Raw genomic sequence first — 50,266 nt, 5'->3', positions numbered from 1 at the left:
TCTTCCATATCACTTAATTTATCAGATTTTGGGGAGAATTTTTAGCGATGGGCGAACGCACAAGCATATCCGCAGGACTCAGCCCCTCCTTTGGCGATCGCTCTTCCACCCCCCCCTGAACGGTTACAAATGTGGTGAAGATAGAACATGGAAACTATATATAATAGCTGCGGAAGGTGATAAAACTGAATATCAATATTTTAATGCCTTAAAAATAAAATATAAAGAAGATTTTCGTCTCAGCAATATTCATGTGGAGTTTATAGATAGAAAAGAAGAAGAAGCTGGAAATTCAGATCCTCAATATGTATATAAAACATTACTTAAATTCTATGAGGAATTAAAGGAATATAAGGATCTTCAAGAATATGATGAATTATGGATGATCATAGACACTGACGACTACGATAATCGTAAACTAACTATTTCTGACTTAGCTCAAAAATGTTGTGATAATCCTATATATAAATTATGTATTAGTAATCCCTGCTTTGAAATTTGGTTAATACTCCACTTTTTTGATTTAGAAATAAGTTTACAAGATTCTATTCCAGGAAATCGAGAAGTTACTAGCTTGAAAGATTATATTCAAAATCAACATATAAAAAAAAGACCAGGAATTTGTAAGAAGTTATGGAATATGATTCATCAAACTAAAAAACAACCATCTTATGCGCAACTAATCCAATATATCCCAGAAGCAATTACCAGAGCAAAAATACTTGGTGAATGCAACCCCAATGATCCAGACTATCCAGAAAATAAAATTGCTACAGGAGTTTACAAGTTGCTAGAAAAATTAACACAACTTTCTATGAATCTAGAGAGTTAAGAGATTTTTAAATTAGCTGCTACCTTGTTTAAAAATGATGAATTTATATTTATGGTTAGTATTATTTATTTCCTCAGCACAGACTTGTTGCCAAATGAATGGTAGTCCTCTAATTGTGCTTAATTGTTCTGGACGCGGTGATATTTAAATTACATTAAACTTTTGTGGGAAGGGCGAAGAAAGATGCACGCCCATGAAAAAATCCCCCACCTTGTGGCAGGGGACTTTTATTACTGACCTACAAAACTAGCAGTCGAATTAACCGAACTTACCAGCAGTGGAGGCAATCAAGAACGCCGCGTAGGTCACGACGTAGCCGACAGTGAAGTGGGCTAAACCTACCAAACGAGCTTGAACGATAGACAGAGCAACGGGCTTGTCTTTCCAGCGAACCAAGTTAGCTAGAGGAGTACGCTCGTGCGCCCAAACAAGGGTTTCAATCAACTCTTGCCAGTAACCTCTCCAAGAGATGAGGAACATGAAACCGGTTGCCCAAACAAGGTGTCCAAATAGGAACATCCAAGCCCAAACAGACAGGTTATTCACGCCGTAGGGGTTGTATCCGTTAATCAACTGAGCAGAGTTAGCCCAGAGGTAGTCACGGAACCAGCCCATCAGGTAGGTAGAGTTTTCGTTGAACTGAGCAACGTTACCTTGCCAAATACCTAGATGTTTCCAGTGCCAGTAGAAGGTTACCCAACCAATGGTGTTCAACATCCAGAACATCGCTAGGTAGAAAGAGTCCCAAGCTGAGATGTCGCAAGTACCGCCACGGCCTGGACCGTCGCAAGGGAACGCATAGCCGAAGTCCTTTTTATCGGGCATCAACTTGGAACCACGAGCGTCCAAAGCACCTTTAACAAGTACCAAGGTGGTGGTGTGAATAGCCAAAGCGAATGCGTGGTGTACCAGGAAGTCGCCAGGGCCGATTGTTAAGAACAAGGAGTTGGTGCCAGAGTTGATGGCATCCAACCAGCCACCTAACCAAACGTTGCCGTAGTTAGGATAAGCTGTGTAGGCGATGCTGTCGGGGTTAGACAATAATGTGTCTAAACCGTAAAGTACTTTACCGTGAGCAGCTTGAATGAATTGTGCGAACACAGGCTCAATCAAGATTTGCTTTTCAGGAGTACCGAAAGCTACCACTACGTCGTTGTGTACATACAAACCGAGGGTATGGAAGCCCAAGAATAGCGATACCCAGCTGAGGTGAGATATGATCGCTTCTTTGTGCTGTAATATACGGTCAAGTACGTTGCCTTTGTTTTGTTCGGGGTCGTAGTCACGTACCCAGAAAATGGCGGCGTGGGCAAAAGCACCAACCATCAAGAAACCAGCAATATATTGGTGGTGGGTGTACAACGCTGCCTGTGTTGTGTAGTCCTTAGCAATGAATGCGTAAGGAGGCAGAGCGTACATATGCTGCGCTACCAACGAAGTGATAGTTCCCAGTGCCGCTAATGCTAGAGACAACTGGAAGTGCAGCGAGTTGTTAATGGTGTCGTATAGACCTTGGTGAGGCAGGTTGAATTGACCTTCACTCTTGCTACCAGGTACTAAACCAGATTTGGAGTTCAGCATTTCTTTGATGCTGTGACCAATTCCAAAGTTAGTCCGGTACATATGACCAGCAACAATGAAGATAACGGCGATCGCCAAGTGGTGGTGAGCCATATCGGTCAGCCACAAAGATTCTGTCTGAGGATGGAAGCCACCCAAGAAAGTCAGAATTGCTGTACCTGAACCTTCAGATGTACTAAAAATATGACCAGCAGTATCAGGGTTCTGAGCGTAAACGCCCCAGTCACCTGTAAAGAAGGGTGTCAAACCTGCTGGGTGAGGTAGTGTGGTCAAGAAGTTATCCCAACCAACGTGCTGTCCGCGAGATTCGGGGATAGCAACGTGAATCAAGTGACCTGCCCAAGCCAAAGAACTAACACCAAACAAACCAGCCAAGTGGTGGTTGAGGCGAGGTTCAGCACTCTTAAACCAAGAGAGGCTAGGACGGAACTTGGGTTGCAAGTGCAACCAACCAGCAAATAGGAACAATGCTGCCAACAAGAGCAAACCAACAGAACCAGTGTATAGTTCGCTGTTTGTCCGCATCCCGATGGTGTACCACCAGTGATAAACACCAGAGTAAGCAATGTTTACAGGATTGCTAGCACCAGCTTGGGTAAATGCTTCAATTGCAGGTTCACCAAAGTGGGGGTCCCAAATCGCATGGGCGATGGGACGGATATGAAGGGGATCTTTAATCCACTGTTCAAAGTTACCTTGCCAGGCTACGTGGAACAGGAGGCTGGAAGCCCACAGGAAAATGATTGCCAAGTGACCGAAGTGAGTGGCGAAAATCTTTTGGTAAAGATTCTCTTCAGTCATGCCATCATGGCTTTCAAAGTCGTTTCCTGTAGCGATCGCATACCATATCCGACGAGTAGTCGGGTCCTGTGCGAGATCCTGGCTAAATTTTGGAAATTTCGTTGCCATAGGTTTGAGAAATCCTCTGACTTTTAGCCATCAGGTGTCATCTTTTAGAGTTCTGAGTTTTGAGTACTAGGTTTTGAGCTTTTATTCATTACTCAGCCCCTAGCACCCAGCACTCAAAACCCATGAAGTGAATTGCTACCCTACTGAAAGGATGTGTGCGTGGAAGAATGCCCAGGTGGTCACAATTCCTCCTAAGAGGTAGTGAGCTACACCTACAGCTCGTCCCTGAATGATGCTCAGAGCGCGAGGCTGAATTGCTGGTGCTACTTTCAACTTATTATGCGCCCAAACAATGGACTCAATGAGTTCTTGCCAGTAGCCGCGACCACTGAACAGGAACATTAAGCTGAATGCCCAAACAAAGTGAGCGCCTAAGAATAGTAGACCATAAGCAGATAAAGCACTGCCGTAGGAGTTGATTACTTGTGAAGCTTGCGCCCACAAGAAGTCACGCAACCAGCCGTTAATGGTGATGGCACTTTGGGCAAAGTTACCACCAGTAATGTGAGACACGTTACCTGCTGCATCTACTGTTCCCCAGACATCTGATTGCATTTTCCAACTGAAGTGGAAGATCACAATCGATAGGGAGTTGTACATCCAAAATAATCCGAGGAACACGTGGTCCCAACCAGATACTTGGCAAGTACCGCCACGACCTGGACCGTCGCAAGGGAAGCGGAAGCCTAAGTTTGCCTTGTCTGGAATCAGACGAGAACTACGGGCGAATAATACACCCTTGAGCAGAATCAGGACTGTGACGTGAATGGTGAAGGCGTGGATATGGTGGACTAAAAAGTCTGCTGTACCCAAGGTAATTGGCATCATTGCTACTTTACCGCCGACAGCCAAAATACCGCCGCCAAAAGCATAGCTAACTGGCTCTAAAGCATTAGGAGCAGTACCACCAGGTGCTAGAGTATGCAGGTTTTGCACCCACTGAGCAAATACTGGCTGCAACTGAATTGCTGAGTCGGAGAACATATCTTGGGGACGACCCAAGGCACGCATTGTATCGTTGTGAATGTACAGTCCAAAGCTGTGGAAGCCAAGGAAAATACACACCCAGTTCAAGTGGGAAATGATAGCATCCCGGTGACGAATCACACGATCTAGCACGTTGTTTTGGTTCACAACGGGATCGTAATCCCGCACCATGAAAATGGCTGCGTGAGCCGCACCACCAACAATCAAGAAGCCACCGATCCACATATGATGGGTGAATATACACAATTGCGTTGCGTAGTCCGTTGCCAAGTAAGGATACGGAGGCATTGCGTACATATGGTGGGCAATGATGATGGTCAGTGAACCCAAGAAAGCAAGGTTAGTTGCTAACTGAGCGTGCCAGGATGTGGTCAGGTTTTCATACAAACCTTTATGACCTTCTCCTGTGAAGGGACCTTTATGGTTTTCCAGGATTTCTTTAATGCTGTGACCGATACCCCAATTGGTACGGTACATATGACCAGCAATGATGAACAGAACCGCGATCGCCAAATGATGATGGGCAATATCGGTCATCCACAAGCCGCCTGTAACTGGGTTTAGACCGCCCTTGAATGTTAGGAAGTCAGCATACTGACCCCAGTTCAAGGTGAAGAATGGTGTCAACCCATTAGCAAAGCTGGGATACAAATCTGTCAACAAGTCTTTGTTCAGAATGAACTCGTGGGGCAAAGGTATATCTTTAGCAGCTACACCTGCATCCAAAAGTTTGTTGATTGGTGCTGACACATGGATTAGGTGTCCAGTCCATCCCAAGGAACCACAACCTAGCAATACTGCCAAGTGATGATTCAGCATTGACTCCACGTTCTGGAACCATTCCAGTTTAGGAGCGCGCTTGTGGTAATGGAACCAACCAGCAAATAAGAACAATCCTGCTAGTACCAAGCCGCCAATAGCGGTTACATAAAGCTGGAATGAGCTGGTAATACCCCAGCCGCGCCACACTTGGAACAAGCCAGAGGTGATCTGAATACCGTGGAATCCACCACCGACATCACCATTCAAAATGTCTTGTCCCACAATGGGCCAAACTACTTGGGCGCTGGGACGCACGTTGAGTGGGTCGCTTAACCAAGCTTCGTAATTCGAGAATTTAGCGCCGTGGAATAACATCCCGCTTAACCAAATCGCTACCACGGACAAATGTCCGAAGTGTGCCGCGAAGATTTTACGAGAAATGTCTTCTAAATCGCTTGTATGTGTATCAAAGTCATGGGCGAGGGCATGAAGGTTCCAAATCCAGGTGGTGGTTTTGGGGCCTTTGGCTAAGGATCTGTCGAAGTGTCCTGGCTTTGCCCATTTTTCAAATGAGGTAGGAACCGGATCTTTATCAACGATGACTCTTGCCTTCTTCTCCTCTCGCTCCGGAGGACTAATCGTCATTCGACCTCCTCTCTGGATAAGGAATGAGGAATCATAATTACCACAAAGTTAACCCTAGTCGCAAACTACAGACTTTCCTGGAGCAGTGATGAAGACTCTATGTGGAAGTTTGTTTCTGTGTTGAATTATAGAGTCATTACCAGTGCATTGTTAAACACATTTTAACAATAATTCAAATTAGCCGAAATAATCGTCTAATTAGCCTTTTAATTTTACTTTTTTGCGCGAAAAGTCAAGAGTTTCTTCATTTAATTTACAAACAATAACAATTCGTAAAACTTATGATTGAGCAGAACTTCATCAAAATGTTAAGGCTTGATATTCCAGAAAATTCATTATGTGGCGATCGCTACCAAAATCATTTCACCAAATTATTAATTCTTTTTAAGATGTCTCGCAAACTTAAAATAAAATGTTATCAGGTCATCCGTCAGCCAGATTTCATCTTTTGGACTATGGTATCCGATGCACAGTTTACGCCAAAATAACTGAGTCAGTTACTGACTACCATCAACAGGATGAAATCCATGAAATTTTGGCAGCAGGTCTTCCCTCAAGTATTTTCGATGAAATTTACTATTTTCAAGTGGCTAATCACATTAGTCCTGGTATTGACCTTAACTAGTTGCGGTGAAAAAGCAGGTAGCCAAGAAATCCCTGTGAGCCAGAAAAATAACCCCCCCAAAATTTCTCAGATTTCTCAGCAATTTTCTGAAGTTTCTCCACCAGAGGCAATCCAGCAACTACGCCTTGCCTTAGAAAATTATCGCCCACAAGTAAAAATTCTCTCTCCCCAACCTGATCAAATTCTCCAAGACAATCAAGTTACAGTCAGCTTTCAGGTAAAAGACATCCCAATATTTAAAGATCCCGAATTAGAACTAGGACCTCATCTCCACGTAATTGTTGATAATCAACCTTATATAGCCGTATACGACGTTAATAAACCCCTAACTCTACCAGAACTCTCTCCTGGTACACATACCCTGCGCGTCTTTGCTTCCCGTCCTTGGCACGAAAGCTTTAAAAATGAAGGTGCTTACGCCCAGACAACATTTCATCTTTTCACCAAAACAGAAGATAACAATCCCGATCCTGCTCTGCCCATACTCACCTACAGCCGTCCTAAAGGCAGTTATGGAGCAGAACCAATCCTACTGGACTTTTACCTAACTAACGCCCCTCTGCACCTTGTGGCGGAGGACAAACCCAACGATACCATCAGCGATTGGCGCATCCGTTGCACCATCAATGGAGAAAGCTTCATTTTGGATCGCTGGCAACCAATTTACCTCAAAGGCTTCAAACCCGGTAACAATTGGCTAAAACTAGAATTTCTCGATAATCAAGGAAATCCTCTCAAAAATGCCTTCAATACCACAGCTAGACTGATTAATTATCAACCCAATGGTAAAGACACACTTTCCCGAATTGTCAGAGGAGAATTATCAGCAGATCAGGCGCGTAGCATTGTAGACCAGAATTACACCACCAAGAAACCTGAACCTACAGTTACTCCCAGCCTTGAAACAAAACCGTCACCACAGCCCATTCCTCAAACTCAAATTCCAGAAACACCCCCAACAGAGTCACCAGAAATTCCAGAACCGGAAACAGTAGCTGAACCAGAAACACCAAAATCTAAAGGATCTTTACAACCTCCCTCAGTCCCCACAACCGCACCGCTACCAGAAACTATTCAGTCACCGGATGTAACTCCCACAGATGAAGTTGAAAAACCAGAAAAAGTAACTGAACCAGCAACACCAAAATCTAGTAAATCAGCAGCACCCGCAGAAGAAGCAGAGGTCAGCCCCACAGGTGAATCAAAAACATTACCTGCAAAAATTGCTCCGGATTCTCAAAACCAGGGATTAAAAAAATTACAAAAATATTTCCAGCCTCGGAAGTTAGAAAATGATCAACCATCTCCCATTGATTCTCCAGTAGTTCCAGAAACTACACCCATACCAGAACCAGAAGAAAAAGCCGGAGAATACAAAGTTACCAATTTCGATCAATCATGATCAGCATTAGGGACTTACAAATAAAAAAATACTGAATCACCTAACGCAAAAAACCTCTCAAACCCTCATAACTCTGTGTCCTCTGCGTCTCTGTGGTATGCGGTTCGCGCAAGCTACGCTAACGTTTATTTGGATAATTTATTTCTTGGAAGTCCCTTAGCTAATTCACACAGCCTTGAGTGAAATTCTCGTAACTGTCCAAAAGATCCCTGACTACCACTACCAAATTAGACTTCATGACCCGTCGTGTTAGAGCGCCAGAATTACCACAAAATTATACTTGGTTGAATACTGATCAACCCTTGTCTCTCAAAGCACTCAAGGGGAGAGTAGTGATTTTGGACTTTTGGACATATTGCTGTATTAATTGTCTGCACATTTTGCCAGACTTGAAATACTTAGAACAAAAATACCAAGATAGCCTCACCATTATCGGCGTACACTCAGCCAAATTTAACAACGAAAAAGAAATTGAGAATATTCGCCAAGCCATTCTGCGCCATGACATCGAACATCCAGTTATAGTTGACCGTGATTTTCGGGTATGGGAAGAGTATGCTGTACGTGCTTGGCCTACCTTCATGATTATTGATCCAGAAGGTTACGTAATTGGTTATCTTTCTGGTGAAGGCAAGCGTGATACTTTAGACGAATTAATTCAACAGTTAATTAGTCAACACCAAGAAAAAGGTACGATTAATTTCCGGGAAATCAGCCTCAAGTTAGAAAAACAGCGTCAACCAATTACACCACTCGCATTTCCCGGTAAAGTTCTCGCCACTGCATCCGGCTTATTCATTGCTGACTCTGGTCATCATCGTATAGTCATGAGTAGCTACGAGGGAGAAATTCTGCACTTAATTGGAACCGGAAAATCTGGCTTAACCGATGGTGCATTTCACGAAGCGCAGTTTTTCGCCCCCCAGGGAATGGCATTTGATCAAGAAAATCAAATTCTGTATGTTGCTGATACAGAAAATCATACTCTGAGACAAGTTGACCTCAAGGGTCAAACAGTGAAAACCATCGCTGGAACTGGTGAACAAAGCCACAATATCCGTCCTCATGGGGGTGCGGGATTAGAAACGCCCTTAAATTCCCCCTGGGATGTGGTGCAATGGGGAAAAACCTTGTTTATTGTCATGGCTGGTTCCCATCAAATTTGGCAGATGAACTTAGAAAGCAGTATGGTGAAAACCTATGCTGGAAATAGTGCAGAAGCTTGTATTGATGGCTTACTTACCGAGTCAGCCTTTGCCCAACCCAGTGGAATCACTAGCAATGGACAAGAATTATATATTGCTGACAGTGAAGTAAGTTCCATTCGGGGCGTGGGATTAATAGAACCGCAACAAGTCAGAACCATCTGTGGTAGTGGAGAGTTATTTGGCTTTGGTGATGTTGATGGACAGGTCGAGAATGTCCGATTACAGCATTGCTTAGGAGTGGAATATGCCGAAAATTACCTGTGGGTAGCGGATACCTACAACCACAAAATTAAATTAATTAGTCCCAATACAGGCAATTGTCAAACAATCTTGGGAGATGGTTCTGCGGGTTTAAAAAACGGTCAAGGTCAGAATACACATTTTTTTGAACCTTCGGGACTGAGTGTGATGGGGAACTATCTATATATTAGTGATACCAATAACCACGCCATCCGGCGAGTAGATTTGAATACCTTTGAGGTGATAACGTTGGAATTTTCCGGTTTGTGTGCGCCAGATAGATGTATTCCAGAAGAAAATAGATAAATACAAAAAATCTCTGCGTACCTTTGCGCTTTCCTCCGCGCCCCTATGCGTTGAAAAAAAATACAAACTCCTGATATTCTACTTACTTTAAACAACTAGAAAATTTACTGAAAAATTAAACATGATATTAACTAAATAATACAATACAAGCTTATTACTTCAACAATGGACTCTCACAGAATCATGCAGCTGATTACTCACCGATGTATTCTCTAGAACGAAGTAAAAAAAGCATCAAAAAACTCTGATAATCTCTGGCATAAAAAATTAGTGAATGCATGGTAAGTTTAAAATCCATCGTATTCCGTTCAAGGGTCGCCCCATGCATCTAGACTATTTACACACCCAACACCTTGAGGAATTAGTCAAGAGTAGTAGTATAGATTTACACTTAACGCAATTAAATTTTAAATCTTTATCAGACGCATCAGCCTATGAGTATCTGTTAATTTCTGAGGATTTACCCCGGACTAATACTGGGAGGGTGAAAAATGGTTGGTTACAGCGCTATAATCATGTCACCGCAGGGGGTTGGTGGTGTTCTGGTTTAGATCCTCTAAATAATTGGCAATCAATGGAATGGGGATGTTTTAAACCAAACCAACCCAGAAGTAATAAAAATGGCAAATCTATCAAGTACGAACATCCACCCAGCACACCAACACGGGTATTTTGTCTGCGGGTAACACTAAAAATTTGGCAGCAAGTCTCGGAACGGTATAATTTATCAATGCCCAGCAGTATCAATGTTAATGTTGATGGAGAGGCTGAGGGCTTTTGGCAATGGGTAATGGAGCAAAATGTACCTGTAATTATCTGTGAGGGTGCGAAGAAAGCAGCTGCATTATTAACACAAGGATACGCTGCGATCGCCATTCCAGGAATTAACAGTGGTTATCGGGTGGTCAAAGATATATCTGGTAAAGTCACCACTCGTCAACTGATTCCCGACTTAGCCGCTTTTGCTATCAAAAAACGTACCTTTTATATTTGCTTTGATTTTGAAACTCAACCCAGAAAAGTTGCTGCTATCAATAACGCCATTTCTCAACTAGGTTGTTTATTCCAAGCCCAAAAATGCCCGGTTAAAGTTATCGAACTTCCAGGAATAGAAAAAGGTGTTGATGAGCTAATTGTAGCTAAAGGTGCAAATACTTTCGAGAAAATTTATCGCCACAGTGCTGATTTAGAAATTTATCTCGCCCACAGCCAACCCCATACTCAATTAACTATTCCAGCTACACTCACAGTTAACTGTCCTTACTTAGAAGAAATCTCTTATCCTACTACTGGATTAGTGGGAGTCAAATCGGCGAAAGGTACCGGAAAAACTACAGCACTGCAAGGATTAGTTCATCAAGCGAAAATTTTAAATAGACCTGTATTGCTAATTACTCACAGAATCCAACTAGGTCGGTTTTTGTGTAAAAAAATCGGTATTCAATGGGGCTTGAATCATAGCGAACATTTAATGAAAGTAGATCAAGATTTACCTATAACCGCCAATAGATTTACAACAACTGATTCTTATGGTTTATGTGTTGATTCTATTTGGAAAATTAACCCCCAAAATTGGCAGGGAGGGATCTTAATTCTAGATGAAGTAGAACAATCTCTGTGGCATCTACTAAATAGTAATACTTGTAAACATAAACGAGTCAAAATTTTAAAATTATTTCAACAACTAATTTCTACAATTTTAACAACAGGGGGTTTAGTCATTGCCCAAGATGCTGACTTGTCAGATGTATCTTTAGAATATTTGCAAAGATTATCAGGAATAAAATTAACGCCTTGGGTACTATTAAATAAATGGAAACCACAAAGAGGATGGAAAGTAACCTTTTATGATTCTCCTAATCCCACACCGTTGATTCATCAACTAGAATTAGATTTAATAGCAGGGCGTAAATGTTACGTAACTACTGATAGTCGCTCTGGGCGTTATAGTTGTGAAACCATTGAAGGCTACCTCAAAGAAAGGTTAGCAAAATTACGACAAGAATTTCCCAAATCATTAGTAATTAGCAGTCGCACAACCAACACACCGGGTCATCCAGCAGTTGATTTTGTGGGAGATATTAATCAAAAAATTCCTGAATATGATACCGTTTTTGTCACTCCTAGCCTTGGTACTGGAATTAGCATTGATGTCGAACATTTTGACCGAGTTTATGGGATATTCCAAGGGGTAATTCCTGACACAGAAGCAAGACAAGCATTAGCTAGAGTCAGAGATAATATACCTCGTATTGTCTGGTCTGCCAAACGGGGAATAGGTTTAATTGCTGGTGGTAGTACAAATTATCGTTTATTATCCGATTGGTATCAAGAAAACCAAAAAGAAAACTTAGCCTTACTGAGTCCGTTACATAAAATAGATGTAGATTTACCATTGGTTTATGACCCAGTACATTTGCGTACTTGGGCAAAATTATCTGCTAGGGTAAATGCTTCTATTCGTCTCTATCGGCAATCAATGCAAGATGGTTTAATAGCAGATGGACATCAAGTTAGATTCCGAAGTAATGCTGCTCATAATAACATTGTTAGAGATTTACGCTTGGCATTTTTGGCAACAGATACTAAGGATTTAGAAACCCGCAAAAGATTGGTTTTACAAATTGTTAAAGTGCAAATAGATTGGTCGGAAAAGCGTCAAAAAGCTAAAGACATTAAAGGACAAATTAAAGATATTAAGCAGAAACATCAATTATCGGCTGCGACTGCTGTAGCTAAAGCAGAGGATATTAATTGTCTAGAATATGAGAAGTTATTAAATCAACATTCTCTTTCAGAAACAGAACGTCACCAAATAGATAAATACACCCTCCGACAAAGATATGGCATTGCAGTTACTCCTATATTAAAGTTGCGGGATGATAAAGGATATTATTTCCAATTACTGATGCACTATTATCTCACACATGAAAGTGAGTATTTTCACATTAGAGATAAACAAGAATGGCATCAACAACTAGTATGGGGTGATGGCAAAGTTTTTCTGCCAGATTTAAAGACTTATACTTGCAAAGTTGAAGCTATGAGGGCATTAGGAATGTTTCAATTTTTGGAACCTGAAAGAAAATTTACCGAAAATGATGCTGATTTAATTTGGCTGAAAGATGTTGCTTTTCAACATAGTAAACACATTAAAAGGGTGCTAGGAATTGATGTGGTTAGAGGTAAAGAAAGTATTTCAGCCATCAGAATACTCACTCGACTATTAAAATTATTGGGTTTAAAACTAAAACGAATCCATGAAGCATATCAAATAGACTCGGATACATTCTATGATGGTAGGGTAAACATATTTGCAATCTGGCAGCATCGGGATGAGTTAATGTTGGCTGGGATCAATAATTTTAGTGATCAAACGGCTAACAAATATGCCAAATTTAAGGTTAAAGATGGGCAAAATAAATATGTTACTGTTAATAATTAAAGGCGATTGCCTGACTTTTTCATAAAATAATTAAATTATACTAAATCCTTTTTTGTAAAGTGTCTTGTCGCCTAGTGGAAAGTATCATTCTTGATTGTTCGGTGCGTTATGGCAGTTTTTGCTGACGATGCACTGAATTATAAAATAAACTAACCACAAAGGACGCGTTGGCGCTAGCCTCTCCCTTTGGGAGAAGTACACAAAGGAAAGGAAGTAAAAAGAGTTTTGGTGAGTTATTGCGTAATTCTTAGCTGTTTTACCCTAAATAAATTAAGCAACTTGAAAATTCTCTGCTTCTTCCATTGACTCGTAACTATGATTTAACTTTTCAATTCCCTGGTCAATTAAATCCAAACCTTGCTGGACTGTTTCAATTAAACTTAACTGTCCCCGTAATTCAGCAGCACCGACAAAACCTTTGGCGTACCAAGTCATGTGTTTACGGGCTTGACGAACACCGCGATCGCCTTTATATTCCCATAATGCTTGCAAATGATCTCTGGCACATTCCAAGCGCTGAACTGGACTAGGTGGTAATAACATTTCCCCGGTCTTCAAGAAATGATCAATTTCCCCCACCAAAAAGGGATAACCCAGAGTACCACGAGAACACATCACCCCATCAGCGCCAGTTTGTTCTAAACATTTAACAGCCGCTTCCACGGAAAAAATATCCCCATTCCCAATTACCGGAATAGAAAGCACTTCCTTTACACGAGTAATCCATTCCCATCGGGCGTTACCATTGTATCCTTGAGCGCGGGTACGTCCATGCACTGTAATCATTTGCGCCCCAGCATCTTCCATGCGCTTGGCAAAATCAAGAATTGTAATTTCTCGATCATTCCAACCAATACGAGTTTTAACCGTTACAGGGACTTTAACAGCTTGCACTACTTCCCTGACAATAGCCTCAGCTACTTCCGGTTGACGCAATAAAGATGAACCGCCACCGTTTTTAGTAATCTTATTTACCGGACAACCCATATTAATATCAACAGTATCAGCACCTTCCGCAACGGCTTTAATTGCTGCTTCTGCTAAAAAATCCGGGCGACAGTCAAATAATTGAATGCTAATTGGTCGTTCCTTGGGATCTACCTCCATAATCGTGGGTAACTCTTTGACATAGTGTAACCCCGTCGCATTTACCATTTCTGTATACAACATCGAATCTGGTGCATAGCGACGCACCAGACGGCGAAAAACCATATCTGTCACCCCAGACAAAGGCGACTGAAGCACTCGACTTTTAACCTCAAGGGAGCCAATTTTCAGGGGTTGAGAGAGTTTAGCTTTTAGACTGGGAGATAGTGTGACCATAAAATTTAAAGTTGTAAAAAATGATAAAAATATTGTGAGTTATTTACCTGGGTTTAATTTTGTTGTGCAGCTTCCCTAACTTGTTCAACATTCAAATCTAACGCCTGGGCAATTTGCTCAACCGTCAAACCCAACGCCAATAATCGAGATACTGCTGCTAATTTCGCTTTTAAACTACCTTCTTGTTTCCCTTCTTGTAATCCTTCTTCTTTAGCTTCTTGATAAACTCGTGTCTGTTTCAAATCGCTTAACCCAAACATCTTTTCAATCTCCTTTCGACTCATTACGGGAAATTTGTATACCAAGATGGTTTCTATTAATTGCAGTAACTGTTGCCGTTTTGGTTCAGTATTAATCTCTTGCTGGCTTCTATTTATTAATTCCTTAGCGGTGACAATTGCTGTATCTTTATTTTCGACTATTAATTTAATAGTAGCAATCCCAATCGGCAATGATCCAGTTTCCCCTAATTCATCAAGATAAATACGGGTAACACGCTGGCTAGTGAAAAATTCACTGTAATTATTTATATCTGAAGTATCAAGGCTGCGCGTGGGATAAATTACTACTCCTCGCCATGAGTTTTTGGGTTGGTTTTGCCGCAAATATAAATATATTTCGGAAAATAGGCGGGAATAAATTTCTGTGTCATTTTGAAACTGAACCTCAACAAAGTAGATGGGGTTGTGTTCGCCTTGTGTCGGCAGAAAAACACCATCTATGCGAAATGCAGTTTGCTTAATTTCTATGGATGAAAATGTGTACGTTTCAGCCAGTTGGGGTGAATTACCAATTAATTCAAAAAATATACTGGGCAATTCTTGAAAAAGACGATAAAAAATACTGTCGGTTTTCACTCTTGATGTGGGGCTGAAATTTGCTTTTGGCGATTTTACCTAATCAAGTTGGTATTTTATCTCGAATGGCTAATTTGACAAAATAATACTGATGTACTAAAAACTCTGGTGTGGAGAATAAATGTGACATGACAGTATGTATGTCTGGGGATATAACGCCCTTTTTTGGATACTTATACTGAGTAAATTTAAAGTTTGTCACACTTAAAGACGGCAAACACGACTTTGTGATTACGGTTCACCCTAATTGCTGAAAGTATTAATTCTCATACATTAGACAAAGTGAAAGTAAATTTCTCAATGAACCAACTAAATACATCCTTTAAAATTAACCGTCCGGTCCCAGGTTCGGGAAACCCTCCTAGATGGACTGGATATCACTGAACTTATCAGTATATATATCAGGATAACTTGAGGTTTTAACCGCAGGAAATCCTAATTAAAGGTTGTTAATGCTCAACTGACTGTTTTTCTAATCAGTTGCTTCAAGATTTAGTCTTCTATATTCCCATTCATTCATTTGTAGTTATAAGGAGCCAGCACTTACAATGGCAAAAGTAGTTGGAATTGACTTAGGTACAACGAACTCTTGCGTAGCAGTTATGGAAGGTGGTAAACCCACTGTTATTGCTAACGCAGAAGGTTTTCGCACAACACCATCAGTAGTGGCATTTGCCAAAAATGGCGATAACTTAGTTGGTCAAATCGCCAAACGACAGGCGGTAATGAACCCTGAGAATACTTTTTACTCAGTCAAACGCTTTCTAGGAAGACGTTACGACGAAGTTGGTAATGAGTCTACGGAAGTTTCTTACAAAGTCCTGAGCAGCAACGGTAATGTGAAGCTGGATTGTCCGATAGTAGGCAAACCCTTTGCTCCGGAAGAAATTTCTGCGAAAGTTCTTCGCAAACTAGTGGAAGATGCCAGCAAATATCTGGGTGAAACTGTCACCCAAGCTGTAATCACTGTTCCGGCATACTTTAATGATTCCCAGCGACAAGCTACAAAAGACGCTGGTAAAATAGCGGGTATTGAAGTTCTGCGGATTATCAACGAGCCAACAGCAGCTTCTCTGGCTTATGGGTTTGATAAGAAAAGCAACGAAACCATTTTGGTATTTGACCTTGGTGGTGGTACTTTCGATGTATCCATCCTAGAAGTTGGTGATGGAGTATTTGAAGTCTTGGCTACTTCTGGTGATACTCACTTGGGTGGTGACGACTTTGATAAAAAAATAGTTGATTTCTTGGCGGAACAATTCAAAAAAGAAGAAGGAATTGACCTACGTCAAGATAAACAAGCTCTACAACGTTTGACTGAAGCGGCAGAAAAAGCAAAAATTGAGCTTTCTAGCGTTTCTCAAGCAGAAATCAATTTGCCATTTATCACTGCTACCCAGGATGGTCCAAAGCACCTGGATACAACTTTAACCCGTGCTAAGTTTGAAGAACTCTGCTCGGATTTAATCGACCGTTGCCGCATCCCTGTGGAAAATGCAATTCGGGATGCTAAATTAAACAGATCCGATATTGATGAAGTTGTACTAGTTGGTGGTTCTACCCGTATTCCTGCCGTGCAACAGGTGGTGAAGAAGGTACTAGATAAAGACCCCAACCAAAGTGTTAACCCTGATGAAGTGGTGGCAGTTGGTGCAGCTATTCAAGCAGGTGTGTTAGCAGGTGATGTCACAGGCATCTTACTATTAGATGTGTCTCCACTGTCTTTGGGTGTGGAAACCTTGGGCGGTGTGATGACTAAAATTATCCCCCGAAATACTACCATTCCTACTAAGAAATCGGAAGTCTTCTCCACAGCAGTAGATGGACAAACCAATGTGGAAATTCACGTCCTTCAAGGTGAACGGGAGTTCTCCAACGATAATAAGAGTTTAGGAACCTTCCGACTTGATGGTATTCCTCCCGCACCGCGTGGTGTACCACAAATTGAAGTTACCTTTGATATTGATGCCAATGGTATCCTCAATGTCACGGCTAAGGATAAAGGCACTGGTAAGGAACAATCTATTAGCATTACTGGTGCTTCTACCTTAGACAAGTCTGATGTTGAACGTATGGTGCAGGAAGCTGAACAAAATGCTTCTTCTGATAAAGAACGTCGTGAAAAAATTGAACGCAAGAACCAAGCTGACTCTTTGGCATACCAAGCTGAGAAGCAGCTGGAAGAATTAGGCGATAAAGTTCCTGAAGCCGACAAGACGAAGGTGGAAGGTTTGGTGAAAGACCTACGTGAAGCTGTTGCTAAAGAAGACGACGAACAAATTAAGAAGCTGACACCAGAGTTACAACAAGCATTGTTTGCGGTTAGTAGCAATCTGTATCAGCAAGCTGGTGGTGATGCTGGTGCTGCTCCTGGTGCTGAACCTCAAGATGGTGGTCCTACTCCTCCCAGTGGTGGTGATGATGTGATTGACGCTGATTTTACTGAAAGTAAGTAGTTATAAATCTTGCCTCCATTTAAGATTTTGACCCATCCAAGCTGATGCCTGGGTGGGATTTTTTTGAATGGGTGAGAAGTTCAAAAAATAGAAGAGATAACTGTTTAATCAATATTTAGGACTTTCCGTAACAGTGCTTGGTCTTCTGATTTAACTCTTAAACGACCATTTTCTACATCCCGAATCCAGCTTTGGCTTTTACCTGTTAATTTTGCTAACTCCCTCTGGGAAAGTTGGAGGTTTTTTCTCGCTTGTAAAATCTGTTCTCCGGGTAAATCGCTGGTGGTGTTGGTTTTTCTTCTACTTTTAACGGTTCCCCTGGGCTTTTTTTGTGATTTTGAAGAGCGCTGTTCCCATTCTGGGGGTAGTTCAAAAGATAAGATTCGCGCATTCATGAGCAGATTCCATTTACCACGGGGGCCTGAATCTGTGAGGCGGTTGTTACCACCACCATCATTAATCCAAAATTCCAAGGCTTCTTCTGGATCTTCGGGAATACCCATTAACTTTGCCCACAAGGGTTGAATTTCTAAAGGGTAAGTTACTGGGTCAAAAATTGGTTTCACACCATGATGGTGGAGTATTTCTAGGTCACTTTCAAAGGTTCTGAGTAGGCGTTTACGTTCTTCTCGTTGTCGGGAAGCAATGGTAACTTTTTCTTCACCGTAAGCAATACGTAATAATGTGGGAATAGTGATGCGTTGTTCTTTACCCATTTTAGTTTTAAACAGCAACCACAGCATGAGTCGTACTGCTCCTTCGTGTTGCTGCCAAATACTCATGACGGTGGTTAAGAGAGTTTTGGGTAAACTGCCATATTGATAAAATGCAGTTCTTTGTTTACAGGCTTGTTTATTTAAGAAGTATTGAGACCAGATGCCGGGTTTTACTTTAAAAGTTAGTCCAATCAAATATTTGCACCCCAAATCATCTTCTTGAAAGTGATGTTGAATATTGATTAACTGCCACAAACGACTGCGTTTTACGGAAAAGGCGGGAATGCTACCTTGTTGAGGCCAATCAATGGAAATCATTAATGAACAAGCTTGCTGTACGATGTTCTTGATTAATCCTAGTTTGGCATTTTTATTTAAATCTTTGCGCTTCTCTAAGCCTAAATATTTCTCAATTTGGCGTTCATCAATGGCAAATTCTTCTTGCCAAGGTTGATCTAAGGATGTGGAGTAAGCGGCAAAAATGAGATGAATGCAAGCAGCCCTAATATCGAGTTTGGTAATTGCTGGTAATTCCGCTATGCTATTTATGCTGTGGGCTTGCTGGTTATCCTTGGGTGGAAATGGATCTTCAAGATCAAAGGCGATCGCACCCCTCCCTTGTTTAACTTTGCGTCCATAGGAGAGATAACCGTCTGCATCCATTTCCCAATTTAGAGATGTACGTTGTGCTAACACATTACACGCTTCCCAAATCACAATGGCCGAAGCAAATGGATTATTTTTACCATTAGCAAATAAATCGGGGCTAGGTGCATCTCTCGGTTCAATTTTGCATCTGCCTTTTTTGGGTTGCCAAGGTATGGGGGAATTATTGGGACAAGCTATGACGCATTGTGGTTCAGGATAATAACCCTCACAATTATTACAAAGATTCGGATCAATCCAATATTCATCATTCTCTATTTTGATTGCACCCGTAGGACATTGGGGTCGGCAGTTGTCACATCCAACGCAATTGTTGTTAGGAATTGTATAAGGCATACGGATATCTGGCTTCTTCCCACTCTAATCGTTGAGATGTTTGGTTTCAGTCTCCCTGGATGTTTATTCGTTATTTATCACTTGCCACCAAACTATATTTTCAGCAAAAATAATTTCTGATTGCTGTAATAATTCCCCACATCCATATTTTAATTACACATCCAATTGGAAGATATTTCTGGCTCTGAAGGTTGTCTTGAGATTAGTTATTTATTAACTATACATTTCATAAATAATTAGGCAGTTTTGTTCATAATGAGCTTGGAGATTTTCCTTAAAAGTTCAACTAAAGTTAACAAGTTAACTGTTTTTATTTACCTAAAAAGTTAGACTGAGTTTTTTTAGAAAACATAGATAAATTCCATCATGAGATTTCAGTTGATTTATTAATAATTTTAATATTTAAACCCCTATATTTTTCTGTGGTTAAATATACAATTCTATAATTGCAATAAGCAAGAAAAAGATATTTTTTAAATTCTCAAAATAGACACGAGAAAATTAATTCTAAATTCACCTTAATTATTTTATAAATAACAAATAGAAAGTTTTGTATTGTCGTAAATGAACAGATAAACTGTAGATTTAGATACTACTGGACATATATTCTGGGTTGCTATACAAGAAAAAGTCTCATTATTTTGATAGATAATGTAATTGAGTACATAGGAAATGACTAGAAATGGATATTTAGTAATACCGATATTTATGGGTGCGGGAAGATAAAATACTTATCCAGAAGGGTTGAATAAAAGCGTGCGGGATGTAAATTGTATAAAACTAGTAAATTTAATCCTAAAATTATTGATAATAAATTTCATCTAATAGCTAGTATGGCTAAATTAAGGGAAGATTTTGATAAAAGTCATGAAAATTTAATTCGAGAAAAAATAATTGCTCAACACTAAAACAAGAGAATAATATTAGGTTAGGATGATGATTAAAGTACAAACAAATTGGTAGGCATTTATTCATGGCACAACTAACAGGATTGACATTTGGAGGTAATCCCTGGACACCTAAATTCGCCCAGGAAATTGACTATGAAAAATGTATCGGCTGTGGCAGATGCTTTAAAGTGTGTGGTCACAATGTATTAACACTGAAAGCTCTCAATGAAGATGGGGAATTTGTAGAAGATGAAGATGATGATGAAATTGAGCGCAAAGTAATGGTTGTAGAACACGCAGAAAACTGTATTGGTTGTGAAGCTTGTTCACGGATATGTCCTAAGAATTGCTACATCCATACTGTGTTAGACAAGTAAGGATTTGACTATTTCCTGAAAGTTATTCCAATAAAAAGGGGTAATCTGGAAATAAAATTTGTAGACACGAAGCAAGGTAATTAGAGGGGAATATACTGTAGCTAGCAGAAAGTTAACAGTAAGCAGAATTGTAAATCTTAAATTGTTATTTGTTAACAAATTCATACTTGCGGATACACTAGTCTGGAAAATATTAAGACTAAGAGTGTGATTTGGTAGTACCTAATGTTGGTAGTAGAGACATTTGAGTCACGGAAGTTTAAATATACTGTTAAGTTTTGGGGGGAAGGATATGAAATTATCTGGAAAATTCCCCCAATTTTTGTGAGTTTGAGATAGAAGGTTAATATGGCAATCCTGATTCAATTTAGGTATAGTAAGAAAGAATTAACCTCAGATAACTTTGTACTTTATTAGATTAGGAAATGCTATATTATGCAACTTGATGGAAATCAATTTTCATGGTTCCAGGTTCCTGAAGATGTCAAACAATTATTGATCTTGGCAGCACAAACCTGGGAAAATACCTCAGAATCGGAAAAATATATTCATCAAGCTTTAGCTAAATCTGGCGGAAATACTGAGATTTTAGTATCAGCATATAGATTTTTCTATTATAAAAATAATTATCCACTGGCGCTACAAACCGCAGTGCAAGTTTTAGATAAGATTAAAGAAACAGAAAACTTTCCTGATAGTTGGGAACAACTCCAGCCAATATTAGTAAAACGGCAAGGAGAACCCCAAATCAGATTGTACTTAAATGCTTATGCTGCATCGGGAATGGTATTAGCAAAGTTAGGTGAAGTTGAGCGGGCGAAAGAAATCAGTAATAGAGTCACCAGCATTGACAAAAATCATGATTTTGGAGCCGGAATCCTCTTGGATATTTTGACTCGTCCCGCCGATGAGGACGATTAAGCAGTGAACTATCAACAATCAACAGCCATGAATAATTTTCCGTTGTATCAACCAACGCTATTATCTGAAAATAGTAACCCTTTTATCCATGTGGTTCCTATCAGTCCTTTACCTCCTCGTCCTGGTATTCCTAGTAATTTTACTCCTCCTAAATTAGTGTTAGACCAGTCTTCTGCGCTGATGATTTAATGATGGTCAAAGGTAAAGATTGGCTAGTAGGTGGAGATGGTGAATTTCAGAGTTGTAAATCTGTGAGGGTATGGGATTTATTACGGGAAGATTATCGTCTATATCGGTTTTTAACTGAGTTAGAAGATGTTTTGAATGGGGTGGAAGATGAATCTATTCGTTTGCCGGAAATCCGAATGCTTGTCAGGCGCTTGATTGTCAATTCCTACTGGGTACAAAGTCAATATAAAGAGCCTGATCCTGAAACAGGAAACTCTGTTTTACTCCTATACGATGAGTTGGGTTTTCCTTTGACTGTGCAAACGGTGACATTTTTACCGGGAACTCGTTCAAGTATTCATAATCATGGGACTTGGGGAGTGGTGGCTGTGTTAAAAGGTGAGGAAAAAAACACTTTTTGGCGACGTACTCCCAGCCCGGATTTTGATGACAAAATTGCACCGACGGGAGAGATTATTTTATCTCCGGGAGATATTGTGAGTTTGACTCCCGATGCAATTCACAGTGTGGAAGCGGTGGGTGAGGAACCAACTGTGACTTTTAATGTTTATGGAGAAACTGACCCGCAACGCAGGTTTGAGTTTGACTTAGCTACTCATAGGGCTAGGAAGTTTTGATCTGGGTGGTGGGGAAGGGAAGAACTATTTACTAAATTGGGAGTAATTGTAATGGCGAGAGTGATTTTTTACAGTAAACCTGGTTGTAAGGGTGGTGTGAAGCAAAAAGTTCTGTTGACGGCTGCTGGTCATGATGTGTTGGCTTATGACATATTAACTGAACCGTGGACAGTTGAGCGGTTACGGTCTTTTTTTGGCGATCGCCCCGTGAGTGAATGGTTTAATCGTTCTGCTCCCAAAATTAAATCTGGTGAGGTGGTTCCAGAAAAAATTGAGGCTGAAACAGCTTTAGTGATGATGTTACAAGATCCGTTGTTAATTCGTCGCCCTCTGCTGGAAGTAGAAAGTCGCCGTGAAGTGGGTTTTGATGTGGAAACACTAGATGCTTGGATTGGTTTAAAGCCTGTGGATGACTCTTTACAAGTATTCACCGAAAGCCTCACCAGTCAGAATTTACAAGGCTGCGCCCACGGTCATGGTCATAGTCATGATCATCATCACGAAGGCGGTTGTCAGCATTAGATTGGGAACTGCACTTCGACTACGCTCAGTGTACGGGGATTGGGGATTGTATTAAAAATCTTTCCCCCCTGCTGCTCCCTGCACCCTGCCCCCCTGCCTCTTCCCCCCTGCCTCTTCTACTCCCTCTCTATTCCCAAATCTTTAAACATGGGACTGCTGAGGTAACGTTCTCCAAAGGAGGGCTGAATCATGACGATTAATTTACCGGCATTTTCTGGACGTTTACCGACTTGAATGGCTGCACATAAAGCTGCGCCGGAGGAGATACCGGATAATAATCCTTCTTCTTGGGCTAAACGCCGTCCATAAGCGATCGCCTGTTCATCACTAACTCTAATTACTTCATCAATTAATTCCAGACGCAGCACATCTGGGACAAATCCCGCGCCAATACCTTGAATTTGATGTCCCCCGGCTGTACCACCGGAGAGAATGGGACTGTTGCTGGGTTCAACTGCGATCGCCTGTACACTCGGTTTATATTCTTTAAGTACCTCTGCAATCCCCGTAATCGTCCCACCAGTCCCCACACCAGCAATGATAATATCCACCTCTCCATCGGTATCCGCCCAAATTTCCTCGGCAGTAGTTTCTCTGTGAATTTTCGGGTTAGCTGGGTTACAAAACTGTTGCAGCATCAAAGCATTGGGAGTCCTAGCCACAATTGCTTCCGCGTGATTAATTGCCCCTCGCATTCCTTCTGCACCCGGTGTTAATTCTAAAGTTGCACCGTAGGCTTTAAGTATACAGCGTCGTTCTTGACTCATGGTGTTCGGCATTGTCAAAATTAAACGGTAGCCACGGGCTGCTGCAACCATCGCTAAACCAATACCTGTATTCCCGGAAGTTGGCTCTACTAAAATAGTTTTTCCTGGCTCAATTAAACCCTCCGCTTCTGCCGCCATAATCATACTCAGTGCAATCCGGTCTTTAACTGAGGCTGCCGGGTTCATGCCTTCGAGCTTAACAACAATTCTGGCTTTTACTCCCTCAGCTTGGGGAATTTTATTCAATTGAACTAATGGAGTTTTACCAATAATTTCTGTAACGTCTTTAGCAATTTTCATAAATTAACTCCGAGGATTTAAATAGTTTGACTACATAGGCTTTATTTCAGACGATGAATCAAGATATTTAAGAGATAGGGGATCAAATTAATGTAATTTTCTCATCTTGGTTGGATTCTGAATGTTTTTGCATTACCATAATCTACTTTTATCGCTAAATTGACAGATTTTTGTCCTGAAAAATTATTAGCAGATTGTAAAAGTAGTTAACCTTACATTTAATCAAATATATTTAGTATACTAAGCTGCATTTCACGAAAAAAACATAGATTTTTCTGCAACTTGAGTCTATACTCGCCACATAATCTATTTCCTTGAGTACAAGATTTAAAGCAGAAAAACTGAAACTCAAAACGTTCTCTACCACCGCCTCATCTAGCTTTGAGCTTGAGTACATAAATGCTAGTACCCCACTTCATAAATGCTAGTACCCCACCTCACAAATGCCAGTACCCATACCCCAAAAAATTTATCTAATCTTCATGAGACAGCAGTTTTGGGCTGTGAGTACAACTGTAATCAAGTTAATAATCTTAACCTCACCAGCTTCCACCCCTCTCTACAAACACGACTGCTATAAAGTTTGTAGGATTTACGCAGAGATTCCCCTCTACCCCCCGAAGTTCCCAGGGTTTACCCAAAGAATTAGGGGGGACTTCTTAACTCTTCTGTAACCATTACAGATGCTAATTTTTGTCCGCAGATGAAATTGATATTATCCCTAAGTTGATAATCAAAGCTTTTCTAGAAAAATCCCTAATTGTTCAGTAACCCGTGAACAATTTGAGTTCAGATAAATGGTTAATATTTAGTATCAGAAATGTTTAAAACTTCAGCCAAAAAACTGGTTAGGTAAATAGCCACCAAAATTTATTTAGGTGCGTAATACCTGATAAAAGGGGAGCAAATATGAAAGTTAAACTTCTAAATGTTCTCACAGTTTGTTTAGTTACCTTAGTAGTGCTGTCTCCAGGCTTACTGGTATTTGGCATAGTTTGGGGACGACATATTGAGTTCGTTAAGATGCAGAATTTAGCCTGTAAAATCGACGAAAATCCGACAGGTAATTCTGCTTTAATTACCCAATCATCAGGTACACATTTATCTAAAACTTTGACCAGTTCTGATCGAAATCTTGTGAACCGATTATTAGTTGCTGCCGAGCAATATAGACTTGCTAGCATTTTACAATGGTTTGTCTTAATCACCCCAATTTTCGTAGGATTAGGGATTATTGTTTATGACAGATATCTTGTTTATCGTGCTGCTATCTTAAAAGAAAAAGTGGAAATGTTAGAAAGGCTCTGGCAGCAAAGTATCGAGTAATTCTCTCTGCAAATTTTACTGATTCAATAAACACAAATACCATGGAAGAACGCCAAATTCAATATTTCAATCTGATTGACAAATTACTAAAATGTCCTAATGGTCAAGAACCAGAAGTTTTAGAAGCAGAACCAGAATTAATTGATGCTGGCTTTGTGGAAACAATGTTGCAAGTAGCATCTAGTTTTGCACACAATGGTAATCAAGATGGCGCTCAGTTTTTATTTTTTGTGGCTCGTGAATTAGCAAAGCAATTGGGCTTATATCCTGAAGTTTCAAATTCTGAAGTTGCAAGTAAGGAGTAAATATGCTGCTGACTGAAACCGACGCTGCACAAATTGCGTTAGAGTTCCTGATGGCAGACTGGAATATCTCGGAAGATCATAGAGAGTGGTTTGTCATGTTTGGCTCGCGGTTGATAGGGGAAAGTTGGTACATTGTAGAGTTGGGTGTGGAAGGCTTTCCTGATCGTTGGTTTATTGAAGTTTATGATACGGGAATGTGTGATCCCAACTATACATTTGTTTCCCCAATTCCGGCTTCAGAAGGATTTTCGGATTTTGTAGATGTACCAGAAATGCTGGCTGAGGTGTTGGTGGCGGAGCGCAAAGCTCGTTAATCATCATAAGAGTGCAATATTCAGAATGTACGTTAAACTGAAAATTTTGAATTTGCTATTTAGGTCTTTCTACTCAGCCAGAAAACCAAGGTGGTGAACCTTGTAAATTTTTTCTAATTCAATATGATCAATATTATGAGGTGGGGCTAAAGCACACCTCTTTTTTTAATGGCAAAAACTAAAAAAATCTGTGATTTGTCATGCTTAACTGACAATTATATGTTATATTAAGTAGCGTGATGAACGCTACAGAAATATCAGTTAAAATGATTGCTGAACATATCCTAGCTAAAGAATTCACAAGAGTTGTCACTGACTGTTACCCGACTCTGGGGAAGTTGCTAGAAAGGTGTCATGTGAAAGTAATTACCTGTTTTTGGGGAAGACCAGCTAGACGTTTGCAATATATAGGGATTTACTGCTCGGAAGATATGCTTCCCTATGTCCAAGCCCAGAAAACTTTACTCAGAGAATTAGCAGATAATATGGGGCTAATTCAGGTGGTCTGTATGAATGCAAAGCGGTTACTACGCGACCCAATGTCGAAACTGAAGCAAACCAATCCTCATTTATGGTTGGAGTTGCAATGGGTGGTAACTGAAAATAGCGATCGCCAACAATGAAAACTGGAATTTTTTGTAATTACGAAAATCATCATCAAGATGTTCGCCGTACCATCTTTGAACAAGTTGCGTTAGTCCAACAGGCGGAAAGCTTAAGCTTTGACTCAGCCTGGGTGAGTGAACATCATTTTAATGAATTGAATCTCAGTTCATCAATGTTGATATTGATGGCACACCTAGCGGCGCTTACGTCAACGATTAAATTAGCGACGGCGGCGGTATTATTGCCATTCCATAACCCGATTCGGGTAGCGGAAGATATTGCCACCCTAGATAATTTGTGTAATGGAAGGTTGTTATTTGGGGTTGCTAAAGGGGGGCCTTTCCCTCAACACAATAAGCATTTTGACACACCAATAGGTGAATCTCGCGCCAAAATGTTAGAGGCGATCGCCTTAATTGAAAAGCTACTGTATGACAATAATGTGTCATTTGATGGGCAGTATTATCAATGCGATCGCCTGACAATTTACCCCAAACCATTGCAACATCAAATTCCAGTTTACATAGCCACAGGTGATGATCGAGGCATAGAATTTGCTGCTCAAAATTCCTTCGCCTTAATGGGGGGTCCACCCTTCTCCTTAGAGAGATTAAAAAACACCGTCGCCAAATATCGCGCCTTAAATACCAGTGGCTCAGAAAAATTTGTTTTGGCACGTTTCTTTTATGTAGGTAAAACCCACGAAGAAGCCGTGAGTGAAGCCTTACCATTCATTCGCCAATTCAGCCAAAAAATGCAAGCTAACTCAGCTTACATTATGCAGAATAGCCCCAATCCGCATCAGAAACCATTTGACCGCACAAACATTTGTTTTGATGAAGACTATTTAATTGAGAACTCAATTATTGGTGATGTGAGGACTTGTCGTGACAAAATCAAAACATTTCAAGACGAGTTAAATCTCGGTACATTAGCACTCAAACCCGCATCTTTAGTTTTGTCAAAAAACTTAGATAGTTTGCAGCGCTACAACCAAGAGGTTCAAAATTATGTCTAAATTACACCTGCTTCCTCCCGATGATTTACCACCTAAAGAGGTAACGAAACAGGATGGAATGCTGCATTTAGAATTCGAGCGCTCTACTGGCAGATGCTTTTTCCAGGCTTGCGATCGCATTACGCAAGTACTTTTATCAAACTGTCAGTGGTATTTCACCCACAATAGCACAACCCTGATGCTAATCATCGACTGCCCTGACATAGTATCCTACTGGCATACAGTCAGTAACATACCCCAACTAGGGAACAGGCTAGAGAGATTTACCAGCGACGCTAAAATTCGCGTTTATCCTCCCTTTGGAAAAGGAGGTCCCTTTGAAATCAGCGTTCATGAAATTTCCGCTTATCGAGATTGGCTTTAATAGTAAACCCTAACTTGACACGGACATGGAGGGACGATAAGACCACTTGTGGCGTGTTCCAGCGAAGTGTCAAGGAATCCTCGCTTCTTTAGGACGAGGAGGTATGTCAACTTACCCTTCCCCAGCTCCGGGAAGGGACAAATTACCAACCATTGTAGTTAACCACTCATACCAAGCGGCTAAACCAACCCCAGTAGTAGCAGAAACCTGAAAAATTTGAATTTGGGGATTAACTTGTCGCGCATAATCGAGACATTTCTGCACATCAAACTGCACATAAGGTAACAAATCAACCTTAGTGAGAATCATAATATTACTAGCGCAGAAAATATGAGGATATTTAATTGGCTTATCTTCTCCCTCAGTCACCGAAAGAATCACCACCTTAGCCTGTTCTCCCAAATCGAACAAAGCCGGACAAACCAAATTTCCGACATTTTCAATCATCACCACCGAATTGAGAGGCGGGTTTAATTGTTGTAAACCCCTATCAATCATAGAAGCTTCTAAATGGCAACCAGTACCCGTATTAATCTGCACAACCTTACAGCCAGTTTCCTGAATCTTGCGGGCATCATTAGCAGTTTCTTGGTCGCCTTCAATTACACTAATAGGTAACTGATCCTTTAAATCATGAATAGTCCGAGTTAACAGAGTCGTTTTTCCCGAACCAGGAGAACTCATTAAATTTAAAGCTAAAATATTGCGTCCTTTAAACCATCCCCGATTTTGGGCTGCCAACAGATTATTTTTCGCTAAAATATCCTGTTCTAAAGATATCGTTGTATTATGTATTTTGGCATGAACTTGAGATGGTTCATGATGGGAATGAGTGATTACAGTACCATCAGGTAAAGTATGAGTATGATCATGGTGATTGTGTTCAACCTCACCAGTTTCTAAATTAGTAATTGTGCTTTCAGCATCATCAGAACAACCACAAGTTACACACATAACTACTCTATTTCGATTTCCTTAATTTTCAGTTCTTCACCAGCTATTAAGTCTAACTGCACACTACCACAACTACATATACCAAAAGGTTTATCTAAATGTATTTCTGCACCACAGTCACGACATCTTCCCAAACCAGGAACTTCCCTAATTTCTAATATCGCCCCCACTAAAACAGTACCTTGAGTACAGATATCAAAACAGAACTCAATCGCATCAGGTAAAATCGCCGAAAGTTTGCCAACTTCTAACACAACACGTTGCACCCTTGCACCTTCAGCATATTCACTCACAATAGCCACAATATTTTGCGTAATTCCTAGTTCATGCATATAACTCAATACGATTAGATTTATTTTTTTAACGAACCACAGAGGCGCAGAGGACACAGAGAAGAAAGAGAGGAAAAAATTGCTTAAATAAACTGTATTGGCATATAAATTCTCTAAAATTTAAACCCTCAGATGCACACAAATAGATATACCAATTTGGTAAAATATAACTTACAAAAACCACCTCTTAAACCCTCTTCCTCAGTGTACTCTGTGTCCTCTGCGGTTCGTTTTTCCTCATTTATTCATAAGCCTTGCTAAAGACCCTTTTAAGCCCTCTCTTCCTTGGCGTACTTGGCGACTTGGCGGTTCGTTATTCCAAAAAATCAACAAATCCTGGGTAATTGTTCACCCACCAACATATCTAAAATACGTTCAGTCCCAAAAGCCGTCCTTAACAAAACCACCCCCGCAGGTGAACTGATAACCTCACCAATTACACAAGCATTCTGACCTGCTGAGTGAGACTTCATAGCCGATAAAACAGTTTCTGCATACTCACTTCCTACCACCAGCACTAACTTACCCTCATTCGCTAAATACAAAGGATCTAAACCTAGTATTTCACAAATACCTTTCACCTCATCCCGCACAGGGATAGATTCTTCATTGAGACGAATACCGACATCAGAACTGAGGGAAAACTCATTTAAAACTGTAGCTAAACCGCCCCTTGTAGCATCGCGCATGGCGTGAATTTGAGGACAAACACTCAAGATATTTTCTACTAAACTATGTAGAGGTTGACAGTCACTTTCTATATTACTTTCTAATGCTAATTCCCCACGGGCGATTAAAATAGCTGCACCATGATTTCCCATTTCACCATTGGTAATTATCACATCTCCCACTTGAATATTATGGGCGGAAATATTAATTCCTTGGGGAATAACTCCAATACCTGTAGTATTAATAAATAATTTATCCGCAGCACCATGCTGGACAACTTTGGTGTCACCTGTGACGATTTGCACACCAGCTTTTTGGGCGGCTAATTTCATACTAGTAACTACACGCCGCAAAGTTTCTATTTCTAATCCTTCTTCTATAATTACGCTACAAGTAAGATATAAAGGTTTTGCACCACTGACGGCTAAATCATTAATAGTGCCATTAATTGCTAATTCACCAATATCACTACCGGGAAAAAATAACGGGTCTACAACATAGGAATCTGTCGTAAATGCTAGTCTGTCTCCTTGTTGGGTGAATGTAGATAAATTTAGACTGGCTTGGTCTTCTAATTGGGAAAGTATGGGATTATCAAAGTTATTAATAAAGATATCTTCGATTAAATCTCGCATGGCTTTACCACCGCTACCGTGGGCGAGGGTAATGTGAGTATCTCGGAGTTTATTGTGGCGGGTTTTTGGGTTTTGATTTTTGGGGGAAATATTCATATTTAAAAACGAACTGCAAAGGTAGCGAAGGAAGCAAAGAAAGAGAAGAAGAAGGAAGTTTAAATCCCTTTTTCTTTATGTCTACCACTGTGTTTATCTATATGTAGTTGACCGCCGACAGCCCAATTCTCTCGCTCAAATTCGTCAATATGTATGGTTATCCATTCTGGGTTTGAACCCAAGGTTTCTATGAGTGTTTCGGTGAGGGCTTTGACTAGTTGACGTTTTTTTTCGACTGAGTGACCTTTGGCAATTTGTACGGTGATGAATGGCATATTTTTCTCCTAGTTTGTGTGAATAACCCTGCCCCCTAAGCGAAGAGGGGAGTTAGGATAAAGCTAGTTTTTGGGCTTTTTTACTAATAGTTGAAATTCGTCCATATTTATAATAGGCTGCACAAGCGCCTTCGGAGGAAACCATGCAGGTCCCAATGGGATTTTCTGGTGTGCAAGCTGTTCCAAATACTTTACATTCCCAGGGTTTTAATACTCCTTTGAGGATTTCTCCACATTTACAGGCTTTGTGGTCGGCTACTTTTATGTTAGGAATAATAAATTTCTGTTCGGCATCGAATTGGGCATATTCATTCCGAATTTTTAAGCCTGATTCTGGTATTTCGCCTAAGCCTCGCCAATCAAAGTTTTCTCGCACTGTAAATACTTGGTTCATGGCTTGCAATGCTATGAGGTTTCCGGCTGTTTCTACTAATCTGTTATATTGATTTTCTACTTGGGAACGTTTTTCTATTAGCTGTTTTAAGATCATCCAAATTGATTGGAGTATATCTAATGGTTCAAAGCCGGAAACTACTATGGGTTTATGATATTTTTGGGCAATAAATTGATAGGGGTCTGTGCCAATTACCATGCTGACGTGGCCGGGACCAATAAATCCATCTAGTTGTAGGTCGGGGTTATTTAGTAGGGCTTGGAGGGCGGGTATTACTAGGACGTGGTTGGAAAACATACTAAAGTTACTGATGTTTTCGGCTGCTGCTTGCAAGATGGTGAGGGCGGTACTGGGGGCGGTGGTTTCAAAGCCGAGGGCGAAAAAGACTATTTCTTTGTCGGGGTTGTCTCTGGCGATTTGCAGGCTATCTAATGGGGAGTAAACCATGCGGATGTCTGCGCCTTGGGCTTTGGCTTGGAGGAGGTTGGTGGTGGAACCGGGAACTCTCATGGTGTCGCCAAATGTGGTGAGGATGACGTTATGATTTTGGGATATGGCGATCGCATCGTCTAATCTCCCTTTTGGCATGACGCACACTGGACAACCAGGCCCATGTATGAGTTCTAGGTTGGGGGGAAGGATGTCTTCTATTCCATATTTAAAGATGGAGTGGGTATGTCCTCCACATATTTCCATCAGTTTTATAGGTTTTTTTAGTTGGTTGCTTAGTTGGTTTATTTGGTTGCGTAAGGCTAAGGCTTTTTCTGGTTCTCGGAATTCGTTGATGTATTTCATATTTTTTTTAACGAACCACGAAGGGCGCGAAGTTCACGAAGAAAGAGGAGAGAAGGAAGAGAATAAAGGACGATGTTGGGCGCTCAATTTTATGAATTAACTGGGTTTCTAGTTAACACTTTTCTATTTGGGTTTGGGCATTTGCTAGTTCTTCTAATAGTTTTAATGTTTCGGCTGCTTCTTGTTCGTTAATTCGATTCATGGCGAATCCGACGTGAACTAGTACCCAATCTCCTATACATTTTTCGGGGGGATGTTGTTCGTTGACTATACAGGCTATGTTTATTTGGCGTTTGACTCCGGATATGTTTACTATGGCTAGTTTGTTGTTAATGTCGCTGATTTCTACTATTTGTCCGGGGATTCCTAAGCACATTTTTGTTTTCCTGGAATTTATGAATCGAACCACAGAGGCGCAGAGAACTCAGAGGGAAGATTAATATTTGGGGATTAATTGGGCGGCTGTAATTATTGCTTGTCCTAGTGAAATGTTGCTGTCGTTGCTGGGGAGTAAACTGTGAGTTAATACGTTTATTCCTAAACTTTGTAAATTCTGGCTAACTTGTGTCAATAAAATAGAGTTTTGAAATACTCCTCCGGTTAATACCACTTGATTAATCAGATTTTCTTGACATATAAGTTTAACTACATTGACTATGGTTTGAGCTAAACTTTGATGAAATTTTAACGCTATTTCTGATGGGTTAATCTGTTTTTGTAAGTCTTGCAGTAAAGCTTGCCACATCGGTCGGGAGTCTATATAATAAATGCTATCTGAAAAGTTGAGGCTAAAAGGATAATTTAGCGTTTCTTTATAATTATTTAATTTGCGAGAATCAACTAGGGCTTCGATGGCGATCGCACTTTGTCCTTCATAGCTACATTCTTCTGGATAAATGCCTATAGCCGCAGCGACTGCATCAAACAACCTCCCTACGGATGAGGCTGGAGGTGAGTTAATTCCTTGCTCTACAGCTTGTTTAAGTAGCTTTAATGGCTGTTGCTGTAACAATTTGATAATTTCCAACTCAGGATATTTTTGTTGGCTTTCATCCCAAATATCGGCACTGAGTAAGTGGGCGTAGGTATTACGCCAAGGCTGATAAATGGCTTTTTCTCCCCCAATCATCGCCACTGGTTTAAATGTTGCGAGTCGCTGAAATTGCCGATAATCTGCTAACAGAAATTCTCCTCCCCATAATGTACCATCTTCGCCATAACCTAATCCATCTAAAGCAATACCTAAAACTGGGGCTGAATTTAAAGGTATATGATTTTCTGCCATACAAGCTGCAATATGGGCGTGATGATGTTGGATCTGATATAGTGGAATTTGATTAACATCTGCTAATTTTTTACCGAGTTTTGTGGAAAGATATTCAGGGTGTTTATCAACTGCGATCGCTTCTGGTTGATGCTCAAATAAATTTAAATATAAATTAAGCGTATCTTGATAAGCATGAAAAGCCGCAGCATTTTCTAAATCGCCTAAATGTTGAGAAAGAATTGCTTGATTATTCTGTAATAAACAAAAAGTATTTTTTAACTCACTACCCATTGCTAAGATAGGCGTAACTTCCTCAAATCCGGGTGGTAAAATCATCGGTGCTGGTGCATATCCCCTCGCCCGACGAATGATTTTTACTTGATTATCAATTACCCTAGTAACAGAATCATCAACTCGGTTGACAATCTCCCGATTATGGAATAAAAAATAATCCGCAATCTTCCCTAACTTTTCCCTCGCTTCTCCATTATCAATACATTGGGGTTCATCAGCAATATTTCCACTAGTTAACACAATAGGGCGATTCATCCGCCGTAAAATTAAATGATGTAAAGGCGTATAAGGTAACATAAAACCGAGATAATTTAGTCCCGGTGAAACTGAAGGCGCAATTAGACATTCAGAATTTTTCTGTAACAATACAATAGGCGCAGCAGAACTGACTAATAATTCCTTTTCTGTATCGTTAAAAGTACAATATTCTGCAATTACTGCTATATCCCGCGCCATTAAAGCTAGAGGTTTATGATAACGCCCTTTACGCTGACGCAATTTCTGCACAGCAGCTTCTTGAGTTGCGTCACAAGCCAGATGAATCCCACCCAACCCCTTAATAGCGACAATCTCACCTTTTTGCAACAAAGTACAAACAGCATCCACATCATCCAGCATCGAAAACATGGAAGCCGTCACAGGTTTACCATCAGCCCGTTCTAACCAAGCCCTGGGACCGCAAGTATGACAAGCTACAGGTTGGGCGTGAAAACGCCGATTTTCTACATTATGATACTCACGTTCACACTCAGCACACATCGCAAACGCAGACATACTGGTATTGCATCTATCGTAAGGAATCCCACGAATAATACTGAAGCGAGGACCGCAATGAGTACAATTAGTCAAAGGATAACGAAAAAACCGACTAAAAGGGTCAAAAATTTCCTGCTGACATTGGGGACAAATTGCCGCATCAGGAGTAACTTCTGTATTTTTAGAACTACTCACACTACGAGAAATCACAAAATCAGTAAAATCCCCATCACCTTCATAACTAACTCTCGTCAACTCCTGAATTTTCCCCAAAGGAGGACATTCTAAATATAACCTCCCGACAAACTCAGCAATAGCCGCTTCACTTCCAGAAACCCGAATTAAAACCCCCTCACCATCATTACAAACATCGCCCACCAAACCACAAACCTTAGCCAGACGATAAACAGTAGGGCGAAAACCCACCCCTTGAACAGTTCCCCGAACCCTTATTTCTTCCATTCCTCTCTGCGACTCCGCGTCTCTGCGTGAAACTCCTACTCCAACTCCCAAATCAACACCCGATTATTCCCAGAATCAGCAATTACCGCAGTCTTCCCAGAAACCTGCACCCCATAACACCAATTCACAGTATCTCGCTGCGGTAAACCAAAATCCCGATTTTCACCCTTACTTTTAAAATGTAACTGTCCCGCCAAACCATCAGCAACCGCCCCTGATAATAATAGAGACTCCGACCTTTTCCATCCTAACAACCGAGAATTAGCAGTATCAGCAACTAGCAACCAATCATTACCAACACCTACACCATAAGGCATACTCAAACTACTAGCATTAGGAAAATAAACACCTTGATTCATTTCCACAACATCAAAGTTTTTTTGTCCTAAAACCACCGCACAAGGGGCATTATTTACTGTAGGTATTCCCTCCCAAATCATCACTCGGTTATTACCAGCATCAGCAACAACTAAATTGTCTCCCCAAACGGCGATATCATGACACCAACGCATACTCGCCGCAGTAGGAGAACTCCCGCCATTTTCATTGCGAGATATCATATCTGGTTGTCCTAAAACTAAATCCGCAGGTTGACCATTTTCTGTAGGTAATTCATCCCAAATTAATAACCGTCGATTTCCGGTATCAGCTACAAATAACTTTCCTTGATGATAGAAAACACCATAAGGCCAGTGCATGGTATTCGCAGCAGGTTGTTGACTTCCTCGATTTGGTTCACAATGATTAAAATCAGCTTGGCCTAATACTAAATCTGCGGGTACATGACTATCTTCGGGAACATTTTTCCAAATCAATACTCGATGATTCCAAGCATCACCGACTGCTAACCCATCACCACAACCACAAATCCCAGAGGGAACACTAAAAGTATTATTTGTTGGTGAACCTTTAGCATTTTGTCCTTCATGAAAAAAATCAGGTTGTCCAATTACCCAATCAGCCGGCTGACTGTCTCTGGTGGGTAAGTTTCGCCATCCTAATAAACGATGATGTCCTGTATCCGCTACCCATAATGTGCCAGTTTCCGATAATAAACAAGCGCCACGGGGTCCAAACATATTTATGGGACTAGGTGCTATGGGTATGGCTAATATTTCTGGTGAAATTATATTACCTAAAATCACCTTTGCACCATGAGGCGATAAAGGTAATAAGTGTGATGCAGGATTAATATTGATAGGTATATCCATTAACCACAGATGAACACTGATAGTTATTTAAACTCATTGGGGAATATGGGAGTGTATCGGTGGTGGCAATTTTACTGTTAAATTGAATATTTTGGCAGTTTCACAAAAACTTTCTCTTTTTTAATTTGCACGGGATAAGATTGTAGTGAGATATCAGCAACGGTTAAACATTCTCCAGTTTCTAAGTTATACTGAAATCCATGTGATTTACAGGTGAGAATGCCGTTATTTAATTTACCCATATCTAAAGGTGTGGCTAGGTGCGGACAAGCATTGAGATAACAGGTGATATTTACACCTTGACGATATAAAATTAAGGCATTTTTCCCAACTTTACCTGTTAATATTCCGGATTCGGGAATTTGATCAATTGTGGTAACTTTCACCCAAGTAGAGGTATCTTCTGGAGAAAAGTCACTGTTATCTATATTCGCGTTATGATTAACTGCTATAACTTGATTAATTTCAGGACAATGATTTTTTATCGCCTGTTCTACAGTTTGAGTTAAGGTTAATGTGGAGGTGGGACAACTGCTACAATTTCCAATTAATTTAACTTCTACTATATCTGGGGTTTTGAGGGCGACAAGTTCGACATCTCCGTTATGGCTTTTTAAGCCGGGGCGAACTTCTGCTAGGGCTGTTTCAATTCTTTCGGTTAATGGTGTTTTTGGGGGTTTAACTAGTTCGTGATATAACAAAACTGAATATACTATTTCGTCATCTACGGCTTGACGTAAAGCGGACATTGATTCTTGTTTGAGACTTTGAATTAAATGGGTTAGTGCTGCTTTATGTAGGTCTTCAATTGCTCTTTGTAGCCCTACTGCTACACATCTTTGGCTTTCGTCCCAGTGGGAGATAATTGCTTCAAAACGGTTGATTTCTGCAACTAGTTCTTCAAGTTTGGTCATGGGAATTTGGACGGTAATTAGCAACTGGCTGGGGATTTAGGAGAAATAAGTTGATTAGGAACCGCAGAGGCGCAGAGGACGCTGAGGAATTAAGAGGGGAAATCTATTTCATTTTGAAGTCTTTGAGGAGAAATGGCATGATTACACCTGTGATTGAACTAGATAATATGATGGGGAACCATAGGGGAAGTTCGGTGTGAAATAATGAGAGGAGAAGGACTAAACCTATGACGTTAGCAATAACTATTTGCTTGATAAAATAGCCTGGGTCACGGATTAGTTTTCCTTTGAAAAATAGCTTGACAGAATACCATCCAATTTCTAGCATGATGTCTCCTAATAGTGTTTGAATAGGTTGATGATTGCAAAAGATAAGAAGATGGCGGGAATTGCACCAGCCGGTCCAAATAATGCACCTAATGTTGCTGAAAATTTATAACCGATGTCTTTTCCAGCTAATACCATTCCGCCAATAGCACCCCCAACCATAGATAAGGCTGTGGCTATTAATAGCCATCCGAGTTCTGTTGCTAGGTTTAATTCACCTGTTGCTAATGTTCTGAGAATATCGTTCATGGTAGTTATATTTCTGAGGGGAAAGAATTAGAAGGTTAATCAATACCTACTTGCATTTCTAGTTCTACGTCTTGTATGGCTTGGGCGACGGCTTCGGCTTGGGCTGTTTGTTGATTCTGGGTAAATATTTCCCAAGCTTGTTGATAGTATGTATATGCTTGGAGGAGGTTTTTAGGATTACCTAATTCTGGTTTTTCGGGGTTGTCTGGTAAGTTGAATAAGGCGTTGGCTTTGTTGGAGATGGTGTTGGCGTATTCTAGGGGTGTGTCTCTGGGGTTCCGCACTTTTAAGGCTTGGTCGTAGGCGGCGATCGCCCGTAGGTTATGATCTACAGGATGGGAACTGACTAAATATTGCAAGGCATTACCCAGGTTATTCTGCAACATGGCATATTCTCTGGGATGATCAATTAAGTTAATATGCTTTAATGCCACTTCAAAGGATTGCACTGCTAAACCCTGACGCAAATATTCCCGTTCTGATGACATGGGCATGGAAAGGTAGGCGATCGCAATATTGTTGTATAAAATGGCGTATTCTTGTGGGTAATCTTCCCAAGTAAATACCTGCAAAGCCTGATGATAAGCTTGGATGCTGTCTGTCATTCGTGCCAAATTAAATGGGACTAAAGATTGCAACACCAACCCATAATTCATCTGTGCCTCAGCCAATTCTTCTGGCAAGGCTAATTGTGCTAAAATTGGTAAAGCCTCTTCGTAACTGTCTTTGGCTTCCACCAGCAGTTGGGAACCTTCATCAGGTATACTCTGTAACGTCCCTGCTATCCCCACCAAGGCACGGGCTTTTAATAGGGCGTACTCCTGACCACACATCTGATATGCTCGGTAATATAGCCCCACTGCGTTCCGCAAATCTTGGGCGGTTTTGGGCTGCTTATGAAAGCCCTGCGCCATTTCAATCAGCATCTCGATTTTTTCGGCTGCTGTGGCTGACTCTGATTTGATCGCTGCGATCGCCGCCTTGACTGCTGAATCTGTAATACTGGGGTTCATAACTGCCTTTAGTTGGTCAATGCCCATTTCATGGGTTTTTTAACTAATTGGATTTACGCAGATTCTGAATCCCACTGTCGTTTTACTATCTTCCCTGATAGCAATTAGGAATCGTTTTTCCCCATAGTCTGGAAGTAGAGTTAATCAATTTTTTCACTATATAACAATCTATTTCTCAAATTCTAGGGGGAAATTGCTAATATTAATGTCAGCTTTAAACACTTAAAATACTTAATAGGATTAATTTATTTTTGTCTAGGAAGTTAGGAGTAACTAACCACAAAGGGCGCTAAGAAGGAAGGAAATGCTATGACATAATAATTAATTCTTTTTTAATGAATAAGAGTTAGTTGAAAAATCAGATTATACTATTTAAGAAGTATTCATAAACAGGTGATTCTCTACAAGTCAGACCACCTACTCAACTATGATCAACAATAGAAAAATGTGTAGCTGATGACTAATGTACTATGGTTGCAAGGTGGCGCGTGTTCAGGAAACACCTTGTCATTTCTCAACGCCGAAGAACCGACAGTCTGTGATCTGATTGCTGACTTTGGTATTAAGGTACTTTGGCATCCCTCCTTGGGATTGGAAATGGGGAACAACTTACAAACTCTCCTTTGGGATTGTGTTCTAGGTAAAATTCCTCTAGATATCTTAGTCTTTGAAGGCAGTGTTGTAAATGCGCCCAATGGGACTGGGGAATGGAATCGGTTTAGCGATCGCCCCATGAAAGACTGGTTAACAGACCTTTCCCAAGCTGCTAAGTTCATTGTGGCGGTGGGAGACTGTGCGACATGGGGAGGAATCCCGGCGATGTCACCGAACCCCAGTGAGTCGGAAGGTTTACAGTTTCTCAAGCGGAAAAAAGGCGGCTTTTTAGGGAAGGATTTTGTATCTAAAGCCGGTTTACCTGTGATTAATATTCCCGGATGTCCCGCCCATCCTGATTGGATTACGCAGATATTAGTGGCGATCGCCACCGGACGCATGGCGGACATAGCTTTAGATGAATTGCAACGTCCCCAAACTTTCTTCAACACCTACACCCAAACTGGTTGTACTCGTAACGTCCACTTCGCTTACAAAGCCACAACCGGCGAATTTGGTCAGCGTAAAGGATGCCTATTTTATGACTTAGGTTGTCGTGGTCCAATGACTCACTCATCCTGTAACCGCGTTTTGTGGAACCGTGTATCCTCAAAAACCCGTGTGGGAATGCCCTGTTTAGGGTGTACAGAACCAGAATTTCCCTTCTTCGACCTCGAACCAGGAACCGTATTTAAAACCCAAACTGTTATGGGGGTTCCCAAAGAATTACCACCAGGAGTCAAAAGCAAAGACTACGCCATACTCACTATGGTAGCTAAAGATGCCATGCCAGCTTGGGCAGAAGAAGACTTTTTCACAGTTTAGGGGACTGGGTACTGGGATTAAAAACTTTCTTCCCCCCTACTCCCCACTCCCTAATTAATTACAGGAGAGGAGAATGACAATTAAAACACTAGATATTTCCCCCGTTGGTAGAGTCGAGGGCGACTTAGATGTGCGAGTCGATATTGAAGATGGGCGGGTAGTTAACGCTTGGACACACGCTGAACTGTTTCGCGGCTTTGAAATTATTCTCCGGGGTAAAGACCCCCAAGCCGGCTTAATTGTCACACCCCGCATTTGCGGTATCTGCGGTGGTTCCCATTTAACTAGTGCATCTTGGGCGTTAGATACACTCTGGGGGACGGAAGTTCCTCGTAATGCGATTTTGGCGAGAAATTTGGGTCAAATAGCCGAAACTCTCCAAAGTATTCCTCGGTACTTTTATGGATTGTTTGCCATTGATTTAACTAATAAAAATTACCGTCATAGTCGCTTTTATGAAGAAGCTTGTCGCCGCTTTGCTGCTTACACAGGCAAGTCTTACGAAATCGGTGTGACAATTTCCGCCAAACCTGTAGAAATCTATGCCCTTCTAGGGGGACAATGGCCTCACAGCAGTTATATGGTGATAAATCGGTGAATTGCTGATCTAGTCAGGGTTTTTCAGGATAGGTGCAATGATTCCCTAGCTTTTCCTTAAATGAGGCAATAAATCCACCCCAGCTATATCATAAGTGCATTTATTTTTATCTATTAAGAGCTATTTGGTGTTTTCAGACGTTACCTAATTCTTCCTTAAATGGTCTCACATTAACCTTAAAACCTTGTAAACTTAAAGAGTTCCCTAACTGCCAAAATCCTATGACTCGCTGGTTTAATATTGCAGAATTTATGTGAAGATAAAAGGTAATTAATGGGATCATTATAAAGCGATCGCACCACCAAGGTATTGAATGCTATTATGATTGTCTGTAACTCTTTAAACGGAAGCAAGTTTTATATATGTTACAATTTTTACATATTGTGCCTTTTTAGTAGATTTTTTGATACTATTCTGATGAATCTTATTTTAGAGGATGGTATAAATATATGACTGAAGGAAGAGACTTTACTGCTGAAGTTAAAAGGATAATTCAAGAGGAACTAGATGTTGACGAAAAAGATATCAAACCAGAAGCCACGTTTATTGATGATCTTGATGCTGATAGTCTAGCTTTAGTAGAAGTTGTTCTAGCTTTTGAAAAGGCATTTGAAATAGATATACCAGATGAAGATGTTGAAGAAATAAGGACTGTTCAGGATGCGATTGATTATATAAAAAGACGAGCCAAAATATAAGGCATAGTTGCAATAGTCATTGTACTTTTTCACTGACCCTTCTCTTCGTTAAAAATTGATGGTCAGTACTCGGAATAGAGAATACACAAGAGATAAATAGTAGCTCTTATAGCTAAAGTTAATAACAATTATCAACTTTAGCTTCCCTATTACTGATTTAAAAATTATTCTAAATCCTGAATTTTCAATAAGCCTTAAGAGCGATTACTAGGTCGCGCTTCGCTATCGCATTAATCCAATATTAGAGATCGCACTATCACAGTGAAAGAAGCACAAGACAATGGATTTTGAGCGATCGCAATTAAGGGAAGTCCAACGCCAGTAGTTAAGTATAATTATTGTCTTACCATTGGAATACAAGCCCGCCTTTTTCTCAATATAAATACGCAAATAACGATAAAACGATTAAAATAGTTACAGACTGGCTTGAGTATAGAAGTATTGATTTATTTGGATATTGTGCGATTGCCGGAGAACCTGCTTTGTCCATCGCTTTTCTCAAAGATGTTTAGCAACGAATCTAACACCTCTACACTGCGTTTGAATCGGAGATGTCTAATGTGGAAAATGACATCTCATGGTGAAGTTAGGCCTCAGATACAGCAATATACTTCTATATTTCAGTCTTCGCCGCATCAAAAGCAAAAATAAGATTAATCAATTGACATTAATATTATTTTTCACTAAGCTAAGGTTAGTTGTCTAATCTTAGTTGTATGCTCGAAATCGCAAAGGAAGATATCATCTCGCGCCTTCAATTTGATAATCCTTGGTGGAAAACAGGCAGTCAGGAGAAAATAATCTACGAAGATACCCCACGACGCAAGTACTTTGAGACATTCTCTCGAAACATATTGGATACAAGTGTGCATCGAGCAATAGTTTTGATGGGACCCAGGCGTGTTGGTAAAACTGTTATGGTTTATCACAGTATCCGTCTACTCTTAGATTCAGGCATTAGAGCGGAAAATATTTTATATGTATCTCTTGAAACCCCAATTTATACTGGGCTGCCATTAGAGCGGATACTTAGTTACTTTCAGGAATTATTCAATCACGAACGCAATTCAACGCTATTTGTCTTTTTTGATGAAATCCAATATTTACGAGAATGGGAAATTCATCTAAAATCTCTCGTTGATTCATTTCCAAGTTACCGTTTTGTTGCTACTGGTTCTGCTGCTGCTGCGCTAAAACTGAAAAGCACTGAGTCTGGTGCTGGACGATTCAGTGATTATATCCTACCACCGCTAACCTTTGCTGAGTATTTAATGTTTATAGGGAGAGAAGGTGAATTAATAGAGGCAAATATTCACGACTCTGAAGATTCTGGATACCGATCAAAGAGGAGGTATGAGTTCTCGTCTCAAAATATAGAGCAATTAAATGAGGAGTTTATTAATTACCTCAACTTTGGTGGATATCCAGAAGCTGTTTTCTCTGAGACAATCCGCCAGAATCCTAGCCAGTATATTAAAAGTGACATCATTGATAAAGTCTTACTGCGAGATTTACCAAGTCTTTATGGAATTAATGATATTCAGGAACTTAATAGACTTTTCACGACCCTAGCGTATAATTCTGGCAACGAAGTAAGTCTAGAGGGATTATCAAAATCCTCTGGTGTGGCTAAAAACACTATCAAACGTTACCTTGAGTATCTTGAGGCAGCTTTCCTGATCCGTCGCGTAGAGCGAATTGATCAAAATGCCAAGAGGTTCAAGAGAGCAATTTGCTTTAAAGTCTATTTGACTAACCCATCAATGCGAGCTGCGCTATTTGGACAGCTTGAAACAAGCTCTAAAGAGATAGGGGCTATGACTGAAACTGCTATCTTTAGCCAATGGCAACATAGTAAAATGACTGAGCTTTACTACGCGCGCTGGAAGGAAGGAGAGATTGATATTGTGCATTTAGATGCTGCCAATCAAGTGCCTTCTTGGATCGTTGAGGTTAAGTGGAGTGATCGTCCTCATAGTTCACCATCCGAACTGGACAACTGCATAGAATTTGTGAGAAAAAATCGAAGGGTGAATCAACCAATATTGATAACTAGTAAGACTATCAGAGATCATGATTTTTTATATAAAGATGTACGATTTAACTTTGAACCTGCTAGTTTATATGCCTATGTTCTTGGTGCTAATATATTGCGAAATCATGGCGTAAATCATAAGGTTGAAACTCAATTCCCACTTTTCTAAACCATCTGGATATATCTCTTTGCTGGTCAAATCAGCCTACAGTAATCAGCGAACTGACAAGTCAGCACTAACTCAAAACTAACTGCAAACATCAGCCTAAATAGACTCGGAAAACTTAGTAATCTTCTGTTGATATATCCAGAAAATAGTTCCCAATACTATCATCAAAACACCAGCTAAACCATATGTACCTGCCAATTTTATAGCTTGGTTCAGGGGTTGAGTGACAATCGGTGACAAGAACTGTCCTAAAAAAAGACAGGTTGTTAGTCCGCCTAAAGCCCGCCCTCTCAATGCAGTTGAGACTGTTATGGTAGTCCATACATTTAAGTTTGGTGTGAGCATTCCCAGACCAAAACCTGCGGGAATTAGCACTAATAAAACGAGGTTGTAACTTCCGACTAAGCCAACTCCTATGTATCCTAATCCTATCAAAACAAAGGAAATAGCCAAAACCTGGATATAGCTGAATTTCTGTTTGATTTTGCCATAGTTCATGGAAGCGATCGCAGCAAACAGTGTTACCAATGCGATCGCTAATCCACTCTGAGAAGCACTCGCTCCCGATAACTGTCCTAGATAAAATGGTAGTTGCACAGGAATCATATAAAACACAATCTGCAAGATGAGTGCAGAACCATAAATTAAACCCAGCAACTTGAATGGAGTTTTCACCTCAGTTTGATCAACGTCTGAAGGACTGGTTATGGATGGGTTTTGGGTTGGAGCAGAAACAGGCTCATAAAGCACCCAAATAATCCCAGGTAGTAACAACCAGGAGAACAGATAAATCAGAAATGGAAAGCGCCAATTGATGTCTGCAATAAATCCACCCACAGACAAAAAGACCACACCACCTAAAGACATAAACGCAGCCTGAAGCCCCATGAAACTAGAGCGGCGATCGCCTTGATAATAATCGGCAATCAGTGTTGTGGCACTAACCATAATCCCCGCTACAGCTAAACCTAGAAATGCTCGTCCTATCAGCATTTGCAAGAGGGAGTCGAGAAAAAATCCAGAACTTCCAGCCACTCCATAGAGTAAAGCGGAGGCAATCAATAGGGGTTTACGTCCCAGGGTATCCACCAGTTGTCCCACCAAGGGCGCACCGAGAGCAATCAATAGGGCTGGAGTCGTCAGCAACAAGCGCACCCAAAATTCTGCATTTTCAACGTCTGCAAAATGGTTTTGCATGGCAGGTAAAGAGGGCGCAATCGTCGCTCCAGCCATGATAGTGAGGGTGCTGGTGAGCAACAGTGTGAGCTTCAGAAGCCAGAAGTCAGGATTTTGCATGGTTATGTTTACAGGGTCTCATCGGACGCTGGAGTGATAAAGACATTGGAGCTATATACATGGGGTTCGACCTTAGCAATCGCTTTGTGAAAATCTTGGTCGTGCAAGTTGCGAAAGCGGGGAATATCCCACAGTCCTTTCAGTCTGTCTGGATTGTCCCAATGAGCTACAGCCGTGACTTTTATACCATCATCACTTTTGAGTAAGGTGGCATCAATAAAGCCCGGTTGCTCTTTCACCACCTCACTATAGATTTGCTGAACGCGCTCAAAGGCGGCATCTTGATATCCCGGATTGACCGTAAACACATTGACAAAAGTAATCATTGAATATTCCTGTGATGCTTCAAGAAGTCTGCATAGACTGCAAAAGTGCCATGACGTTGGGATCAGCTTCTAAGCGCCGAGTTTTGAAATACCAGCGCCCTTCAATTTTGACTAGGGTGTCATGAAAAACACCACTCCCCGCCATAGAATTACTCTCGCGGTTAAAAACTGTCAGATAGCAATACATCCGAGCCGTATCGCCCTCGCCTTCAATTTCATGATTGGTCAGTAAATGGCGGCGACCTCTGGCAAAGCTATCCAGTAAACCAGGAAATTCGGCACGGAGTTGAGAATGGCCTTTAGTCACACCCCAAAAACCCTGGAGTTCGCCATCCTCAGCAAAGGTACTCAAATACTTCTCCACATTTTCACTGTCAACCGCATTGTCAAAGGTTGCGGTCAGTTGAATAATATCTAATCGGTCGAGGGCGGTTAATCTCATTTTTGAATTGTGATTGAATAGATTTTATTGATGCTGCTGAAAAAACTCAGTCATTTTCTCGGCTAGAAACTCTGGGGCTTCTTCTGGCAGTAAATGTCCGCAGTTTGCAACTATCCCCCCTGTCACGCGATCGCTAACTATTTTCATTTGCTCGCAGGTGATGGATACGCCATACTGACCGCCATAGGCTAACACTGGTACTTTCAGCTTTTGGTCGCCTATCGCCCGCAGTTGTTTCCCGGTTTCAAATGCGGCTCGATACCAGCCCACATTTCCCGTAATCCCGTTTTCTCGCAGTAAGCTGGCGGCGTAAATTTTCCGGTCTTCGGTTGTGACAGCATCTTTATTAGCTGCCATTAAGGGCATGATGTAATCAACTAGTTCTTGCTCATGACCTTTGTAGAGAATCTCAACCAAGCCAGGGGCATAGTGAAGACCAAAATGCCAAAATCCACCGTGACTTTCTTCTTTGAAGGAGGTAAATCCTTCCAGGTTATAGCCTACGAGGGGTTCATCTAAATAAGTGAGGGTGTGAGTGATATCTGCAAAAGTCCCAGCAAAGGCCATCGCCACCAATGCACCCATATCATGGCCAACAACGTGAGCTTTTGAGAATCCTTCTGCTTCTAGAATGCCAAGGATATCTTTCGCACTGTTAACGGCATCGTAACCATCCGTAGTAATATCACTTGCGCCATAACCCCGCATATCCGGCACAACAACGGTATGGGTTTGAGCTAAGATTGGTGCAATTTTACGCCAAGTATGGGAACTTCCCATCCATCCATGCAGGAGGATAACCGGAGTCCCTTGTCCTCCCAGGCGATAGTGGAGTTTCACGCCATCATTGACAGTGGCATATTTGGATGGAAATTGGTCAAAATTGAGCATGATTATTTTTGGTATTGACTTCGTAATCAGATGCATCAATGGCATGATTTCAGCGAGAAATGATTTGAGAGATTGCTAATTGGTCTGCAACAATCAAATCGTTTTCTGCTGTGATATATTTCGGTATTGCTTTTTCTGAAGCTTGTGAAATTGGGGTTGGATCAAACAGTTAGATACGATTTCCCAATCTACTGGGATAACTTAGCGGTTACTTCAGCAAGTTTTTGAGCGATCGCTTGCACCCCTTGTATTTGCCTTTCCTCTTTAAGATTGCCATGATCATCAAAGGCTTGATAGGCATTGGAAATAGCTTTCTGCTGTGGGATTACAGTCACACCAATCCCTTCCAAAATGGCTCGCACATGAACTAATCCCCGTATTCCCCCTAAACCACCAGGAGAGGCAGCCAACAGTGCCGCCACTTTGCCCTGGAAACAACTCAGAGCCATTGGCGGTTCACCGGGTTCTGAACGGGAAGCCCAATCAATCGCGTTTTTCAGCAGAGGAGTGATAGAACCGTTGTATTCTGGACAGGCGATCAGAAATCCTTGATGGCTTTTCAGAAGTGTTTTGAATTTAATTACCGTATCTGGTAGCCCGTCTTGAGCCTCCAAATCTTCATTAAATAAAGGCATTGGATATTCTAAGAGATCAATGTAAGTTACTTCTGCTCCTGCCGCCTTTGCTCCTGCGGCTGCAATTTTCACCAGCTTTTTGTTGAAGGATGCGATCCGGGTGCTGCCAGCGAATGCCAGAATTTTCACAGGTTGAGTCATTGTTATTTTTTCTCAATGGGTAGGTTTTTGTAGCCAATATTCAATCTACAAGTGATACAAAGTTTAATAAATCTGGTTAAATGGAATTGACTATTCCATACATGGAACAATCGTGGAAATACCGGATCTCAATGCGTTGGTAGTGTTTACCCACGTCGTTAAGCTAGGAAGTTTTGTGGGGGCAGCACGACGCTTAAATTTACCCAAAGCAACCGTTAGCCGCCGCATTCAACATTTAGAAGATTCTTTGCAGGTTAAGCTCTTAGAGCGATCGACAAGGGTAGTGCGACTGACAGAGATTGGGAAACTATACTACGAATATTGCGATCGCATCGTCGCTGAAATTGAAGAAGGGAATGCCGCGATTGATGAGCAACAGGCAGAACCCCAGGGTATTCTCCGTATTAGTGCGCCCAGCGCCTTTACCCTCCTATTTCTCAAAGATTTGATACCTGAGTTCCTCAGTCGCTATCCCAAAATCCGGCTGAATCATTGCATCATGAATCAAGATGTGAACCCCTTACAGGATGGATTTGATATCTCCATTAGGATTGGAGTCATAGAAGACTCGCTACTCCGGATTCAGCCGTTAGGTGAAGCCTCTCGCCAGTTATTTGCCAGCCCCACTTACTTAAAGCGTCGCCATGCACCCCATACTCTGGCTGAACTAGACCATCACGATACTATTTTTGTCGGCAATACCGACAGTCCTAAATGGAAGTTGCAGCACAAACTGACAGGTAATCAAACCATTGCATTAAATCCCCGTTGCTGGGTCAATGACCCCACTATTGTCTTCGAGATGGTATTAGCTGGGGTGGGTATCGGCTTATTACCAGTTTTTTTCTGCATCGAAGCCATACAATCGGGAGCATTAGTCCCACTGTTAGAAGATTGGTGTGCCTCTCCTGTTCCTCTCAGTGCTATCTTTCCAACTACGCGGGAGCGATCGCCTAAAGTCAAAGCATTTCTCCAATTCCTACAAGAAAACTTGCAACTGTGAACCGATAACTAAGCAATAACCACTTGATTTCGCCCCAACTTTTTTGCTTTGTAGAGGGCTTGATCTGCCCTGCTAAATAGCTGTTTCAAGTTTTCCGATGAGTTTAGGCGGGCAACTCCAAATGAAGCGGTCATATTCCCCACTTCTGATATTTTATGTTCAGCAATTATCTCTCGAAGTCTTTCTGCTAATTGTTTTAATTCGATTTCATCATTTTCAGAAACCACAATCAAAAATTCTTCTCCTCCCCATCTCACTAAAACATCTTCCTGGCGAATATGAGCTTGAAAGCATTTAACGATCTCTTGAAGAACGCGATCGCCTACTAAATGACCAAAGTTATCGTTAACTCGTTTGAAATGATCTATATCGCATAAAATAATTCCTATATTCCTGTCAGGTCTTTCGATAAGATTTTGCAAAATCCGTTCGCCTTTTCCTCGATTAAAAATGCCAGTTAAAGCATCCTTTTCTGCTACTTCTTGAAGATGGAGTTGTTGAGTTTGAAGCTGATCAACTGAATCTTGGAGCCGTTCATAAAATGTGATTAAACAAAGATTCATTCCCATATTTGGTACAAAGGTCATCATTAAATCAAGCCCTCTAGGTGTTTTTAGCTCTTCAGGAAAAAATAATAAGTAAATAACAATTGGAAAAGCGCTAAACAGCCAAAGTAGGGATGCTATTCTCACTGGATTTCTTAGGCGAGCAAAAACAATCATTCCCGTAGTGAAGAAGAATATACCGGAAGAAATAGGAGGTAAGGTATCAACTAACTTTTTTTCAGGATTGAAAATTGCCTCAATAACAAAAAAATACTCTGGGAAAAATAAAACAACGCTAGACCATCCAAAAATAATTTTTATAACCTGATGTATGTGATCGGGGTATCTATGCAGATATATTAAAAGTCCTAGGCCTACAATAATTGTCAAAGGAGGAATCACTAATGAAATTAGGTGAGTTTCAGTCACAGAAAGATGAAATATCGAAGCAATTATTCCTCCCAATACCATCATCCATAAAGTAGTCTTAATAGAATTTCTTTGCAGTTTTTCTAAGGAATTCACGAGATTATTAATTGGAAACCGGGTTTTGTTCATCACTTTCTTCAAAGATGTTTAACAGCAAATCTAACATCTCTAGACTGCGATCGCAGTTAAGGAGGTCTAAGGAAAGTATTCAAGTATAATTTTTTCTTTACATTGAAATATAAACCCAGGTTTATCTCAATATAAATACGTAAATAAGAATATAAAAGGTTAAATAGTTACAGCTTGATTAGAGTATAGAAGTATAGATTTATTTGGAGTGCGATCGCTTTTCTCAAAGATGTTTAACGGTGAAATTATTGAGTTTTTAGCAGAAATACATGGTAAGATCAGGGGAATTGGCAAAAATGCACAGCCACATAATGAATTACAAAAACTATATCACAATCGAAGCGAATAAACGCGGTGGTAAGCCTTGTGTAGGTGGTTTGCGAATTACAGTTTATGAGGTGCTTGAATACCTAGCTTCTGAGATGACAGAAGCAGAAATTCTTGATGATTTTCCCGATTTGACGCGAGAAGATTTAAAAGCTTGTATTGCTTATGCGGCTGACCGTGAACGTCGGCTGATGATTTCGACCTGATCAGCATGAAATTACTCTTTGATGAAAACGTAATAAGGTGCATTACATTCCATTAACGCAACCTACAAGATCAGCGATCGCGTAGCGTTCCGAAGGAATAGAGATTGCAGCGATCGCACTATGTCATAAAAATTCCTGAAAGAGGTTATCAAACGGTTCTGTATTTTTCCAGCGATAGGTATTGAAGTCTCGATAATCAACAGATAAAATTTGTCCATGACCTAATTCTTCTGCCAGAATAACGAGAGAGGAATCGGCTAAATCCATCGGTAAGTCTTTATATTTTTCCATCAGTTCTTCAATACGCTGGCAATGATGTTGTTTGAGATCAAAGATTTGTAGCTTTCCTGTATAAATTTTATGAATAAAGATTTTTGGAGCATCTACTCCTAGACAGTAACCGTTCAGGGGGGGGTGGAAGAGCGATCGCCAAAGGAGGGGCTGAGTCCTGCGGATATGCTTGTGCGTTCGCCCATCGCTAAAAATTCTCCCCAAAATCTGATAAATTAAGTGATATGGAAG

Annotated in this window: 45 protein-coding genes and 2 pseudogenes; 22 read left to right on the top strand and 25 right to left on the bottom strand. The window is 40.8% G+C overall.

What is annotated here, in order from left to right; all coding sequences use genetic code 11:
* Positions 1–832 (top strand): RloB family protein (locus VB620_RS17715; RefSeq protein WP_323197470.1); only part of this gene is annotated, 832 nt, incomplete at its 5' end.
* 258 nt (positions 833–1,090) lie between these two features.
* On the opposite strand, the gene psaB is transcribed toward VB620_RS17715, so the two are convergent.
* Positions 1,091–3,322, bottom strand: a complete 2,232-nt coding sequence (psaB, locus tag VB620_RS17710) for a photosystem I core protein PsaB (RefSeq protein WP_323197469.1) — start codon at positions 3,320–3,322, stop codon at positions 1,091–1,093.
* A gap of 135 nt (positions 3,323–3,457) precedes the next feature.
* Positions 3,458–5,716, bottom strand: a complete 2,259-nt coding sequence (psaA, locus tag VB620_RS17705) for a photosystem I core protein PsaA (protein ID WP_323197468.1) — start codon at positions 5,714–5,716, stop codon at positions 3,458–3,460.
* 527 nt (positions 5,717–6,243) lie between these two features.
* Here psaA and VB620_RS17700 point away from each other — a divergent pair.
* From VB620_RS17700 to VB620_RS17690, 3 genes are all read left to right on the top strand, one after another.
* Complete coding sequence (locus tag VB620_RS17700) at positions 6,244–7,743, top strand: hypothetical protein (RefSeq protein WP_323197467.1); 1,500 nt, start codon at positions 6,244–6,246, stop codon at positions 7,741–7,743.
* A gap of 236 nt (positions 7,744–7,979) precedes the next feature.
* Positions 7,980–9,497 carry a thioredoxin-like domain-containing protein gene (locus VB620_RS17695; RefSeq protein WP_323197466.1) on the top strand — a complete coding sequence of 506 codons (1,518 nt, stop codon included), beginning with the start codon at positions 7,980–7,982 and terminating at the stop codon, positions 9,495–9,497.
* Positions 9,498–9,819: 322 nt separating this feature from the next.
* On the top strand, positions 9,820–12,942 hold the full coding sequence (locus tag VB620_RS17690; RefSeq protein ID WP_323197465.1) for a plasmid replication protein, CyRepA1 family: 3,123 nt from the start codon (positions 9,820–9,822) through the stop codon (positions 12,940–12,942).
* Positions 12,943–13,212: 270 nt separating this feature from the next.
* On the opposite strand, the gene dusB is transcribed toward VB620_RS17690, so the two are convergent.
* Both dusB and VB620_RS17680 read right to left on the bottom strand, forming a co-directional pair.
* Positions 13,213–14,265, bottom strand: coding sequence for a tRNA dihydrouridine synthase DusB (gene dusB, locus VB620_RS17685; protein WP_323197464.1), 1,053 nt, complete (start codon positions 14,263–14,265; stop codon positions 13,213–13,215).
* A gap of 53 nt (positions 14,266–14,318) precedes the next feature.
* Positions 14,319–15,122, bottom strand: coding sequence for an Rpn family recombination-promoting nuclease/putative transposase (locus VB620_RS17680; RefSeq protein ID WP_323197463.1), 804 nt, complete (start codon positions 15,120–15,122; stop codon positions 14,319–14,321).
* A 548-nt stretch (positions 15,123–15,670) separates the two neighbouring features.
* Here VB620_RS17680 and dnaK point away from each other — a divergent pair.
* Positions 15,671–17,578: a molecular chaperone DnaK gene (dnaK, locus tag VB620_RS17675; protein WP_323197462.1), complete on the top strand. Its 1,908-nt coding sequence runs from the start codon at positions 15,671–15,673 to the stop codon at positions 17,576–17,578.
* 104 nt (positions 17,579–17,682) lie between these two features.
* Here the strand turns inward: dnaK and VB620_RS17670 are convergent, their stop codons facing one another.
* On the bottom strand, positions 17,683–19,296 hold the full coding sequence (locus tag VB620_RS17670; RefSeq protein ID WP_323197461.1) for a helix-turn-helix domain-containing protein: 1,614 nt from the start codon (positions 19,294–19,296) through the stop codon (positions 17,683–17,685).
* A gap of 973 nt (positions 19,297–20,269) precedes the next feature.
* Here VB620_RS17670 and fdxB point away from each other — a divergent pair.
* From fdxB to VB620_RS17645, 5 genes are all read left to right on the top strand, one after another.
* Positions 20,270–20,563, top strand: coding sequence for a ferredoxin III, nif-specific (gene fdxB / locus VB620_RS17665; protein WP_323197460.1), 294 nt, complete (start codon positions 20,270–20,272; stop codon positions 20,561–20,563).
* A gap of 435 nt (positions 20,564–20,998) precedes the next feature.
* Positions 20,999–21,484, top strand: coding sequence for a hypothetical protein (locus tag VB620_RS17660; protein WP_323197459.1), 486 nt, complete (start codon positions 20,999–21,001; stop codon positions 21,482–21,484).
* 3 nt (positions 21,485–21,487) lie between these two features.
* Positions 21,488–21,673 carry a hypothetical protein gene (locus VB620_RS17655; protein WP_323197458.1) on the top strand — a complete coding sequence of 62 codons (186 nt, stop codon included), beginning with the start codon at positions 21,488–21,490 and terminating at the stop codon, positions 21,671–21,673.
* Positions 21,673–22,290 carry a cysteine dioxygenase family protein gene (locus tag VB620_RS17650; RefSeq protein ID WP_323197457.1) on the top strand — a complete coding sequence of 206 codons (618 nt, stop codon included), beginning with the start codon at positions 21,673–21,675 and terminating at the stop codon, positions 22,288–22,290. The genes VB620_RS17655 and VB620_RS17650 overlap by 1 nt, the downstream gene beginning before the upstream one ends.
* A gap of 51 nt (positions 22,291–22,341) precedes the next feature.
* Positions 22,342–22,812, top strand: coding sequence for an ArsC/Spx/MgsR family protein (locus VB620_RS17645; RefSeq protein ID WP_323197456.1), 471 nt, complete (start codon positions 22,342–22,344; stop codon positions 22,810–22,812).
* A 116-nt stretch (positions 22,813–22,928) separates the two neighbouring features.
* Here VB620_RS17645 and cysK read toward each other — a convergent pair whose 3' ends face one another.
* Positions 22,929–23,879: a cysteine synthase A gene (cysK, locus tag VB620_RS17640; RefSeq protein WP_323197455.1), complete on the bottom strand. Its 951-nt coding sequence runs from the start codon at positions 23,877–23,879 to the stop codon at positions 22,929–22,931.
* 909 nt (positions 23,880–24,788) lie between these two features.
* Between cysK and VB620_RS17635 the strand changes: the two genes are divergently transcribed.
* From VB620_RS17635 to VB620_RS17610, 6 genes are all read left to right on the top strand, one after another.
* A complete protein-coding gene (locus VB620_RS17635) occupies positions 24,789–25,205 on the top strand; it encodes a hypothetical protein (protein ID WP_323197454.1) in 417 nt (138 codons plus the stop codon).
* Between the two features lie 41 nt (positions 25,206–25,246).
* Complete coding sequence (locus VB620_RS17630) at positions 25,247–25,510, top strand: hypothetical protein (RefSeq protein WP_323197453.1); 264 nt, start codon at positions 25,247–25,249, stop codon at positions 25,508–25,510.
* 2 nt (positions 25,511–25,512) lie between these two features.
* Entirely contained in the window at positions 25,513–25,824 is a 312-nt protein-coding gene (locus VB620_RS17625; protein WP_323197452.1) for a hypothetical protein, read from the top strand.
* Between the two features lie 239 nt (positions 25,825–26,063).
* Positions 26,064–26,447 carry a hypothetical protein gene (locus VB620_RS17620; protein WP_323197472.1) on the top strand — a complete coding sequence of 128 codons (384 nt, stop codon included), beginning with the start codon at positions 26,064–26,066 and terminating at the stop codon, positions 26,445–26,447.
* Complete coding sequence (locus VB620_RS17615) at positions 26,444–27,448, top strand: LLM class flavin-dependent oxidoreductase (protein WP_323197451.1); 1,005 nt, start codon at positions 26,444–26,446, stop codon at positions 27,446–27,448. Before VB620_RS17620 ends, VB620_RS17615 begins: the two co-directional genes overlap by 4 nt.
* Positions 27,441–27,812: a hypothetical protein gene (locus VB620_RS17610; protein WP_323197450.1), complete on the top strand. Its 372-nt coding sequence runs from the start codon at positions 27,441–27,443 to the stop codon at positions 27,810–27,812. Before VB620_RS17615 ends, VB620_RS17610 begins: the two co-directional genes overlap by 8 nt.
* Before the next feature lie 111 nt (positions 27,813–27,923).
* On the opposite strand, the gene hypB is transcribed toward VB620_RS17610, so the two are convergent.
* The 12 genes from hypB to VB620_RS17550 form a co-directional block, all read right to left on the bottom strand.
* The gene (gene hypB, locus VB620_RS17605) at positions 27,924–28,766 is read right to left on the bottom strand and encodes a hydrogenase nickel incorporation protein HypB (RefSeq protein ID WP_323197449.1); all 843 of its coding nucleotides are present in this window, start codon (positions 28,764–28,766) and stop codon (positions 27,924–27,926) included.
* 2 nt (positions 28,767–28,768) lie between these two features.
* Positions 28,769–29,098, bottom strand: coding sequence for a hydrogenase maturation nickel metallochaperone HypA/HybF (locus tag VB620_RS17600; RefSeq protein ID WP_323197448.1), 330 nt, complete (start codon positions 29,096–29,098; stop codon positions 28,769–28,771).
* 326 nt (positions 29,099–29,424) lie between these two features.
* Positions 29,425–30,498: a hydrogenase expression/formation protein HypE gene (gene hypE, locus VB620_RS17595; RefSeq protein WP_323197447.1), complete on the bottom strand. Its 1,074-nt coding sequence runs from the start codon at positions 30,496–30,498 to the stop codon at positions 29,425–29,427.
* A 59-nt stretch (positions 30,499–30,557) separates the two neighbouring features.
* On the bottom strand, positions 30,558–30,773 hold the full coding sequence (locus tag VB620_RS17590) for a tautomerase family protein (protein ID WP_323197446.1): 216 nt from the start codon (positions 30,771–30,773) through the stop codon (positions 30,558–30,560).
* 52 nt (positions 30,774–30,825) lie between these two features.
* On the bottom strand, positions 30,826–31,962 hold the full coding sequence (hypD, locus tag VB620_RS17585) for a hydrogenase formation protein HypD (RefSeq protein ID WP_323197445.1): 1,137 nt from the start codon (positions 31,960–31,962) through the stop codon (positions 30,826–30,828).
* A 112-nt stretch (positions 31,963–32,074) separates the two neighbouring features.
* Entirely contained in the window at positions 32,075–32,338 is a 264-nt protein-coding gene (locus tag VB620_RS17580; protein ID WP_323197444.1) for a HypC/HybG/HupF family hydrogenase formation chaperone, read from the bottom strand.
* 60 nt (positions 32,339–32,398) lie between these two features.
* Positions 32,399–34,741, bottom strand: a complete 2,343-nt coding sequence (gene hypF, locus VB620_RS17575; RefSeq protein WP_323197443.1) for a carbamoyltransferase HypF — start codon at positions 34,739–34,741, stop codon at positions 32,399–32,401.
* Positions 34,742–34,776: 35 nt separating this feature from the next.
* Positions 34,777–35,952 (bottom strand): NHL repeat-containing protein, encoded by a 1,176-nt coding sequence (locus VB620_RS17570; protein ID WP_323197442.1) that lies wholly within the window; start codon positions 35,950–35,952, stop codon positions 34,777–34,779.
* A 77-nt stretch (positions 35,953–36,029) separates the two neighbouring features.
* Positions 36,030–36,866 carry a NifU family protein gene (locus VB620_RS17565; protein ID WP_323197441.1) on the bottom strand — a complete coding sequence of 279 codons (837 nt, stop codon included), beginning with the start codon at positions 36,864–36,866 and terminating at the stop codon, positions 36,030–36,032.
* Between the two features lie 103 nt (positions 36,867–36,969).
* Positions 36,970–37,194, bottom strand: coding sequence for a hypothetical protein (locus VB620_RS17560; protein ID WP_323197440.1), 225 nt, complete (start codon positions 37,192–37,194; stop codon positions 36,970–36,972).
* Positions 37,195–37,202: 8 nt separating this feature from the next.
* Positions 37,203–37,442, bottom strand: a complete 240-nt coding sequence (locus VB620_RS17555; protein WP_323197439.1) for a hypothetical protein — start codon at positions 37,440–37,442, stop codon at positions 37,203–37,205.
* 35 nt (positions 37,443–37,477) lie between these two features.
* Positions 37,478–38,455 (bottom strand): tetratricopeptide repeat protein, encoded by a 978-nt coding sequence (locus VB620_RS17550; protein WP_323197438.1) that lies wholly within the window; start codon positions 38,453–38,455, stop codon positions 37,478–37,480.
* A 456-nt stretch (positions 38,456–38,911) separates the two neighbouring features.
* Between VB620_RS17550 and VB620_RS17545 the strand changes: the two genes are divergently transcribed.
* From VB620_RS17545 to VB620_RS17530, 4 genes and pseudogenes are all read left to right on the top strand, one after another.
* Positions 38,912–39,874, top strand: a complete 963-nt coding sequence (locus VB620_RS17545; protein WP_323197437.1) for a hydrogenase small subunit — start codon at positions 38,912–38,914, stop codon at positions 39,872–39,874.
* Positions 39,875–39,947: 73 nt separating this feature from the next.
* Positions 39,948–40,460 (top strand): annotated as a pseudogene (locus tag VB620_RS17540) (nickel-dependent hydrogenase large subunit); the annotation flags it as partial.
* Between the two features lie 461 nt (positions 40,461–40,921).
* Entirely contained in the window at positions 40,922–41,170 is a 249-nt protein-coding gene (gene acpP / locus VB620_RS17535; protein WP_323197436.1) for an acyl carrier protein, read from the top strand.
* Positions 41,171–41,886: 716 nt separating this feature from the next.
* Positions 41,887–43,122, top strand: a pseudogene (locus tag VB620_RS17530) (ATP-binding protein); the annotation flags it as partial.
* 348 nt (positions 43,123–43,470) lie between these two features.
* On the opposite strand, the gene VB620_RS17525 reads toward VB620_RS17530, so the two are convergent.
* From VB620_RS17525 to VB620_RS17505, 5 genes are all read right to left on the bottom strand, one after another.
* A complete protein-coding gene (locus VB620_RS17525) occupies positions 43,471–44,670 on the bottom strand; it encodes an MFS transporter (protein ID WP_323197435.1) in 1,200 nt (399 codons plus the stop codon).
* A gap of 8 nt (positions 44,671–44,678) precedes the next feature.
* On the bottom strand, positions 44,679–44,996 hold the full coding sequence (locus tag VB620_RS17520; protein ID WP_323197434.1) for an antibiotic biosynthesis monooxygenase family protein: 318 nt from the start codon (positions 44,994–44,996) through the stop codon (positions 44,679–44,681).
* Positions 44,997–45,015: 19 nt separating this feature from the next.
* Positions 45,016–45,438, bottom strand: coding sequence for a nuclear transport factor 2 family protein (locus VB620_RS17515; RefSeq protein ID WP_323197433.1), 423 nt, complete (start codon positions 45,436–45,438; stop codon positions 45,016–45,018).
* A gap of 24 nt (positions 45,439–45,462) precedes the next feature.
* Positions 45,463–46,329 carry an alpha/beta fold hydrolase gene (locus VB620_RS17510; RefSeq protein WP_323197432.1) on the bottom strand — a complete coding sequence of 289 codons (867 nt, stop codon included), beginning with the start codon at positions 46,327–46,329 and terminating at the stop codon, positions 45,463–45,465.
* A 188-nt stretch (positions 46,330–46,517) separates the two neighbouring features.
* On the bottom strand, positions 46,518–47,105 hold the full coding sequence (locus tag VB620_RS17505; protein ID WP_323197431.1) for an NADPH-dependent FMN reductase: 588 nt from the start codon (positions 47,103–47,105) through the stop codon (positions 46,518–46,520).
* 112 nt (positions 47,106–47,217) lie between these two features.
* Between VB620_RS17505 and VB620_RS17500 the strand changes: the two genes are divergently transcribed.
* Positions 47,218–48,108 carry a LysR family transcriptional regulator gene (locus tag VB620_RS17500; protein WP_323197430.1) on the top strand — a complete coding sequence of 297 codons (891 nt, stop codon included), beginning with the start codon at positions 47,218–47,220 and terminating at the stop codon, positions 48,106–48,108.
* 8 nt (positions 48,109–48,116) lie between these two features.
* Here VB620_RS17500 and VB620_RS17495 read toward each other — a convergent pair whose 3' ends face one another.
* Positions 48,117–49,178: a GGDEF domain-containing protein gene (locus tag VB620_RS17495; protein WP_323197429.1), complete on the bottom strand. Its 1,062-nt coding sequence runs from the start codon at positions 49,176–49,178 to the stop codon at positions 48,117–48,119.
* Positions 49,179–49,522: 344 nt separating this feature from the next.
* Between VB620_RS17495 and VB620_RS17490 the strand changes: the two genes are divergently transcribed.
* Positions 49,523–49,744, top strand: a complete 222-nt coding sequence (locus tag VB620_RS17490) for a DUF433 domain-containing protein (protein WP_323197428.1) — start codon at positions 49,523–49,525, stop codon at positions 49,742–49,744.
* 123 nt (positions 49,745–49,867) lie between these two features.
* Here the strand turns inward: VB620_RS17490 and VB620_RS17485 are convergent, their stop codons facing one another.
* Entirely contained in the window at positions 49,868–50,239 is a 372-nt protein-coding gene (locus tag VB620_RS17485; RefSeq protein WP_323197471.1) for a type II toxin-antitoxin system VapC family toxin, read from the bottom strand.
* Between the last annotated feature and the right edge of the window lie 27 nt (positions 50,240–50,266).

This window comes from Nodularia harveyana UHCC-0300, from assembly GCF_034931085.1.
In the GTDB taxonomy this organism is placed as follows: domain Bacteria; phylum Cyanobacteriota; class Cyanobacteriia; order Cyanobacteriales; family Nostocaceae; genus Nodularia; species Nodularia harveyana.
The sequence above is the reverse complement of the archived record's forward strand: the minus strand, read 5'-3'. Positions and strand labels throughout refer to the sequence as shown.

Excerpts from the sequence above, each read along its gene's own strand:
- psaB (WP_323197469.1), bottom strand. The coding sequence starts at position 3,322 with ATGGCAACGAAATTTCCAAAATTTAGCCAGGATCTCGCACAGGACCCG.
- psaA (WP_323197468.1), bottom strand. The coding sequence starts at position 5,716 with ATGACGATTAGTCCTCCGGAGCGAGAGGAGAAGAAGGCAAGAGTCATC.
- VB620_RS17700 (WP_323197467.1), top strand. The coding sequence starts at position 6,244 with ATGAAATTTTGGCAGCAGGTCTTCCCTCAAGTATTTTCGATGAAATTT.
- VB620_RS17695 (WP_323197466.1), top strand. The coding sequence starts at position 7,980 with ATGACCCGTCGTGTTAGAGCGCCAGAATTACCACAAAATTATACTTGG.
- VB620_RS17690 (WP_323197465.1), top strand. The coding sequence starts at position 9,820 with ATGCATCTAGACTATTTACACACCCAACACCTTGAGGAATTAGTCAAG.
- dusB (WP_323197464.1), bottom strand. The coding sequence starts at position 14,265 with ATGGTCACACTATCTCCCAGTCTAAAAGCTAAACTCTCTCAACCCCTG.
- dnaK (WP_323197462.1), top strand. The coding sequence starts at position 15,671 with ATGGCAAAAGTAGTTGGAATTGACTTAGGTACAACGAACTCTTGCGTA.
- VB620_RS17670 (WP_323197461.1), bottom strand. The coding sequence starts at position 19,296 with ATGCCTTATACAATTCCTAACAACAATTGCGTTGGATGTGACAACTGC.
- fdxB (WP_323197460.1), top strand. The coding sequence starts at position 20,270 with ATGGCACAACTAACAGGATTGACATTTGGAGGTAATCCCTGGACACCT.
- VB620_RS17660 (WP_323197459.1), top strand. The coding sequence starts at position 20,999 with ATGCAACTTGATGGAAATCAATTTTCATGGTTCCAGGTTCCTGAAGAT.
- VB620_RS17650 (WP_323197457.1), top strand. The coding sequence starts at position 21,673 with ATGATGGTCAAAGGTAAAGATTGGCTAGTAGGTGGAGATGGTGAATTT.
- VB620_RS17645 (WP_323197456.1), top strand. The coding sequence starts at position 22,342 with ATGGCGAGAGTGATTTTTTACAGTAAACCTGGTTGTAAGGGTGGTGTG.
- cysK (WP_323197455.1), bottom strand. The coding sequence starts at position 23,879 with ATGAAAATTGCTAAAGACGTTACAGAAATTATTGGTAAAACTCCATTA.
- VB620_RS17635 (WP_323197454.1), top strand. The coding sequence starts at position 24,789 with ATGAAAGTTAAACTTCTAAATGTTCTCACAGTTTGTTTAGTTACCTTA.
- VB620_RS17630 (WP_323197453.1), top strand. The coding sequence starts at position 25,247 with ATGGAAGAACGCCAAATTCAATATTTCAATCTGATTGACAAATTACTA.
- VB620_RS17625 (WP_323197452.1), top strand. The coding sequence starts at position 25,513 with ATGCTGCTGACTGAAACCGACGCTGCACAAATTGCGTTAGAGTTCCTG.
- VB620_RS17620 (WP_323197472.1), top strand. The coding sequence starts at position 26,064 with ATGAACGCTACAGAAATATCAGTTAAAATGATTGCTGAACATATCCTA.
- VB620_RS17615 (WP_323197451.1), top strand. The coding sequence starts at position 26,444 with ATGAAAACTGGAATTTTTTGTAATTACGAAAATCATCATCAAGATGTT.
- VB620_RS17610 (WP_323197450.1), top strand. The coding sequence starts at position 27,441 with ATGTCTAAATTACACCTGCTTCCTCCCGATGATTTACCACCTAAAGAG.
- hypB (WP_323197449.1), bottom strand. The coding sequence starts at position 28,766 with ATGTGTGTAACTTGTGGTTGTTCTGATGATGCTGAAAGCACAATTACT.
- VB620_RS17600 (WP_323197448.1), bottom strand. The coding sequence starts at position 29,098 with ATGCATGAACTAGGAATTACGCAAAATATTGTGGCTATTGTGAGTGAA.
- hypE (WP_323197447.1), bottom strand. The coding sequence starts at position 30,498 with ATGAATATTTCCCCCAAAAATCAAAACCCAAAAACCCGCCACAATAAA.
- VB620_RS17590 (WP_323197446.1), bottom strand. The coding sequence starts at position 30,773 with ATGCCATTCATCACCGTACAAATTGCCAAAGGTCACTCAGTCGAAAAA.
- hypD (WP_323197445.1), bottom strand. The coding sequence starts at position 31,962 with ATGAAATACATCAACGAATTCCGAGAACCAGAAAAAGCCTTAGCCTTA.
- VB620_RS17580 (WP_323197444.1), bottom strand. The coding sequence starts at position 32,338 with ATGTGCTTAGGAATCCCCGGACAAATAGTAGAAATCAGCGACATTAAC.
- hypF (WP_323197443.1), bottom strand. The coding sequence starts at position 34,741 with ATGGAAGAAATAAGGGTTCGGGGAACTGTTCAAGGGGTGGGTTTTCGC.
- VB620_RS17570 (WP_323197442.1), bottom strand. The coding sequence starts at position 35,952 with ATGGATATACCTATCAATATTAATCCTGCATCACACTTATTACCTTTA.
- VB620_RS17565 (WP_323197441.1), bottom strand. The coding sequence starts at position 36,866 with ATGACCAAACTTGAAGAACTAGTTGCAGAAATCAACCGTTTTGAAGCA.
- VB620_RS17560 (WP_323197440.1), bottom strand. The coding sequence starts at position 37,194 with ATGCTAGAAATTGGATGGTATTCTGTCAAGCTATTTTTCAAAGGAAAA.
- VB620_RS17555 (WP_323197439.1), bottom strand. The coding sequence starts at position 37,442 with ATGAACGATATTCTCAGAACATTAGCAACAGGTGAATTAAACCTAGCA.
- VB620_RS17550 (WP_323197438.1), bottom strand. The coding sequence starts at position 38,455 with ATGAACCCCAGTATTACAGATTCAGCAGTCAAGGCGGCGATCGCAGCG.
- VB620_RS17545 (WP_323197437.1), top strand. The coding sequence starts at position 38,912 with ATGACTAATGTACTATGGTTGCAAGGTGGCGCGTGTTCAGGAAACACC.
- acpP (WP_323197436.1), top strand. The coding sequence starts at position 40,922 with ATGACTGAAGGAAGAGACTTTACTGCTGAAGTTAAAAGGATAATTCAA.
- VB620_RS17525 (WP_323197435.1), bottom strand. The coding sequence starts at position 44,670 with ATGCAAAATCCTGACTTCTGGCTTCTGAAGCTCACACTGTTGCTCACC.
- VB620_RS17520 (WP_323197434.1), bottom strand. The coding sequence starts at position 44,996 with ATGATTACTTTTGTCAATGTGTTTACGGTCAATCCGGGATATCAAGAT.
- VB620_RS17515 (WP_323197433.1), bottom strand. The coding sequence starts at position 45,438 with ATGAGATTAACCGCCCTCGACCGATTAGATATTATTCAACTGACCGCA.
- VB620_RS17510 (WP_323197432.1), bottom strand. The coding sequence starts at position 46,329 with ATGCTCAATTTTGACCAATTTCCATCCAAATATGCCACTGTCAATGAT.
- VB620_RS17505 (WP_323197431.1), bottom strand. The coding sequence starts at position 47,105 with ATGACTCAACCTGTGAAAATTCTGGCATTCGCTGGCAGCACCCGGATC.
- VB620_RS17490 (WP_323197428.1), top strand. The coding sequence starts at position 49,523 with ATGAATTACAAAAACTATATCACAATCGAAGCGAATAAACGCGGTGGT.